Genomic DNA, 57,671 nt, shown 5'->3' on the forward strand with positions numbered 1-57,671 from the left:
TTAGGTAGAATCGTTGGGTGGCTTAGTTTATATATTAATAGTCCAAAGCCGGAAAAATGAGTATAAAAAGAACTGAGGATGTAAACCTTAAGCAAAAAGAATTCTACGAAACAAAAAAAAAGAATTTAGCTACTAAAATATGGTCTTATTTTAGAAATGGCATTCTCAACCAGACTCGAAAAAGTCTTGGCGTAGAAAGACAAATATTAGATCTTCATACATCTTGGTTAGGTGATCTTTCTGATAAAAAAGTTTTAGATTTAGGTTGTTATGCAGGAAATTCTTTGTCTTTTTATTTAGCTAAAAATTCTAAAGAATATATCGCAATTGATTTAAGTGAAGTTGGAATAAATAGACTTTCGGAACGTTTAAAGGATTTGCGCACTGCTAAAGCTTATACGGTAGACTTCTTATCATCAGAATTTAAAGAAAATAACTTTGATATAATTTACGCATACGGAGTTTTACATCATTTTAAAAATGTGAATCAATTAATTGAGAGGCTACAGGATAAACTTAATGAAGATGGTAAAATTATTAGTTATGATCCACTTGAAACTAGTATACCAATAAAAATCATTAGATCCCTATATCGTCCATTTCAATCGGATAAAGAATGGGAATGGCCTTTTACTAAAAAAGTATATTTCAAATTCGAAAACGCATTTGAAATATTGGAAAGGCGCGCTATTTTAGGGAAATCAAAGTGGTTTTTTCTTTTAAATTTATTGCCATATACTGCTGATAAAAAAATTTCCATTTCTAAAGAATGGCATATAGAAGACTGGGAAAAATCCCAATATTCTAACAGCCATATGTTTAGTTGTATGCATCTAACTATACTCATGAAGAAAAAATAATTAAATGAGGTTTGCGGTTTTCACACATGTCGAACATATTAAAAGTGCAAATCAAATTTATGCATATGCGCCTTATGTAAGAGAAATGAATTTATGGTTTAGTCAGGCAGAAAAGGTTGAAATTATTGCTCCGGTTAATGACGGAGAAAGAAATCCAATTTTACTGAAATATGATAAATCTGATTTAATTCTTAATCAAATACCTGGAATGAACCTTTTATCTACAAGGTCTGCCGTAAAACTATTTTTTCAACTGCCCATAATTATTATAAAAATGCTTAGGGCGATGTATAAAGCAGATCATATTCATATTCGAAGTCCTGGAAATATTGCACTTATTGCCTGTTTTCTTCAAGTTTTATTTCCTTTTAAGAATAAGACTGCAAAATATGCTGGCAATTGGGATCCTAACTCGGTTCAACCTTGGAGCTATAAATGGCAAAAGAAAATTTTGAGTAATACATTCCTTACCCGAAAAATGAAAGTTCTGGTTTATGGAAATTGGCCGAGCCAATCAAAAAATGTTTATTCTTTTTTTACTGCTACTTTTACTGAGGATGATAAAGTTATGGCGAGGCAAAATTTCGATTACCCTTTTGAATTTATTTTTGTAGGTTCTTTGGTGTCGGGTAAAAATCCATTATATGCTATTAAATTAATTGAATCCCTTAGGGAATTGGGTGTGCCCGCTTCTTTGAAAATATATGGTGAAGGAGTTTTAGAGAAAGAATTGAAAGATTATATTAATAAAAATAATCTAGCTTCAATTATCAGTTTAGAAGGAAATATAGTACTGAACCAACTTAAAAAAACTTATTTAGAATCTCATTTCATCATTCTAGCCTCCCAAAGTGAAGGATGGCCTAAAGCTATTGCTGAAGGAATGTTCTATGGTTGTATACCAATTGCAACTTCAGTATCTTGTGTTCCATGGATGCTTGATAATGGAAAAAGGGGCGTATTAGTTACTGAAGATATAGACCAAACAACTCATTGTATTTTAAATATTCTCAACGATAAATCAAAGCTGCAGAGAATGTCTAAGAAAGCACAAAACTGGTCAGAACAATATACATTGGAGAAATTTGAACATGAGATTAAGAAATTATTAAACCCAATGGAAAAGTTGAGTATAAAAAGCTCCTTTCCCTTCGAGAAAGGCGGGGGTGTGGGATGAGAATACTTCAAATCATAGATTCCTTGAGACCTGGAGGAGCAGAAAAAATGGCAATAAACTTAGCAAATAGCTTAGCAAATAGAATTGAATTTTCCGGAATATGTGCAACTAGAAGAGAAGGATTGCTAAAGATCCAAATTAATTCTGGGGCCCATTATATTTTTTTAGAAAAAAAAAGCACTCTTGATTTAAAGGCCATACTTAAGTTACATAAATATGTGATAAGGAATAGAATAGAGATTTTGCATACACACGGAACATCTTTTTTTCTTGGGGTTATCATTAAATTAATAAATCCAAAAATAAAATTAATATGGCATGATCACTTAGGGAGTAGATCTGTAAAGAGTTTCAAAGACTTTCCATTATTGTATTTATGTTCCAAATTCTTTAATGGAATAATTGTGGTAAATAAAGAATTATTAGTTTGGGTTAAAATCAATTTACTTTGTAAAAAAACTATATTCATACCTAATTTTCTTATGAATGAATTTGATAAGGAGCAACTGGAAAGTCCTCAAAAAAGAAAGTCGGAATTAATAAGCTTAGTTTGTGTGGCTAATTTAAAAAAGCCTAAGAATCATCTTAATCTTGTTAAGGCATTTAAAATAGTGGTAGACCAGCATAAAAATGTTGAATTAAAATTAATTGGTAAAAATTATGAGGATATTTATCAAGAGCAAATTCATGATTTTTTAATGTCAAATGATTTAGAATCTAAAGTCATTTTATTGGGAGAACAAAACAATATATTAAAGCACCTTAGGAATTCAAGTATAGGAATTTTAGCCTCTGATTCTGAAGGATTATCTATGGCAATATTAGAATATGGTATGGCGGGTTTACCTGTTATTATAACTGATGTTGGCGAATGCCCAGATATTATTGGATCTAATGGAAAGATTGTTAAAGTTAATGACCCAGAAGATTTAGCTGAAAATATTTTATACTATATAAATAACGAGAATTCACGAAAAGCAGATGCACAAAAATTTAGAAATATAATTATAGATAATTATACTGAAGATACAGTTATACCTGAATTACTTTTGTTTTATAATGCCATCGGTAATACTTAAAATCATGAGAGAAAGTATTTCTAATAATAACATTCAATATTTAAAACTGCTAGCACTTCATTTTTGTTTTGCTTATTTAGTTTATATATATCGCCCACTATCGACATTGTTAATGTTATCTGCGTTAGCTTATTTTCTATTTATAACTATTCAGAATGAAAACAGAAATAATGAAGCATTAATGGGAGCGGCTTATATTACTGGTGCGGAAGTTTTTTTTAGAATGACAGGTGGGATGGTGTTTTATGAGACGGGTAAGTATATGGTAATTGTTTTTCTTATTGTTGGGATGGTTTTTAAAGGCACCTCTTCTAAGACCGTTCCCTTTTGGACCTATCTTTTAATTCTTGTTCCAGGGATCATTGTGGCATCAATAACCATGAGTCTTGAAGCTGATTTCAGAAAATCGATTGCTTTTAATTTGAGTGGCCCCGTTTGTTTAGGCGTTTCTGCATTATACTGTTACTATAAAAAAATTAAAAAAGAGGATTTCCAGCAAGTGATTTCAATGCTTTTGATGCCCTTAATATCAATCATGTTTTATTTATATTTATATACTCCCACTTTACAAGAAGGACTTATTAATATGTCTGGAAATTATGCTGCTACTGGTGGCTATGGACCTAACCAGATTTCTACAGTTCTTGGGATGGGGGCATTTCTAATAGTTACTCGTTTGTTTACAATAAAGAATAGGTTTATTAATATTATAGATTTCATATTATTGGGATTGATGGGTTATAGAGCTATTATTACATTTTCCAGAGGTGGTGTATTTACAGCCCTTGTATGTATAGCGGTGTTTATAATACTTCATTATTATAAGCAAGAGAGGAAGGAACAAAAGAACACCAATTACAAATTAATATTACTTCTAAGTTCAATTGTTTTAATTTGGGTTTATTCATCAATAAAGACCTTTGGATTAATAGAAAATAGATATGAAAACCGGGACGCAGCTGGACAGCTCAAAGACGATATTACAACTGGAAGAGTTGAACTGGTTACTACTGAATTGGAAGCGTTCTATAAATTCCCATTAACTGGGATTGGTGTTGGAAAAGGTTATGAATACAGAGAAGAAACCTTTGGTATTGATATCGCTTCTCATAACGAAATAAGTCGTTTATTATCAGAACATGGATTGTTAGGTTTATTTGCTTTACTAATTCTTATATTTGTCCCGATACTGTTTTGGACTAAATTTAAAAACAATTATTATTTCTTAGCTTTTATGGCTTTTTGGTTTTTAACCATAAACCATTCCGCCATGAGAATTGCCATGCCGGCCTTTGTTTATGGCTTGGCTTTATTATATATCGTTGATGAGAAAAAACCTCCTGTACATAGGAAACGACTTAGCTATTAATAGCTTTACTGCTACCTACATTTCTTTTTTTAGCAAAGTGCTTAAGAAGGAAGGCTATCAGGTGAGGACTGCTTCCAATAAGAACAACAAAGCATTGCGTTTGGTGGAAATGCTTGGTATGATTGTGAAACATCATAAGTCTACAGATATTGTACTCATAGACACTTACGGAGCCTTAAATTTCTACTATGCTTACCTAGTTGCTAAAGCTTGTCAGCTTTATAATCTGGAATATATTCCAATACTTCATGGTGGTAATTTGCCAACCAGATTGGAAGAATCCAAAGACTTTAGTAAGGCTTTGTTTGGAAAAGCAAAGATGAATGTGGCGCCTTCACAGTTTCTTTATAGAATTTTTAATAGTGCGGGCTTTGATAATTTACAGATCATTCCAAATGCAATAGAACTGGAAAAATTTCCATTTAAGGAGAGGAAGTCCTTTGCTCCAAAAATGCTTTGGGTAAGAAGATTTCAAGGGAGATATAATCCCATGATGTCTATAAAAGTATTAGAGCAATTAAAGAAAGAGTATCCTTTAGCAGAACTTTGTATGGTAGGACCTGAGAAAGATGGGTCGCTTCAGAAATGTAAAGACTATGCAGAAAAGCACGATCTAAAAGTGATATTTACCGGGAAGCTCAAGAAAAAAGAATGGGCAAAGCTGTCTGAAGAATATGATATATTTTTGAATTCTACCAATATAGATAATACTCCCATAAGTGTGATTGAAGCAATGGCTTTAGGTTTAGCTATCGTATCAACAGATGTGGGCGGGATGAAAGATCTAATAGATCATCAGGAAAATGGAGTTTTGGTTCCATGGAAAGATGAAAGATCTATGGTATTAGCGGTTAAATCCTTACTAGAAGATCAGGGACGAACTGCCCAAATGACTTTAAATGCCCGTAAAAAAGTTTCGAATTTCGACTGGGAAAAGGTGAAGGAGAATTGGAATGAATTACTGAATTAATGGCTGAATCTATTTTATATATAGGTAATAAACTTTCAGATCCCAAAGCAAATCCAACATCTCATAAATCCCTTGTCAGAGGATTACAGTCCGAAGGATTTCATATTTATTCTGCTTCTGGATTGAGAAACAAATATCTGCGATTGGCAGATATGATCTTTACTTTTTTGAAATATTCAAACGAATTCAAAGTTGTTTTAATAGATGTTTATAGCACACAAAATTTTTGGTATGCTATTATTTTGGCCAGATTATCAAGATATTTTGGAAAGAAGTATATACCCATTCTTCATGGAGGAGATCTTAAAAACAGATTCGAAAATTCCACCTACGCCACAAAAAAACTATTAGAAAATGCATATCACATAGTTTCTCCTTCAATTTATTATAAAAACGAAGTAATAAAACTGGGATATCAAAAAGTAATACATATTCCAAATCCAATATTTCTTAAGCATTATAACTTTAAGGAGCGCAATCAATTTCAGCCAAAACTTTTATGGGTTAGAGCTTTTAATGATATTTATAATCCGTTAATGGCTATAAAATCTTTAGAATTAATTTTAAAGAAATATCCTTCTGCAGAGTTATGCATGGTTGGACCGGATAAGGACGGGAGTTTAGAAGCTTGCAAGAGATATGCTAAAAGTAAAGAGCTTCCTGTAACATTTACAGGAAAGCTCAAGAAAAAGGATTGGACTTATCTCGCTTCAAATTTTGATATTTTCTTAAACACCTCTAATATAGATAACAGCCCTTTAAGTGTTATAGAAGCAATGGCTCTCGGATTACCAGTAATTACTACGAACGTGGGAGGAATGCCTTTTTTAATTGATGATAAAACAGACGGGCTTCTTATTCAGAAAAATGCTCCTGAAGAGGTTTCTATTTGGGTAGAGTGGATAGTGCAGAATCCATTTGAAACAAAGGAAATTACCAAAAGAGCCCGAGAAAAAGTGCTGAATTTTGATTGGCATAAGATTAAAGAGGATTGGAAGGATTTACTAAGCTGAAAATTTTTATATTTAAACTGAATTCAAACCAAATCGAACCTAAGCTCCCCTAAAGAATATGGCTCAGAAATCTTTAATTCATTTTGATATTTCAGAACGTAAAGTTTTGTTACGAATAATGGATATTTTCTGTGTGCTTTTTACATTAACAATTGTTAGTGTAGTATTCAAATTCGATTATTTCAGCATTACTGCAGACTACTGGGGATGGACGGTTGTTTTAATCGGCTATTTAATGCTTTTTTCAACGATCTTCGAGTTGTACGATCTTCAGAAGGCAAGTAAATTTGAGATTGTTTTGAAAAATGTAATTCTAACAGTATCTGTTACCGTATTGTTCTTTATGTTAACTCCTTATTTTACTCCTAGCCTCCCCGAAAACAGACTCCAGATTTTATTTTTCTTTTTGTCTATGGTAGGGGCATTATTGCTTTGGAGATTTGCATATATCACCCTTATATCTTCTCCGAGATTTTATAAAAAAGCATTGTTAATTGGAGATGTTGCTGAACTTAAGCTGATGGTAGAGGCCCTGCAGAAATCAGATCCTAATTATGTGATTACGGGTTATATAAACACTGGAAGTAAGGAAGATGATTTAGATTATGAAGAGTTACAGCAGTTTGAGGCTACACATTTAAAATCTATTATTGAAGAGCAGCATATTAATGAAATAGTGGTAGCTAGTTCTAAAGTGAAATCTAAGGCCGTAACTGCTTCCTTATTGAAAGATCTAAATAGTTTACTAATTGAAGGCTTTCCTATTAAGGATTATACACAGGTATATGAGAATTTAACCTATCGGGTACCGGTGCAGCATATTGGGAAAGATTTTTATAAATTCTTCCTTTTTAGCCGAAGTAATCATAATAAATTTTACCTCTCTTTTCTCCGTGGCTTCGATATTGTGATCTCTATAATTGGCTTGGCTTTATGTCTATTAATTATCCCATTTGTTTTTGTAATTAATCTGTTCGCAAATAAGGGACATCTTTTTTATACTCAACAAAGGGTTGGTAAGAATGCGAAGTGTTTTGCAATATTGAAATTTAGAACAATGTCCAAGGATGCAGAGATCAATGGACCACAATGGGCAATAAAAAATGATAATAGGATTACAAGCTTCGGAAAGTTTTTGAGAAGGGCAAGACTTGATGAAATGCCTCAGTTCTTAAACGTTTTAAAGGGTGATATGAGCATCATTGGTCCAAGGCCGGAAAGACCAGTCTTTGTAAATGAACTTTCAAAAACCCTCCCTTTTTATAAAACAAGGCATATAATTAAACCGGGCTTAACAGGTTGGGCACAAGTAAAAGCCAATTATGGCTCAAGCCATACGGATAGTCTGGAGAAATTACAATATGACCTTTATTATATTAAACATAGAGGCTTGTTTCTCGATCTGAATATTCTTTTAAAAACCTTCAGTACTATTTTGTTTTATAGAGGGCAGTAATCCCCTCCTAAATCCTCCCCGAAGGGGAGGACTTTAAATCTTAATTTGTATGATGATTCATTACTCCCTTGACTTCGGGAAGGGTTGGGGATGGGATGAAGGGTTGGGGATGGGATGTTTATCGTCTCCTCTTATATTTTACTACAGAAAATAAGAATAGAAATAATGCTAGAAACTGAGAGATCCTCGCAATATAATCCCCGTATATCACATAAAAGGTTTGCTTATTATTTACAGTGATTTCACTTTTAATACTTCCCTGTTTTGCATAGCCTAAGCTTTTGGTAACCTGTCCTGTTTCATTTATGAAGGCTGAAATTCCTGTATTAGCGCTTCTAACCACAGATCGTCTGGTTTCCACCGCTCTTAAGCTCGCGTAACTTAAATGTTGTTTATGCCCCTGCGAATTACCCCACCAGGCATCATTTGTTATTATTGTAAGGAAATCAGCTCCGTTTCTTACATATCCGGTTACATACTCGCCATAAACAGATTCATAACAAATAATAGGTGCTGTAGCTTCGGTATTATTCAGATTAAAAACTTCCCGATCTTCTTGCGTGGTCTTCATAGCAACCGTACCACCCAGATCTATCATTATGTTGCCAAGTATAGGTTTTAAGATATTTTGATACGGAAAATTCTCTACTCCTACTACCAATTTCGATTTGTGATATAAGTCTGGTTCACTTTCAGAATTCATAAAGAATGCTGAATTATAATCGTTATACCAATCTTTGGGTCCAATATAATTACTTTGTTTTCTAACCTTTTTTGGGTCATTGAATCTTTCAAACATTGAGATGCCACTTAAAAAATTTAGATCTGGATGTTTTTTTATTAGTTGATTTCCGAAATAAATAGCTTCGGAACCTTGAAATTGAGATAATGCTGTACCATCTGCAAATACAGTTTCCGGAGCAATCAATAGATCTGTATTTTCTGTAACCAAAGAATCACTTAGTTCTAAAAGTAATTCTCCAATTCTAGTATCGGTGGTATTATATTTTTCGGTGTACGGATTTATATTTGGTTGAAGGATTACCACCTCAATTTTTTCTTTTCCTTCCGTATAATTCGCTAGGATCAAATAGGATAAAGCGATTGGAAGAATAATCATTAAGCTGATCTTAATTGTGCTCCGAATCAAAATCTCCTTTTTTCGGTGTTCCTTATAAAGTAAAAGGAATTTAAAAACAGCGATGTTTACAAGCCAGATCCATAAGGTTCCACCAAAAGTTCCGGTGTATTCATACCATTGGATCCAGTTTATATAATTGGAAAATCCATTCCCTAAGTTTAACCAAGGCCAGGAAAACTCCCAATTTAAATGCAATCTTTCGAAAACTATCCACAAACAGATCAGAAAGGCAGAGGAGGCTTTAAAATTGGTTCTTTTGGCAACTATATGATAGAGTAAAAATAACAAGGCCATCAAAAGGGAATTCACCAAAATTGCGAAAGAACCTCCAAACGGAGTGGAAAAATATAACCAATATGTAGTGATCAAATTCCAGAGGAAGAAAGTGAGGTAGCTATAACCTAACACCTCTAATTTTAAAAATTTTGTGCTAGCTGTTCTTAATTTATATTCAAGATATAAGAGCGGTACAAAAGCAAAAAACAACAAAAGAGGAAAACCGTAAGTGGGCCAAGCGAAAGCCAGTAATAATCCGGAAAGGATTGCGTAAAAAAGGTTTTTCATAAAAATTAATTCTATTCAAAAATAGCAAAGACTTTTATATTGGGCGACCCATTAATGAAATTCTTATGTATATCTGCTTTACATCCTAATGGATATTTAAACCTTTAATCCCTCAATGAATGTTTAATTCTCCGTCCCGATAGCTATCGAAATGCCTCGAATTTTTAATAGTATTTTCCTCCCGAGCAATCTGGACATACCTTTTGGGCCCGCCCGTACCGTTAGGGCGGGCTTACCCCGAGGTTCTTGATTTAATGCCAAATTTTTGTTTTCCCGACGCTAAAGGGAACAAAAATTTTAGATTTATTCCAAATTTCGAGAATATGATCACCCTTTAGGGCTGGGGCAAAGGCATATTCGGTTTTGAGATATTAAAATTAACTTTTAGGACTTTTAATGGATACACTTGAATTCTTGGCTAAATTGAATTTGTGATGCTAATGTTACTGATTTTCAAATTTTTGCTAGTAATCATTTTTAATCCCTCACTGAGGGTTTAATTCTCCGTCACGATAGCTATCAAAATGCCTCGAACTTTTAAAAGGATTTTCCTCCCGAGCAATCTGGACATACCTTTTGGGTCCGCCCGTACCGTTCGGGCGGGCTTACCCCGAGGTTCTTGATTTAATGCCAAATTTTTGTTTTCCCGACGCTAAAGGGAACAAAAATTTTAGATTTATTCAAATTTCGAGAATATGATCACCCTTTAGGGCTGGGGCAAAGGCATATTCGGCTTTGAGATATTAAAATTAACTTTTAGGACTTTTAATGGATACACTTGAATTCTTGGCTAAATTGAATTTGTGATGCTAATGTTACTGATTTTCAAATTTTGTGATAGTGATCATTTTTCAATAATTTTAATGTATATCCGTTTATTGTCCTAATACGATTTCGTCACCCTGAGACCCGTGATAAAAAAAATTACCTAGCGTAGGATTTTGACGTAATTTTAATGGTAAATATAGTGAACCACAAATTAACCGATATAAGTATAGTGTTTCATACCTGTGCCTGAGTATGGTTTTAGAAAATATTGTTAGCGATGTTGGTGCTCAATTTTTCTTGATGCCCGAATGGTAGTCTTGCAAAGCTGAAAGATTTTCTAAATGTGGTTTTTAAAATTATTGGCCATGAAAAAAATTAGAACACATGCTGCGGGTATAGATATAGGTGCCCGCAAAATTTTTGTTGGACTGGAAGGTAAAGAAGTAAAAAGCTTCGACACTTTTACGGATGATTTGGAAGCGGCAGCGTCTTACTTATTGGAAAATAATGTAGATACTGTTGCGATGGAAACAACTGGGGTTTACTGGATAATCCTGTTTGATATCCTTGAGGCGCGAGGACTTGATGTTTGGCTGGTAGATGGGAGAAGTACTAAGCAAGTACCAGGTAGAAAGACTGATGTAAAGGATTGTCAGTGGATACAACAACTGCATAGTTACGGCCTATTGAACAAGTGTTTTGTGGCAGAAGACCTGATAAAAGAGCTGCGTAGTTATCAGCGCTTAAGAGAAGATCATATTCGCAGCGCCGCAATGCATGTTAATCACATGCAAAAAGCTCTCACGATAATGAATATACGCTTGAAAGAAGTTTTGAGCCAAGTGCATGGAGCAAGCGGTTTGAAAATCATTAGAGCCATTTTAGCTGGAGAAAGAGATCCTGATATTTTAGTAAAAATGTGCCATAGCAGTATTCTGAAGACTAAAAAGGAACTGATAATAAAATCATTAAAAGGCCATTATAACGAGGCGGGACTTTTTGCTTTAGAACAGGCAGTTATTTGTTACGACTTTTACCAGGAGCAAATAGTTCGCTGTGACAGAAAATTAGAAGAAGTGCTTAGAAAGATGAGCTATGATAAGCCCTCACAAAACAATCCAAAAGCTCCCAGAAAGCCTATAAGACACCACAAACCTGAGATAAAGAATATGGATAATTACCTGTTAAGAATATTCCATAATAAAAATGCAACCGTCTTACCCGGTATTACCGATTATAATTGGTTGCAGTTGTTGTCTGAGGTTGGCACTGATCTTAAAAAATGGAAAACAGAAAAACATTTTACCTCTTGGCTTGGTCTTGCGCCCAAACAGCATCATTCAGGCAAGATGAGAAAAAACTATAAATCTAAAGGGCAACCCAAGGCCGGACTAATATTTAAACAAGCTGCAACTAGCCTGCTCAACAGTAAGAATATTACACTGGGAGCATTCGGTCGAAAAATTAGAGCAAGAAAAGGACCTTCAGTGGCTATTAAAGCAGTAGCACGGAAATTGGCTGAATTATACTGGAAATTGTTTGTAAAGGGACTAACCTACGTGGAAGAGGGAATTAAAGCTTATCAAGAGAAAATACTGCTGAACAAGCAAAAGAGCTTGTTTAAAATGGCTAAAGAAATGGGTATGGTAATTAGCTATAATACAGCAACTTAGAAAATACGTCAATGGTAATTTATTTCAAGGTCTCCCTTTATTGTATTCATTTACAGATTTATGAGATTCTGAAACTAGTTAGCATTGACGTAATTCCAAGAATCTGGAATACACTCCTTTTGGTCGGTAATGATTTGTTTAATATTTGAGATTGTTCATTTTCTTGCTATGCTTTCCTCTCGTTTCACTCGTCCGAAGCAATCAAAACGAACCAAAAACCCGCCTGAACATTTCGGGCAGGAATGACACTTTTTGTAGGTGTTTCCAATTGTGCTCCCGCATAATTAGAACCCTACTTCCACGGCTAAATTTTCTCCAAGCCCGCCTGAACGGAACGGGCAGGGCTTCGAAAATTTTACGCCGTGGAAGCACTACACTTGCAAAAAAGAAGTTCTTAAGAAAATAAATTTACTAAGAACCATCAAACGTCAAAAACCTACGCTAGATAACTTATTTACCACTGGTTTCAGATGACGTCTTTTATTAGTTTAGGATACTTTACGAACAATCGCTAATTTTATTCAGGTTTTTTTTATGCTCTTTCCGCAGCCTATTAAGTTTAGAAGAGACCTAAAAAAAATTGAATGTAAAACCAGAAATTTATCTGCAAAACAAAATAGTTTCCTAAATAAGAAACAATTATCTTTGTAAAAACATTAAATTGAATGAACCCAAAATTTAAGGTTGAATTACTTGAAGAAGTAAACGATTTTTTAAATGGACTGAATGAAAAGGCACGCGAAAAAATCATTTATAATATGCGCAAAGCACAAGCTGTAAGTGACCACGAACTTTTCAAAAAATTAAACGATAATATTTGGGAGTTTCGGACTCTTCATAACAAAACCAAATATCGACTTTTTGCATTTTGGGACAAAACAGACAAAACCGAAACTGTTGTCATATCAACTCACGGAATCGAAAAGAAATCCTCAAAGACACCGAAAAAAGAAATTGAAAAAACCGAGAGGATAATGAAACAATATTTTGATGCTAAAAAATAAAGAGATGGAAAAGAAAGGAATGAAAACTTACAGTTTGGACGAAGTGACCGACAAATACATCGGAAAGAAAGGTACGCAAAAAAGAGACGAATTCGAGAACGAACTTCGTCTTGATCTAATCGGAAACGCAATTAAACAGGCTCGAAAAGAACGGAATTTAACTCAAGCTCAACTTGGAGAATTAGTCGGTGTCCAAAAGGCACAAATTTCAAAACTCGAAAATAATTTGACCGATGCTAGATTTGAGACAATTTTAAAAGTTTTTAAGGCATTGAACGCAAAAATTAATTTTAATGTAGAGTTGCTAAACCAAAATCTGAAACTAACCTAAGGGGCGGTGAAGCATTACTTTTGCAAAAAAAATAAATTGTCAAAACAATTTTTCTGCCAATATTTTTATCGCGGAAACTTATTTCGCAGCAAAATAATTTACCACTGGTTTCAGGCTAAAGAAATGTACAGATTACCGACTAGAAGAAAATGCTAATTATTAATATTTGAATACAGTAATGTTAGGTGAAACTTTTAAAAAAAGAAGTTAGCCAATTACTTAGATTAGTTCAGTTCCTTCTTTTTATTTTTGATCTTGCTTTAGAAAATCTATTTTATAGTAAGTTACTTCTAAAATTTCTACAAAGAATAAGTTTCTATATATTGAAACATTTGATTATCTTTGAATTATCATAACCAGACAAAATAGAGAATGGAAAAGAAGTTTGAGGTTATATTTTTGGATCAAGCAATTGATTTTATGAATAAGTTAGATTCGAAAACTCAAAATAAAATTTATTACCATATTGATAAAGCGAAATTGGTAAATGATCCCAAATTATTCAAAAAATTGGAAGATGATATTTGGGAATTTAGAACAAAATTCACTGGACTTCAATATCGATTATTGGCATTTTGGGATAAAACACAGAAAATGGAAACGCTCGTTTTAGCAACACATGGAATTATTAAGAAAGTAGATAAAGTTCCAAAAAAAGAAATTGAAAAAGCCAAACATATTAGAGCTGAATATTTCGAACAATAAAGACTAAAGCTTATGGAAACTAAAAGAAATAAGATGAAAATGATGACGCTCGACCAAATGAAAGACCAGCATATCGGTGAAATTGGAACGGAAGAAAGAAACAAATATGAATTTGACTTAAGATTGGATATTCTTGGAGAAATGATAAAATCAGTTAGAAAAGAAAGACATCTAACTCAAGAACAACTAGGGGAATTAATTGGCGTCCAAAAATCTCAAATTTCAAAGCTAGAAAAGAGCGCTAAAAATGTTACGATAGAAACTATTTTAAAAGTTTTTCGAGCATTAGAAGCGAACATAAAATTTAGTGTAGAAATGAATGATTCGGAATTTAAAGTAGCTTAGAACAAGAAATAATAAAGCTAAGATCGGTTAAGCGCAAATAGCGGGTATTTGAATAAAAAGTGAAATCTATACTGTTTATCAGTAAGTTAATAGCAAGTCTCAAGTTTTGTTTCTTTCAGTGCAGCGGTCTTTTGTCTTTAACCTGACATTGCTGATCTGAATAATTATTTATAATTGTATTATTTTTAGAAGCTTTTGATTTCAAATAATTACTTTAGAACCCTGAAAGAAATAATCAAGATAAAAATGAAAAAACACATTCCTAATTTAATCACAGCCTTAAATTTGTTAAGCGGAACAATAGCCGCAATATTTGCAGTTCAAGGCAACCTTATAATGGCTGCATTATTTGTAGGATTAGGTATCTTTTTTGATTTTTTTGATGGATTGGCTGCAAGAGTATTAAATGTGAAAAGTGAAATAGGTTTGCAATTAGATTCTTTGGCAGATATGATAACGAGCGGTTTAGTTCCCGGAATTATTATGTATCAGTTGTTTTTGAGAGCACTACCTGGAACAGTAGATACAACTGCAGATAGTTGGAGTGCAGAAGCCGCGAATACTTGGTTTGAATGGGATATCCCTTTTATAGCATTATTAGGCTTATTGGTGGTTGCCGCTTCTGGGTATAGATTAGCAAAATTCAATGTTGACGAGAGACAAACTGACTCCTTTATAGGGCTTCCAACGCCTGCCAACGCAATGCTCATTTTAAGCTTACCACTCATATTAGTATATCAGCCGCATCCAATTGCTGTGGCTTTAATACTTAACGAATGGTTTTTGGTGGGATTAACTGTTTTTAGTTGCATAATGCTAAATGCAGAAATTCCGTTGTTTGCATTGAAATTTTCAGATTGGTCTTTTAAGCAAAATAAATTAAGATATTTCTTTATTGCTTACTGTTTAATAATGATAGTCCTTCTTCAGTTTATTGCTATCCCATTGATTATTGCTAGTTATATATTGCTATCAATTATTTCAAATAAAAGCGAAGCTAAAAAAGAGGTGCTAGTATAATCTAATCGAAGATCTTCTTTTTTCTTAACTCGAAATTCTGGCCTAGATAGACCTTTCTAACCATTTCGTCTTCAGCTAATTCTTCGGGACTACCGTGTTTAAGGATGTTTCCTTCAAACATGAGATACGTTCTATCTGTAATAGCCAAGGTCTCCTGTACATTGTGGTCTGTAATTAGAATCCCGATATTTTTATTTTTCAACTGTGCTACGATTCGCTGGATGTCTTCCACCGCAACTGGATCTACTCCGGCAAAGGGTTCATCTAAAAGGATAAAATTAGGATCTGTTGCAAGGGCGCGAGCGATTTCTGTACGTCTTCTTTCTCCACCGCTCAATAGATCACCTCTGCTTTTTCTAATGTGGCTAAGTCCGAATTCTTCGATCAATGACTCCATTTTTAGGTGTCGTTCTTTCTTGGACATTTTTGTGAGTTCTAAAACACTCATTATATTATCCTCGATACTTAGTTTCCGGAAAACCGATGCCTCTTGCGCCAAATAGCCAATTCCGTATTGGGCTCGTTTATACATCGGGAATTTAGTAATGTTTTCATTGTCCAAGTAAATGGTGCCGCCATTGGGTTTTATAAGCCCAACGATCATATAAAAGGAAGTGGTTTTTCCAGCACCATTCGGCCCTAGTAATCCCACAATTTCCCCTTGGTTTACTTCCACAGTAATCCCTTTCACAACCTGCCGGCCTTTATATGATTTTACTAAATTTTCGGCTTTTAACTTCATAGATGTAATTCTTGAACTAAGTTAAGCTTTAATCCTCATTGAGGACTTAATTCCCCGTTCCGATAGCTATCCGGATACCTCGAATTTTATAAATATTCTCTAAAAATACTTCGTGCACTTGCCCCCGGGATTCCTGATTAGGAGCAACGAAAAGACAGATGAAGACTAAACTTTTTCTGTACTAGTTTCTAGTTCTTCCCAATATTCATAAGCTCTTCTTAAATGCGGTATAACAATGGTGCCTCCAACTAAAGTAGCAATACTTAGGGCTTCCATAACCTCTTCTTTCTTTAAGCCGTGATTATAAGAAGTCTCCAAATGGTATTTTACACAGTCATCACATCTTAATACTGTAGATGCAACTAAGCCTAATAACTCTTTGGTCTTAACATCTAAAGCTCCCGGTGCAAAAGCATTAGTGTCCAGATTGAAAATTCGCTTTATGATCTTATTATTGTCTCCTAAGAGCTTCCCGTTCATGCGCTCTCTGTAAGCATTGAACTCTTCAACATTATTTGTCATTTTATTCTTTTCTAGCTAATTTGTTTTTATTCTCTCTTTCTTCTTTCTGAAGTCTTTTATATACGAACTTAGATATGAAAATACTTATTTCATATAATATCAATACTGGGATGGCTACAATTATCTGGCTTACAATGTCTGGCGGAGTTATAATTGCTGAAAGCACCAATACCCCGATCAAAGCATATTTCCTGTATTTTCTTAAAAAATCTGGGGTAAGTACTCCTACCTTAGTAAGAAAGAAAATCACAATAGGCAGCTCAAATATTAAGCCACTTGCTATAACTGAAGCTCTCACAAGACTTATATAACTACTAAGATCAAATTCATTTAAAACAATTTCACTTACTTGATATTTTCCTAAAAAATTTATAGATAATGGCGTAATTACATAGTATCCAAAAAGGACTCCAATAAAAAACAAAAGGGAAGAAATAAATATAAATCCCCTCGCATTACTACGTTCGTTATCCTTCATTGCCGGAGCAACAAATTTCCAAAATTCATATAATATATATGGAAAGGCAATTACAAATCCAGCTGTTATTGCTACCCAAATATGAGCTGAGAATTGACCCCCCATTGTTCTGCTTTGAATTCCGAAAGGCATTACATTATTGCAAAATCCTCCATCTACTCCAAAAAACGAGGTTACTCTACATAGAATATCATAAGTCCAGAAATCGGCCTGACTAGGTCCAAAAAGTAACACGTCAAATATAAAGCCTTTGGCTAAAAATGCTATTGTCGCAGCTATTAGAACTGCTAATGTAGATCGTATTAAATGCCATCTTAAATCTTCTAAATGATCCAGAAAAGACATTTCTTCTTCTGGCTTACTAACTTTTCCCATTATATAATTCCTTCTCGTATTAAGTTATGAATATGCACAATTCCTGCATATTTTCCATCTTCAACAGCAATAAGCTGAGAGATTTTATTTTTTTCTAAAATAGCTAAAGCTTCCACCGCCATCATATCCTGAGGCACTGTTTTAGGGTTTTTACTCATAATATCTGCAGCCGTAAGATGTATAAACGCATCATTATTTCTAAGCATTCTACGAATATCCCCATCTGTAACGATTCCAATTACTTTTTCCTTTTCTATCACAGCAACTACTCCAAGCATTTTTTCGGAGATCTCAATAATTACATCTCTTACATTTGTTATTGGTGAAACTTGTGGTAATTGGTTTTGCGCTGTGATATCACTAACACGCAAATATAATTTTTTTCCCAAAGCACCTCCCGGATGATATTTTGCAAAATCTTTACTTGAAAACCCTCTTAAATTTAGCAAACAAACAGCTAAAGCATCACCTAAAACCAATTGTGCCGTAGTACTGGTGGTTGGAGCTAAATTATTTGGACAAGCTTCCATCTCTACATACGCATTTAAAACAAAGTCAGATTGCAATCCTAAGAAAGAATCCTTATTTCCGGTAATGGCAATAAGTTTATTGTGGAAGTTCTTAATGAGTGGCACCAAAACTTTGATCTCTGGAGTATTCCCGCTTTTGGATATGCATATTACCACATCATCTTTGAGGATAGTCCCTAGGTCACCATGAATAGCATCTGCTGCGTGCATAAAAACAGATGGGGTGCCCGTGGAATTGAGAGTTGCAACTATTTTGTTTGCAATAATGGCACTTTTTCCTATTCCTGTAATAATTACCCTGCCTTTTGAGTTATATATGCATTCAACGGCATCAGAAAAATCTTTGTCTATTAGATTTTCAAGGTTAGCAATCGCTTTTGCTTCAATGGAAATGGTGTCTTTGGCAACAGAAAGGATTTTTTCTTCTAGTTTCAAATATGTATAATTATGAATTGTGAATCCTAAAGAAATATGTATCTTTATTAATGCAAATGTAAATAAAATTGTAACACGATTTAATGAGCTCTACTGAAATCGATTTACACCAACAACTAAAAAAGTACTTTGGATTTAGTCAATTCAAAGGTCTTCAAGAACAGGTGATTAAAAGTATTGTGAACAAACACAATACCTTTGTAATTATGCCTACCGGTGGTGGGAAGTCACTTTGTTATCAACTCCCAGCTTTAATTGAAGAAGGAACTGCAATAGTAGTTTCCCCTTTAATTGCCTTAATGAAAAATCAAGTGGATGCTATTCGCGGGATTTCTTCTGAATATGGCATAGCGCATGTGCTAAACTCATCTTTAAATAAGTCTGAGATCAAGCAAGTGAAAGAAGATATTACCAATGGTGTGACCAAACTGCTGTATGTAGCCCCAGAATCTCTAACAAAAGAGGAGAATGTGGAATTCTTAAGAGGGGTTAAAATCTCTTTTATGGCTGTAGATGAAGCTCACTGTATTAGTGAGTGGGGTCACGATTTTAGACCAGAATATAGAAACCTAAGACATATTATAAAACGGATTGGAGATAATATCCCTATTATTGGGCTTACAGCAACTGCTACCCCAAAAGTACAAGAGGATATCCTTAAGAATCTTGGAATAACAGATGCCAAGACTTTTAAAGCAAGTTTTAATCGTCCCAATTTGTATTATGAAATAAGACCAAAAACAAAAAATGTAGATGCAGATATTATTCGTTTTGTTAAGCAAAATGATGGAAAGTCTGGTATCATCTATTGTTTAAGTCGTAAGCGGGTAGAGGAATTGGCGCAAGCACTTCAGGTTAATGGCATTAAAGCAGTTCCTTACCACGCTGGTTTAGATGCTAAAACACGTATCAAACATCAGGATATGTTCATTATGGAAGATATAGATGTCGTGGTGGCAACTATTGCTTTTGGTATGGGGATAGACAAACCAGACGTGAGATTTGTAATTCATCATGATATCCCTAAGAGTTTAGAGAGCTATTATCAGGAAACTGGTCGTGCAGGAAGAGATGGGGGAGAAGGCCATTGTCTGGCATATTATGCCTATAAGGATATTGAGAAGTTGGAAAAGTTTATGAGCGGTAAACCTGTTGCTGAACAGGAAATTGGGCATGCATTGCTTCAGGAAGTGGTTGGTTATGCCGAAACTTCTATGTCTCGTCGCAAATTCCTACTTCATTACTTTGGAGAACATTTCGATGAAAAAACAGGCGAAGGAGCTTCAATGGATGATAATGTCCAAAACCCTAAAAAGAAACATGAAGCTAAAGATGAGGTTGTGCTTTTGCTGAAAACAGTTAAAGAAACCAAACAAATATATAAAGCTAAGGAAGTTGTAAATACATTGATAGGAAAAGCGAATGCTTTGATCGTATCGCACAAGACAGACGAACACCCATTATTTGGACAAGGTAAAAATAGGGAAGCTCTATATTGGACTGCTCTTACCCGTCAAGTACTGGTAGCTGGAATGCTAAGAAAAGATATAGAAACTTACGGAGTTGTAAGAATTACAGATAAGGGAAAAGCTTTTATTAAAGACCCAAGCTCCTTTATGATGACAGAAGATCATATTTATGACTTCTCTCAAGATACTTCAAATACCCAAAAATCCGGTAGTACCGATGTAGACGAACAATTAGTGAAGATTCTAAAAGACCTTCGGAAGAAAGTGTCCAAAAGCCTGAATATACCGCCAAATGTTGTTTTTCAGGATCCTTCTATCCAGGACATGGCATTAAAATACCCCATTTCTATAGAAGAACTCAGTAATATTCACGGGGTTGGAGAAGGAAAGGCCAAGAAATTCGGACAGGAATTTGTGGAAGTTATTAGCAACTATGTTGAGGAAAATGATATTATTAGACCAGATGATTTTGTAGTGAAATCTACAGGTGCTAACAGTGGGCTTAAACTCTATATAATCCAAAATGTAGATAGAAAATTGCCTTTAACAGACATCGCTTCTGCAAAAGGAATGGAGATGAATGAGTTTATCAAGGAAATGGAAGCTATTGTTTATAGTGGAACGAAGCTTAATATTGATTATTGGTTGAATGATATTTTGGATGAAGATCAACAGGAGGAAATCCATGAATATTTTTTAGAAGCCGAATCTGATAAAATAGAAGAAGCTATTGAAGAGTTTGATGGCGACTATGATGATGAGGAATTACGCCTTTATCGAATTAAATTCATCAGTGAAGTAGCTAATTAATTTTTTAGTTGGAGACTGGAGACTAGAGACAAGAGACAAGAGACAAGAGACAAGAGACTGGAGACTGGAGACTGGAGACTGGAGACTGGAGACTGGAGACTGGAGACTGGAGACTGGAGACTGGAGACTGGAAAATTTTGACTGGAGACTGGGAACTGGGAACTGAAAACTGGAAACTGGGAACTGAAAACTGGAAACTGGTAACTGGTAACCGAGAACTTTATACGGGAAACTGAAAACTGAAAACCGAGAACTGGAACTCCAAACCCCAAACCCCAAACCCCAAACCCCAAACCTGAAACTTCACACCTCCCTCTTTAATACCCATTAATTCTTAAAATCTCCCTAAGCTTATATAAGTTACTTTTTCAAATTACTATCTTTGCGACAATAATTAAAAATTAGCGTTATGCAAGATGGATTATATGCCAAGTTTCATACATCAAAAGGTGAGATATTGGTAAAATTGGAAAATGAAAAAACACCTGGAACTGTTGGGAACTTCGTAGGACTAGCAGAGGGTAATTTAGAAAATAAAGCGATCCCACAGGGGAAACCTTATTATAACGGATTGAAATTCCATAGAGTAATACCAGATTTTATGATCCAAGGGGGAGACCCAAAAGGGAACGGAACTGGTGGGCCTGGATACAACTTTGAAGATGAAATTCATCCAGAATTAACTCATGATGCTCCTGGAAAGCTTTCTATGGCGAATGCTGGACCTGGAACAAATGGGAGTCAGTTTTTTATTACACATATTGCAACTCCTTGGTTAGATGGTAAACATACTGTTTTTGGAAATGTAGTAGAAGGGCAAGATGTTGTAGATGCAATTGCTCAAGGAGATAACTTGGACAAAGTTGAGATTATTAGACAAGGTGCTGAAGCTGAAAAATTTAATGGAGTAGAGGAATTTCGCTCATTTAATGGTGCTAAAGCAGAAAGAGAAGCAGCTGCAAAAAAGAAGCAAGAAGAATTAATGGGAGATCTGTCTCAGGGATTTGAAGAAACTGCAAGCGGACTTAAATATAAAATTGAGCAAAAAGGTGATGGAGTTAAAGCTGAAAAAGGGAAGACCGTTTCAGTTCATTATAAAGGAATGTTGCCAGATGGTAGTGTTTTCGATTCTTCTTATACCCGTAATCAGCCAATAGATTTTAAATTAGGAAAAGGTCAAGTGATCCAAGGTTGGGATGAAGGAATTCAGTTGTTAAGTGTTGGAGATCAGGCAAGATTTGTGATCCCTTCTCATTTAGCTTATGGAGCGCGTGGAGCTGGCGGAGCAATCCCTCCTAATGCAACTTTGATCTTTGATTTAGAATTGGTCGCAGTTAAATAATTTTATCTGTATATCCGTAAAGTGTCATAAATTGATTAAGTACGTCATTCTGTCCCGACGCTTCGGGAGTTTCAGAATCTTAGCACGCTAATAAGCAGCATAATAAATTGAGACCCTGAAATAAATTCAGGGTGACGAAAGAACTATATGACTAAAAGCGGATCTACAATTAATTTTACCAATAATTTATAATAAAAACCTCCCATGTTTACCTAAACACAGGAGGTTTCTTTTTTAACTATTCTTAAGTTCGGGCTGAGGTGTAAGTCTTAAATAAGACTTTACTTCTTTAAATCCCTTAGGGAACATAGTTTTAGCTTCTTCGTTAGAAACCGATGGACTAATAACTACATCATCGCCATGCTTCCAGTTTGCTGGAGTTGCAACTTTATTATAAGCTGTTAGTTGTAATGAATCTATTACTCTTAGTAATTCATCAAAATTCCTTCCTGTACTTGCAGGATAGGTTAATAAAAGCTTTATTTTCTTATCTGGCCCTATTATAAATACAGATCGTACGGTAAGAGTATCATCAGCATTAGGATGAATCATATCATATAAATCAGATACTTTTCGGTCTTCATCTGCTATGATCGGAAAATTAACGCTAGTATTTTGAGTTTCATTAATGTCTTTAATCCAGTCCATATGAGATTCAACGCCGTCCACACTAAGTGCGATCATTTTAACATTTCGCTTGTCAAACTCTGCCTTATATCTGGCAGCAGTACCAAGCTCCGTGGTACATACCGGGGTATAATCTGCAGGGTGTGAGAAAAGAATTCCCCAGCTATCTCCTAAATAATCATAAAGATTTAATTTTCCTTCTGAAGTTTCTGCATCAAAATTTGGTGCTTTATCTCCTAATTTTATTGTGCTCATAGAATTTCTATTTTTAATATATGAACTTTAAAGTTACGCAATAACATGGGGAGATGCTGTTAAGGTCTTATCAATTTAATCCCTCATCGAGGGTTAATTTCCGGTACAGAATCTATTGGGATGCTTGGAATTTTCAAAAGTATTTTCTCCCGATCCTCCGGAACATACCTCGTGTGCATGCCAGTATTATTCGTGCGAGCTTGCCCTGTGGTTCTTGATTAAATTAAAAGTAAGATAAAATCTATTCCTTCCATTTAATATTACAGCCAATACTTGGCTTTTGTGGTGCAGGGACTTGATTATTACTCAATACGGCATCCAAGGCTTCCCGCAGATCTCTTCCGTTAGCCGGAATTCCATTTCCTGGACGGGAATTATCCAATTGCCCTCTATAGATCAATTTTAATTCTGAATTGAATAAATAAAAATCTGGGGTGCAGGCAGCATCATAAGCTTTGGCAACTTCCTGAGTGTGGTCATATAGATAAGGAAAAGGATAATGATATTTTATAGCAGCCTTCAACATAAGGTCTGGATGATCTTCTGGATAAGCTTCTACATTATTACTCATAATGGCAATAAAACTAAATCCGGTTACTGTATAGTCATTTGCCACTCTCACAATTTCATCGTTCACGTGCTTTACAAAAGGGCAGTGATTACTTAAGAACATGATCACGGTTCCTTTTTCTCCTTTAAGTTCAGATAAACTATATCTTTTTGAAGTTACCGCGTCAGGAAGGTTGAAATCTGGTGCTTTGGTATCCAAAGGAAGCATGTTCGATGGTGTTAAGGACATGGTTTAAATTTTAGGGTGCTAACAAATTTAATATCTTTATTCTAATTGCGAATTTGTTAGGCTAGATTAGCACTTCAATTTAAGAATATACAGACGATATATGGAAATAAGCTGGAACGATTTTGAGAAAGTAGAAATTAGGGTAGGAACAATTTTAAGTGTTCAAGATTTCCCGAAAGCAAATAGACCTGCTTATATTTTGGAAATTGATTTTGGAAGTGAACTAGGCATCAAAAAATCATCTGCACAAATAACCAATCGGTACTCCAAAGAAGATTTATTAGAGAAACAAATTGTAGCGGTTGTTAATTTTCCGAAGAAACAGATCGCTAATCTTATGAGTGAATGTTTGGTCTTAGGAGCTGTTGGAGCTAAAAATGATATTGTTCTTTTAAGTCCAGATTTTCAAGTTGAAAATGGACTGAGAATCGGATAGTTACTTTACAAGCTCAAATTTTTCGGCACATCCTTCTATGCAGTTGTAATAAATTATCAATCTATTACTTTCAATTTTATAACTTAAGGGTAAGTCCTGATTGCAATCTGGGTATATTTTATTTTCTATAGAAGAATAAATTCCAGTATTAACAGAATTTCCTTCTGCGCAAAAGGAGTTGGAATAACGGACAGTATTACCATCAAAAAATTCGATTATAGCATCGCTTTCTACTTTTTGAAAAACACCCCTACCATCTCCGGGATCTGCTAAGGCTTCAATAAGATGCCACTTATTAACTAAATCTCTTTCATTTAGATCTTCTTTGGAACATGAGGTTGTTAAAAACAGCCCTGCGATAAAACTCAAAATTATAATTTGCTTCATAATAATTCACATTTTATTATTAATCAGTGTCATCTGAAAGTTTATATAAAACTTAGATAAGAGGTTTATAAGTAGCATTAACAAATGCTAATTCTCTTTATCTTAGAAAAACAAGTTCTTATTTATGCTAAAAAAACTTGGACCTATTGTCTTTTTTTTATTTGCCCTTCATTTATCTCACTGATTCTATTTAATGTATGGAGTTCGTAAAATTTCGTTTTCTTTTGCTATGCTTTCCTCTCTCTGCACTCTTAGGAAGCAATAAGAAACGACGCAAAGAAGAAGACTCCTTTTCAGCTCGGTCTTTGGCTTTTTGGCCAAAAACCGAGCTGAAATACCCGCGGAATAACGATTGAAAAAATCGTCGCTCCTGAATCTCAGAATTTTCAGCACATATTCTCCAATAATGGATTAAAAAAAGCCAAATCTTAGTTAAGTGATTATTATTATCAATTGATTATAGAAAGATAAACTAATAGGTATTTAAATAATCGCCTCTATAATTAAAAACATCTTTTTTTTACATCTCATCTCCAAAGAAAATAGCATTCATCAACAACTTATTCGTTCCGTACCAAAAACCTCTAAAATTAGTGTTGTCTGTAAAAAGGATCACATTTCCTTTACCCATTCCAACTTGTTTAAATGGAACTGTGTTGGCTAATAGATCTAAATTCGGTTTGCTTATATAACCACTCAAAAGAGGTTTTTCAGTATATTTTAGAGGGTTATTAAAACTCGTGGAATCAGCTTTAATAAAAATAGTGGTATCTCTAAATAAGGCGATCTTATTATCTGAATATCCAAAATTTACCGGATGGGATCTGTCTTGAGTAGCTTCAAAAATAGCGCCTCCAATTCCCTGGGCTCCTCTAAAATCGTTGCGTTCTTCAAAACTTATATCTTTGGCTTTCACTTTATTTTCCAAAAATTCCAATTTCATAAATTCGTTGGTGTTAAACCACTTTGCAGCATTTTTATAACCTATCAAAGTACCTCCATCTTTTACCCAATCCTTGATCTTTTCAGTATCTTTTTTTTCTAAAGCAGTACCCCAGGAGTTTGGTAAAATAATATCGGTATATTTGCTAAGGTCTGTTCTTCCAAAATTACGAGTATCCAATTTTGTGATTTTCATGTCATATCGCTGATCGAACAAATGCCAGATCTCTCCAGCATCGTAAGGAGTGATCCCATCACCAACTATAATCGCTACTTTTTGAGGCTCTAAGGATCTAAAGTAATTGCTTCCTAAATTGATTCCCTTTGTTAATCCAGTACTAACTCCGGTTATAGATACGTTGGATTTTTCTGAAACCTCTTTTAGGAAATTGAAGATCTCTGTTGTATTCATTTTCTGATTCTGAACTGGAATAAGAATAGTTCCATAATCATATTTCTTGCTATTCGCTTCAAAACTTTTCATCCCCACTTGTGCCCGAAGTCCTTTTTCTAAAATTAGATTTAATGCTTTTGGAGAATAGTAATCATGCCATTCCATTAGGTAAGCATATTCACTTTTGGTTATAGTATTAATTGAAGGTTTTTGCAGACTGTCTATTTTCTCCCCGGCATATTTAAGCGGAACGCTATTGTCAAACTTAAGATCGAATGCTAAAGGAAAGGACCATGCAGAAACATCGTAAAACAAACTATCTGTAAAAGAGGTTCTTTTCTCGAACATTGCTTCAACTACTCTATGCTGACGTTGATTTTTAGGAACTATGTAGCCAGAACCTTTCTTGAAATTCTTACCATTAAGCTCGAAATCTTCCTTAATCTCATAAATTTCAACTTGCTGACGTTTTAAAATTTCAGCTAAATGATAGGCCTTATTCTTATCTTTTTCACTCCCAAAAACATAGGCATCTTTGCCCATGGTATTTCTGGAATTCTTATAAAAGGATCGTTGATAATCTAAAATCTTAGTTATCATACTTCCTGCAGCTTCTAAAGTAGATAAAGCAGCAGTGAACTGATTTCTAATGGTAAATGGAAAAGTTAATAAACCGTTATCTGTTTCTTGTACATGACCTCTGGAACTGGCTTGTTCAAAAAGGATTCCGATACTTCCGTTGATATCTGGAAAAGTAGATCCTTTTCCGTAGTAAAAATCGTCATAATCTTCTTGTGTATAATACAGCGACCCAATCTTATCAAGGGCTTTTGCATGATAGGTTCCTATCTCCTTGGTAAGATCTTGATTCATTTGTGGTGTAAGCGGATGGGTTCTTGAAGGAATTCCAGGCTGAAAGAAAAAAGAGGAATTGGAGCCCATTTCATGATGATCTGTAAGTATGTTGGGTTGCCATTTATGAAAAGTGGCAATTCTAGCTCTAGATTCTGGTAATTGCACTGGTAACCAATCCCGGTTCATGTCAAACCAATAATGGTTTGTTCTTCCTCCAGGCCAAACTTCACTAAATTCTCTGTCCTGAGGATCTGGATTTAAATTCTTGCTTTTATTGGTGTTTGCCCAATATGCAAAACGTTGTAAACCGTCTGGATTTAAAGAGGGATCAAATAAGATCACCGTATTTTCTAGAAGCTTATCTATTTTTTTACCTTGTCCTGCAGCTAAATAATATGCAGCCAACAACGCAGCATTCGATCCACTAGGCTCGTTACCATGAATAGAAAATCCTTGATACACCACAATTGGCATCTCTTCGGTCTTTAAATTCTCACTATTAGCTTCGGTAAGACTTACATGATTCTTACGTATAGTTTCTAGGTTTTTCTGATTTGCTTCTGAAGTGATAAGCATTAATAATAACGGTCTCCCTTCAAAAGTAGTTCCTCTGTTTTCTATTGAAATTCTTGGGGATTCCGAAGCAAGAGTTCGCATATAGGCTACCAACAAATCGTGTGTTACATGCCATTCCCCTGGAATATATCCCAAAACTTCCTGCGGGGTAGTTATTTCTGGATTATAAGAGATGTCTTGAGGAAGATAGTAGGAGAGGTCTAGATTTTCTTGTGCAATTACATTAAAAGAAAAACCAAGAATAAGAACTAAATAAAGATATTTCATGAATTTAAATTGTTTGATGCCCTAATATAAAAAAACCGCCTCAATTTCTTGAGGCGATTTCAATTTAATCCCTCATTGAGGGTCAATGTGTCGAGATCTGCCCTAATAGTTCAGGTGGGCTTAGCTAGAATTTTCTTAAAATTTTTCTCCTACCGAGCCATCAAAACACAGCTTGTAAACCTGCCCGTGCCTTTCGGGCGGGCTGGCCTGAGGTTCTTGTTTTACATTTTAAGCTTAAATATCTTCAAAGCTAATATCTGTAAACTTGTCTGGAGAAGGTGTTGCATTTGTAGCTACTTCATCTTCCTGATATTCTTTTTTGAAATCTTTCTGATGCTTATCACTTATTACTTCTTGCCCTTTTTCTTCAACAATATAGCTCGTCATCTCATTTAAGATTTCAGCAAAACCATCAAAATCTTCCTTGTACAAGTAGATCTTGTGTTTTTTATAATGAAAAGATCCATCTGCATTGGTAAATTTTTTACTCTCGGTAATAGTAAGATAGTAATCATCTGCTTTGGTAGCTCTTACATCAAAAAAGTATGTACGTCTTCCGGCTCTTAATACTTTAGAGAATATTTCATCTTTCTCCATCATTCCATTTTCATTCATAAAATAAATCTTTGTGGTTTTATTTAACTAGGTCAAAAATCTAAAAAAAATTAACATTTCACAACAAATTTTCACATTTCTTTTTCACTTAGCTGCTTTGCGTAAAGTTCTTTGTAATATCCATCCAGTTGAATTAATTTTTGATGGTTCCCCTCCTGCACCACAGCACCGTCTTTAAGAATTATTATCCTGTCTGCATTTTTTACTGAAGAGATCCTATGACTCACAATAATTGTGGTCTTGCTTTCTGAGATTTTAAATAAATTCTGAAGTATTTCTTCTTCGGTCTCTGTATCTATTGCTGAAAGACTATCATCAAAAAGCAAGATCTGAGGATCATGTATAATAGCTCTAGCTATGGAAACACGCTGCTTTTGTCCTCCAGAAAGCGTTATTCCTCTTTCGCCAAGCACGGTGTCGTAACCTTTAGAAAAGCCTTTGATGTTCTTATGTACCGAAGCATTTTTTGCTGCTTCTATCACTTCTTCTTCAGTAGCGTTGGTATTTCCAAACATAATATTATTGCGAATAGAATCACTAAAAAGGAAAGCATCCTGCGGCACATACCCAATACTATCTCTTAAATTGTAGAGATTATGATCCTGAATGTTTTCACCATCAATAAGGATAGTTCCTTGATCCACATCATATAATCTACCAATAAGCTCTAGAATAGTAGATTTCCCTGAACCAGTTTTTCCTAAAATTGCCAAGGTTTCCCCTCTATTTACTTTAAAAGATATGTTTCTAAGCGCAGTGATATTTGTATCTTCATAAGTAAAAGTCACATTTTTAAACTCGATATTTCCTTCAATCTTAACGGACTTTTCCTGATGATTTTTTATTTGAGGCTCTTGCTTCAGGAATTCATTGATACGCTTTTGTGAAGCTTCTGCTTGCTGCACTATAGAAGTAACCCATCCTACTATGGCTACTGGCCAAGTAAGCATATTTACGTATAAAAGAAACTCTACAATGATCCCTATATTTTCAATTTCTCCACTTATTACCTGTTTACCTCCAATGTAGATTACCGTCGTATTACTTACACCAATAAGTAGAACCATTAGCGGGAAAAAGAAAGCTTGTACTTTAACTAAATTTAGATTCTTTTCTTTGCTTCCATTGGAAAGCACTTCAAAGTTTTGATTGGTTAGTGGCTCTAATCCATAGGATTTTATAACCGAGATCCCACTAAAGGTTTCTTGGGTAAAAGTGTTCAATTTAGATAGATATTGCTGGACTATCGTACTTCTATTATGAATAGCTACACTTAGTTTGTAAATAGCAAAAGAAAGAAAGGGAAGCGGGGCTAAGGTGTAAAGCGTTAATAAAGGCGCGGTATTAACCATATACCAAATCACGACCACAAATAGTGTAAGGGTAGTAATACTGTACATTATTGCAGGTCCAAGGTACATTCTTACTTTGGAGACATCCTCACTTATTCTATTCATTAAATCTCCTGTACGGTTCTTTTTATAAAAGTTTAAGGATAGCCGTTGGTATTGCTGATAGATCTCATTTTTTAGATCGTATTCCATTTTTCTGGAAGCAACAATAAAGGTCTGGCGCATTATAAAAGTTAAAGCAGCTGCTACCAAATTGGCTCCAATAATGAGAAGAATGTTATAAAATAATTGTTCTCTTAATACTTCGGGATCTGTGATCTCACCTTTAATATAGCTTTCTATAGCCGTTGTGGAATTTCCAATAAATTGAATGGGATATAAAGTAAATATTCTTGCAGCTATAGTTATTAATAGCCCAAGCAACATATGCCATTTATATTTGAGGAAATATTTGTTGAGGTGTCTTAATTCTTTCATGTAGTGATGTAGCCTGTGTTTCTTACAGTATTCGCATTTTAACAATCGAATTGACTGTGAAAATTAAAATATTGGTTAATTTTGCACATTGATTTTCAGAAATCTGAAAAATCTGAACTTAAATTTAAAATTTTATGCAAGTTGACGTTTTAGCTGCAGATGACCTTAAAAAAACTGCTCCCGTTTTTGGGCAATTGTCTTTTGATAATCATGAACAAGTGGTTTTTTGCAATGACAAAGATACAGGTTTAAAGGCAATAATTGGAATTCATAATACTGTTTTAGGACCTGCTTTAGGTGGAACCAGAATGTGGAATTACAATAGTGAATGGGACGCCTTGAATGACGCATTGAGACTGTCTAGAGGGATGACCTTTAAAAGTGCTATCACAGGATTAAATCTAGGTGGAGGCAAAGCAGTTATTATTGGAGATGCCAAAACCCAAAAAACACCCGAATTAATGAGAAAATTCGGTGAGTTTGTACATTCTTTAAGCGGTAAATATATCACTGCAGAAGATGTAGGAATGGATACTGAAGACATGGATATAGTTCGAGAAGTTACACCTTACGTAACCGGAATATCTGAGTCTAAAGGTGGTGCAGGAAATCCTTCTCCTATTACAGCTTATGGTGTTTTTATGGGCATGAAAGCTGCTGCAAAACATAAATTCGGGTCAGATGATCTTGATGGAAGAAAAATACTGGTTCAGGGAATTGGTCATGTTGGAGAAGCTTTAGTAGAACACTTAACCAATGAAGGAGCAATTGTATTTATTAGCGATATTAATCCTACCAGATTGGAAGAGGTTAGTTCTAAATACGGAGTGACTATTTATACGGAAGATCCTTATGATGCCGAGGTAGATATTTACGCTCCATGTGCTTTGGGTGCAACTATTAATAATGAGACCATTCATAGAATCAAGGCTAAAGTAATAGCCGGTGCTGCAAACAATCAATTGCAAGATGAAAATGCTCACGGATTATTATTACAGGAAAGAGGCATTGTATATGCTCCAGATTTCTTGATAAATGCAGGAGGGATCATAAATGTTTATGCAGAATTGGAAGGTTACGGAAAACAAGAGATCATCCGTAAGACAGAAAACATTTATAATACAACCTTAGAAATACTTAAAACTGCCCAAGCTCAATCAATAACTACCCACCATGCTGCTCTAAAAATCGCGCAACAGCGAATTGATGACAGAAAAAGGGAAAATTTGAACTAAGTAGTTTGAAATAAATACTATTTTTGCAAGGCGAAAGAGAATTCTTTTCGCCTTGCTAATTTTATAACGTTCTTTTACAGCCATGTTAACCAGAAGACACATTCGAGTTAAGGTAATGCAATCACTATATGCATTCCATCAAAGTGAAAATAAAAACTTCAGTACAGAGGAGAAGTTCCTTCAAAAAAGTATGTTGGAGATGTACGATCTGTTTTTAGTGATGCTCAAATTAATCACTGAAATTAAAACCTATTCAGAAAATTATCTGGAAAAATCCTCAAAGAAGTTTCTTCCTACCCAAGAAGAAATGGATCCTAATAAAAAATTTGTAGACAACAGAGTTGTTAAAATTCTGGAAAGCAATCAGTATTTACAAGATGCCTGGGAGGAACGCGGTATCACCCATTGGAAAAGAGACAGCGAGTATGTCGCTATTCTTTGGGAAGAAATTCGTAACAGTAAGGCTTTCGAAGATTATATGACTACTCGTGAATCTACTTTCAAAGAAGATAAAGATTTTATAATCCTTTTGCTGAGAGAATTTATTGCTCCTAACGATAAACTTTATGATTATATAGAGGATACTAAATTAACATGGGTAGATGATCTTCCTTTAGTAAATACTGCTATCCTGAAGTATTTGAATAAATTAAAGGAGAATACTCCAGACGATGCAAAAATCCCAAAATTGTTTAAGAGTCCAGACGATGAAGAATTTGCTGCGAATTTGTTTAGGAAAGCATTAGCAAATGATGATGATCTGGCAAAGGAAATGGTGGATAAAACCCCTAACTGGGATAAGGAACGAATTGCAGAAATAGATACGATCCTTATTAAAATGGGAATTTGTGAAATGCTTCATTTTTCTTCTATTCCAGTAAAAGTTAGTATTAATGAATACTTGGAAGTTGCTAAGGAGTATAGCACCCCAAAGAGTAGTATTTTTATTAATGGAATTTTAGATAAATTATCTAAAGAATACCACGAGCAAAACCGTTTAAATAAAATGGGAAGAGGTCTTATGTAGTCAGGAAAATTTATTATTTTTGATTTCTAATTTAAATTGTCATATTATGAAAAAAGGAATTTTAATGATAGCAGCTTTTGTTGCGTTATTCTTTACTTCCTGTAAAGATGATGCTTCAAGTAAAGTAAAAGCAGAAAATGTTGAAACGGCGGCAGAGCGTGATGCTCAAGTTGCTGCTTTCGCAGAACTTACTTTTGAAGAAGAAGAATTTGACTTTGGGAACATTGCAAAAGGGGCTCCTCAAGAACACCTTTTTAAGTTCACCAATACTGGGGATGGACCATTGGTAATAACCAATGCGACAAGTACATGTGGATGTACCGTGCCAACTTATCCAAAAAATGAAACTATTGCTCCCGGAGAATCTGGAGAAATGTTAGTAAAATTTAACGGAGCTGGACAAGGTCAAGTAACTAAAACTGTTACCGTAACTGCAAATACAGAAAACGGATCAGAACAAATAAGAATCAAAGCTTTTGTTGAAGGTGGTGAAGAAGAAACTGCTGGATAAACAAAACTTTTAAAAAAATTTATGGAACAATTAACCCAATTTGCACCAATAATATTAATGTTTGTGGTCGTGTATTTTTTTATGATACGCCCGCAAATGAAACGCGCTAAACAAGAAAAATCTTTTGCAGCCGAGCTTAAAAAAGGTGATAGAATAATCACTAAGAGTGGGATGCATGGAAAAATACTTGATTTTAGCGATAAGAATAATTCAGTTATAATTGAAACCGGTGCAGGGAAAATAACTTTTGACCGCTCATCTATCTCTATGGAGTTGAGCAAAAAAATGAATGAACCAGTTGCAGAAAAAAAGGTTCTAGAAAAAAAATAAGTATTTAGAATCCTGATTAAATAAAAAAGCCTGTTGAAATTTCAACAGGCTTTTTTATTTAATATTTCTATCTAACTTAAATTTGTGAAGTGATATTTTTCTGTATATAATTATATGTTTTCAATATGAATACAAAATACGCTTCTAAAGATATTCATATGTAAGAAACAGGCCTGCTTTATCAAGAAGTCTAAGGGTTTTTGAGTTTTTCTATAATAGAACTAGGAAGTTGGGAGGAATAATTATCTAAGATAAGTTTATAAACTTCATTCCATTCCGGATTGTTTTTGCTTTGAAGTGTATTACGGTTTTCTTTTAGTTTATTAAGAATCGGATTTACAGAATAAAGAGGAAAAGCCTGCTGGTAATCCTCTAATTTATTGATAGATAACTCTACCTCTTTATTTATGATATGTTTTAATGCATCAATCAATAATTGAGATGCTTGATCTTTTTTATCTTCAGAACTGAATTTAATATTACCGAATTGAAGCTTGATGCTGCTATCATCAAAGTCACTTTCTACATTAAATATGGTATCTCCATTATTCTCTACGATTTGAATTTCCTCATTTCTGTACTTTTTAATAGCCATAACCTGAGGGTAAAGTTTGGTTTCTTCGTCATAGATTTTAGATTTTATAGTTGCCAAGGCTTGCATAGCATTTTGGATGGTAGTTTGATTAATTTCAGAAGGAAATGGTATTAATGTGGTTACTTCCTTAGATTTTATACCAATAACTTCAATAATCAATGTTCCACTTAATTTTCCGTCTTTGGCAGCTAATCCAATTGAGTATAAGTCTCCAATATTTATTCCTGCTTCAGCAGTAGTGATCAATGAAATAAGCCTTAACCCCACACCCACTCTTTTAGAGCCTATAAATTGATTATTGGATAGCTGTGCGAGGGTTGCATATTTCATATAATCCATTGTCACCTTATAACTGGAGTTTTTTTTGGATATGGTAATAGGTAAGTAATTAATAGACCCTTCTTTGGTTAGCATTCCTATTGACACAAGCACCGTTTCATTATTAAGAAAGCCGAGGGTTTCTTCCCTGGTTAAAAGCTTCATATCTTTTGAAACTATTAAATTTTCTTCACTAGCAATTCGAATTTGATCTTCAAATTCAACTGGATCTACCGGTTCATATCCTCTGAAATTTTTGTAGGTTTTACCTTCATCAAAAATATTATCATCGAAATTTGAAGTTTTACAGCTATATAGAAATAGGCAAACTAAAATTAAAGTAGTTATTTTCATATTTCAAATTTTTAGGAAAGGCTTATATGTAATCTATATAAGCCTCATTATAAATTCTTGATTATTTATAAATCAATTTTATATAACACTGTTAATCAGCAGTTAATAGAAATGTAAATCTAATATTTAATTCTATTGAAATTGGGTTTTAAGTACTAAAAAGGTCAGAAGGAATAATTGCGACTCTTTCTTGATATGTTAAACGAAATACATTGATCAACTATACCGATGTTTTAATAATTCATTATTAAGAGTAAAAAAGATCAAAATGGACCTCTTAATGATTATCTATTTAATTATCTAAGAAATATTTCCAATGGATTTGATATTGAAATTTGTAATAGTTAGCAGCGATTAGGTAATGAGGAAGCAGATATAGGCAGGTGGACGTTAAAGTGATCATCTTTATTAATGTACAATTCAAGGCATACTTCATTCTTTACAGAATATTGAGACTCAAAAGTCGAAATTTTTACAAATTGTATTTCGTGTAATATTTAGGAAGTAGGTATAACATTTTAGACAGTAGCAATTGGAATATCATTCTTAATTATATTTATTTTGAAGCATTTAATTTCTAATCTTTTTTAAACATACTAATAAGAGAAATATAAAACCCCGCTATGTAATAACAAGCGCGGTTTTATAAGTTAATAGTATTAGGCTATTTAATCTTGAACTTTAAATATAATAGGTATTGCATATTGAACTATTACAGGATTTCCTCTTTGCTTTCCTGGTTTCATTTTTGGTAATGCTTGGATTACTCTCTGTGCTTCCTGTTCTAATTTTGGGTGTGGAGCTCGAGTAAGTACATCTATAATATCGCCATTGGTATCAATTTTAAACATCACATTTATTTTGTTGATACCTTTTAAGCCAAGTTGGCTTCCAAGTTCTACATTGAATTCTTTATTGATGAACTTGGTGATCTTTTCACTCATACAATCTTTCCGTTCTGTGTTATTGCTTAAATTCTCGCAACCGGGAAATATTGGAACGTCTTCAATTAAAATAAATGGAACCGTTTCGATCTCATCGTCCTTTCTCACTTCTTTAATAGCATCTACATTGACTATTGGTTCAGTATCTATTTCTGAAGATTTAATGAGGTCTTCTTCCTTATCTTCATCATCGGGGATCAATTTAATTTCATCTGGAGCCACGGGCAACTTTGGGGGTGGCGGAGTAGGAAGTATCGTTATTGGTATTTCCAATTCATCTACTGGCCCATTTAAGGATTGATCTTGAACTATTTCTGCTTTTTCGTAAGAACGCCATTGTACAACGAAATAGGCCATTAAAAGGACTAGGATTAGACCAATTTGCAAGAATAATACAGTTCGCTTGTTAAGATCTGCTTTTGTAGTTTTTTTTACTTCCATAATTTTGAAGGTTTAAAAAATTAATAGAAAGGCTGAATTAGTTGCAGTGGATAATTATCAATTAACATGCCTAATGTTTATGTTATTGATATTAAATTATTCAAATAACGAAGATAATGACGTAATTAATGTAGAATAGTTGATCACTTTCATAAAAAAAATGAAAACATTTTAAGAGATCAATAAATTCTGTTTCAGAATGATGCTAAGCTTTTTGTTTTCAAAATCGATAACAGAAATGAATCTGAATCATTGTCGTCCGACAAAAGATATTAGATCGCTGCGCTGCAAGATTCAAGACGTCAGACTTTATTCCAACTAACTAAAAATCAATATTCTAATCTGTATGAATTTTTCAAAAAGAAAAAAATAATTCTGTGTTCCAATAGAAAGCTGCTAAACATTTTAATCCACGTAACTTCTAGCCCCACTGAAATCCTGAATTTTTTTACCTGACAGTACTAAATCTAAATATCCAAAATTAATGTGATTTTCGAATTATAGATTTTCAATTGAATATTATGCAGTTGATTCCTTTTTAGTATTTTATTTTGGGTATAATTAAAGATTTAATATTATAATTATAAGTTTAGTCTAAGCGGCATAGTTTTTATTGATTGAAAATTTAATGAAATAAATAAATATTATCATAAATTTACTGAGTCACTAATTAAAAATTCTTCAATATGTCAAACGATCATTCTAATAACCCCGATAATCATAAGGTTTGGGAAGTAAACGAATCCAGCAAATGCCCATTTATGGGTGGAGCTAAAAATTTTACTGCAGGTAGTGGTACAGCAAATCGTGACTGGTGGCCTAACCAATTAAATCTAAAAATATTACGTCAGCACTCAAAACAATCAGATCCTATGGGAGAAGATTTTAAGTATGCTGAAGAGTTTAATAAATTGGATTTAAATGCAGTCAAAGAAGATCTTTTTGATCTAATGACAGATTCACAGGAGTGGTGGCCTGCCGATTATGGACATTATGGGCCCTTTTTTATTCGTATGGCTTGGCATAGCGCAGGAACTTACCGTATTGGTGATGGTAGAGGAGGAGCTAGTTCTGGTTCCCAACGTTTTGCGCCCTTAAATAGCTGGCCAGATAATGCAAACCTAGATAAAGCACGGTTGCTTCTTTGGCCTATAAAGCAGAAATATGGGAATAAAATATCATGGTCAGATCTATTGGTCCTAACAGGAAACTGTGCACTAGAATCAATGGGATTCGAAACATTTGGTTTTGCAGGAGGACGAGAAGATATTTGGGAGCCGGAAGAAGACATTTACTGGGGTTCTGAGAGCGAGTGGCTTGCGAATAAAGAGCGTTATTCTGGTGATCATGAGCTAGAAAATCCACTTGCAGCAGCCCATATGGGACTTATCTATGTAAATCCTGAAGGACCTAACGGAAATCCCGATCCTATTGGCGCAGCACGTGATATTCGTGAAACTTTTGGGCGTATGGCAATGAACGACGAAGAGACTGTGGCGCTTATTGCTGGTGGACATACTTTCGGAAAAACGCATGGTGCCGCCGATCCTGAAGAATTCGTAGGTATGGAGCCTGCAGGTGCAGCTATTGAAGAACAGGGACTTGGTTGGAAGAATTCTTTTGGTACCGGAAATGCAGCTAGTACTGTAACAAGTGGTATTGAAGGTGCTTGGACTGCTAATCCAACTCAATGGAGCAATATGTTTTTTGATAATCTTTTTAAATATGATTGGGAACTTACAAAAAGCCCTGCCGGAGCATATCAGTGGAAACCAAAGAATAATGAAGGTGCCGGGACTATTCCAGATGCACATGATTCCTCTAAAAGTCATGCTCCCTTTATGCTGACTACAGATCTCGCATTACGTGAAGACACTGCATATCTTAAAATTTCAAAACGCTTTCATGAGAATCCTGAAGATTTTGCAGATGCATTTTCTCGTGCCTGGTATAAGTTAACACATCGTGATATGGGACCAGTTTCCCGATATCTGGGTCCAGAAGTGCCTAGTGAAGAATTAATTTGGCAGGATCCAATTCCAGCAGTAGATCATGAACTAATAAACGAGGAGGATGTAACAGATTTAAAGAATAAAATTCTCGATTCAGGACTTTCTGTTTCTCAATTGGTATCAACCGCTTGGGCTTCAGCTTCAACATATAGAGATTCAGATAAACGTGGTGGAGCTAATGGCGGACGTTTGCGTTTGGCTCCGCAAAAATATTGGGAAGCAAATAATCCATCCCAACTTTCAAAAGTATTGGACACATTGGAAGAAGTTCGATCTAATTTCAATAATGATCAACCTGGAAACAAACAGGTTTCTATTGCAGATATGATCGTACTAGGCGGTAGTGCTGGTATTGAAAAGGCAGCTAAAAATGCCGGTTATGAGGTAAATGTAGCTTTTGCCCCGGGACGTACAGATGCTTCACAAGAGCAAACGGATGTTGAAGCTTTTGCACCTTTAGAGCCAAATGCAGATGGTTTTAGAAATTATTTCAGAAATCAGGATCACATCGCTGCATCAGCAGAACAAATGTTGATAGATCGTTCTCAATTGCTAAAACTTTCTGCTCCGGAACTTACGGTTCTTATAGGTGGGATGAGAGCTTTGAATACGAATTATGATAATTCTAAACATGGTGTGTTTACAGATAGACCTGAAACTCTTACCAACGACTTTTTTGTGAATCTATTGGATATTCGTACAAAGTGGAAAGCAATTTCAGAAGATGAAAATCTTTTTGAAGGTACAGATCGTATTTCAGGAGAAAAGAAAGGAACAGCTACAAGAGCCGATCTTATCTTTGGATCAAACTCAGAATTACGTGCCATAGCTGAAGTATATGGATATAAGGACTCACAGGAAAAGTTCGTGAAGGACTTTGTAAATGCATGGACCAAGGTTATGAATTTAGATCGTTTTGATTTAAAATAATATAAAACATAGCTCTAGTGGCTGAATGAAAAATCCCGTAAACCTAGTGTTTATGGGATTTTTGTTATTGGATACTATCCAAAAAGTGGAGTCGGGAGAAACCAGAGCTTTCCTGTTTTATATATATTATACATTGTCGTCCGACAAAAGATATAAGATCACTGCGCTGCTAGATTCAAGATGTAAGACTTTATTCCAACTAATTGAAAGTCACTATTTTAATATGTATAAATTTTTCAAAAAAGAAAAAATAATTCTGTGTTCCAATAGCAAGCTCTTAAACATTGAAAACAGTCCTAATCCAGGTTAATTCTAGCCTCACCGAAATGCTTAATTTTTTTACCGGACAATACTATATATTATAAATAAGATTTACTAAGACTCAACTTGAACATAAAATTTATGAAAGAGTCAAAAATCTCAGAAATTAAAGAAGATGCTTAAAAAAGTAATTTCAACCTAGGATTAAATTCAGAAAGAGGTCAGCAAATTTGCTTAGATGCGGGATAGTATCTTCAATATGCCTTCCATTTTTATACAGTGAAAATTAGTCCTTGAAAGTTAGTGTGAAGGTAGTTCCCGCATTTACTTCACTGGTTACAGCTATTTTACCGCCTAGGCTTTCCATATGGCTTTGCACCAGATAGAGCCCTATTCCCTTGCTGTCCCCATTATTATGAAAACTTTGATGAAGGCCAAATATAGATTCTCCAACCTTTTCCATATCGAACCCAATTCCGTTATCCGAAAATGATAACTGGATCCCATTATTCACTTTTTTTGATTTTATAGTAACTGCTGGAGCTATTTTTGGGTTGCAATACTTAATTGAATTAGAAATAAGATTAAGCAGGATACTCTGTAAGTAAAAAGAACTAAAATTTACTTCGGGAGCTTTAGAGAAATCTACGTTGAAAGTAGTATTCGATTTTTGGATCAAGGTATTTATCGAATTAAGAACCATGAAAAGGGTGTCCTCCAGACTTAAAACTTCAACCTCTATATTTATTTTTTTCTCTTGACTCACCGCATCGACGTACTTGTCTAAAGTATTTTTCATTTGAATTGTAGAAGAATTAAGCAATTCTATATACTCCAGCGTTTGTTTATCTTCGATTTTAGAAAAATCTAGCAAGCTAAAAAGGGATAGAAGATTGTTAACAGGTGCCCTTAGATCATGCGTTGTGGTATAGGTGAATTTTTTAAGATCGGCATTTAATTTTGCTAGATCTATTAGGAGTAAATTTCGCTCTTCCTCCAGTTTTTTAACATGAGTTATGTTTTTTGCAATGGCATATATCAATTTACTTTCTGGCTCAGAAATCGATGTCCAGGAAAGCCATATAATATCTCCACTTTTCGTGAGATACCTATTCTCAAAATTTAAAACAGGGTTTTTCTCTCTAAGATTATCTCTAAAGCGAGAGGTATTGAGTTTGTCTTCAGAATAAATAAAATTGTTGACGGGGCTATCAAGCAATTCCTCCATGCTGTATCCAAGAATATTTGAAAACGCGGGATTTACTTTCTTTAAATTTCCATTATGGTCTGCAATGCAAACGATATCTGGAGTTAGTTCGAAAAACTGCTCCAGGTTAAAAGAAATTTCGGTTGTGGAATCTGGGATTATTGAATTGCTATCGCTTTGCATATGTAAGGAAAATTGAAATTTAACTTAACCTCTACAAGGTAGTCTAATAATTGCTTGGAGCCATACATAGAAGCAGTTACTACTATCCTAAATAATTTTAGGTATATTATTTTAAATTAAAAATAATTATTTCACTTATTCTATATCGAATATAAAGATTTTCAGAATATTCTGAAAGCAACAAAATATAGTTGTTCTAAATTCCTTCATTACAAGTAGAGTACAGATAGCCGCCAAAGACTCATTTCAATTTCAAGGTATTTCGAATTATTATTATATGTTTAGAACATGTATTACTGAAAAAGAAATCCCTTTTCAACTCATAAAGAGATAATTATAGCTAAAATATTTTTTGTAAGTTTAGTAACTGAGAAAAAAATTAATGAAAATCATACATATTAGTGCCGAATGTTATCCTATTGCTAAAGTTGGCGGATTGGCAGATGTTGTAGGGGCTTTACCTAAATATCAAAATAGCGCAGGAACTTCAAGTCAAGTGGTGATGCCATTTTACATAAATAAATTCACCCAAGCCCACAAATTTAAAACTGTACACGAAGGGCATTTGAAAATCGGAAAAGACTCCCAAGTTTTTAGAATTTTAACTCCAGAAAATGAGGATTTCGGATTTGAGCTTTATTTGGTAGATATTCCCGATTTATTGTTTACTGAATATGTGTATTCGGAAAACGACACCGAAAGATTTTTAGCCTTTCAAATTGCTGTTTTAGACTGGATAATTCAGAATAAGCAATTGCCAGATATTATTCATTGCCATGATCATCATACAGGGCTAATCCCTTTTATGATGTCTCACATAAATAAATATAAAAAATTAAAAAACACACCCTCCGTATTTACCATTCACAATGCCCAATATCAAGGTTGGTTCTCTCATGATAAAATAGATCTAATTCCAACATTTCCCTTATCTCACATAGGGTTATTAGATTGGGATAACAGTATTAATCCGCTGGCTACAGCCATTAAATGCGCTTGGCAAGTTACCACTGTTTCTCCAAGTTATATGGAAGAATTGAAAGTTAAAGCGAATGGATTGGAAAGCTTAATTAGTTCTGAAAGTCAGAAATGTAGTGGGATATTGAATGGAATAGATACAAAGGTATGGGACCCGGAAACGGATGATATGATAGCGTCGAAATATGGTATTTCGAACTGCGATTCCGGAAAACAAGCTTCGAAGGATTGGTTATGTGAAAAATTTGGATTAGATCCAGAAAAACCATTATTCGTTTTTATTGGTAGGCTTGTAGAAGAAAAAGGAGCCGATCTTTTTTATGAAGTGTTTGAGCTGGCTTTAAAAGATCTGGATATTTCTATACTTTTATTAGGTTCTGGAAACAAAACCTATGAGGAGCAACTAAAGCAGCTTACTGGCAAATATCCAAAAAAGTATAATGCATTTATAGGCTATGATGAGGTACTCTCTCATAAAATGTATGCCGGTGGGGATTTTTTATTGATGCCATCTCGGGTGGAGCCTTGCGGACTTAATCAGATGTATTCCCTTAGGTATGGAACCATTCCCATTGTAAATAAAATAGGAGGTTTAAAAGATACAGTGCTGGATATTTCTGAAGGTGGGTTTGGTTTTTTACACACTGATAATACGGTAACGGGAATTTATAAATCGATAAAAAGAGCAACTCAGTTTTATAGCGATTCTTCAAAGTTAAAAGAAACCAGAAAGGTGATCATGAAAATAGATCATTCCTGGGATGCATCTGCAGAGAAATATATTAATTTATACAAATCTTTAATTCAGTATTCATGATCAACGACAAGGTATTAGCAATTATTATGGGCGGTGGCCAAGGTTCCAGATTGTATCCATTAACAGCAACAAGGTCTAAACCGGCAGTTCCAATAGCCGGAAAGTATAGATTGGTAGATATTCCTATTTCCAACTGTATCAACTCAGATATAAAAAGAATGTTCGTGCTTACCCAGTTTAATTCAGCATCATTAAACACGCATATAAAGAATACCTATCATTTCAGTTTTTTTAGTTCTGCCTTTGTAGATGTTTTAGCTGCTGAACAAACTCTTCAAAATAACACTTGGTTTCAAGGAACTGCAGATGCTGTGAGACAAAGCATGCATCATTTTTTAAATCATGATTTTGAATATGCACTTATACTATCTGGAGATCAATTGTATCAGATGGACTATAATACTATGCTGGAAGCGCACATAGCCAGTGACGCAAAAATATCTATCGCCACCTTGCCGGTTTCTGAAAAGGATGCCACTTCCTTTGGAATTCTTAAAACTGATGAAAGTAACTTAGTAACATCTTTTATAGAAAAGCCAAAAACCGAACTATTAAAAGATTGGACTTCACCGGTAAGTGAAGAGATGGAGGTGGAGGGAAGAAATCATCTGGCCTCGATGGGGATCTATATTTTCAATAAGGATCTTTTGGTAGAACTCATGAATGACCCAGAAACAGTAGATTTTGGAAAAGAAATTATTCCGCAGAATATTAAGAAACATAAAACACTTAGCTATCAATTTGAAGGTTATTGGACAGATATTGGGAATATAGATTCCTTTTTTGAAGCTAATCTTGGCTTAACAGATGATATTCCAAAATTTGATCTTTATAATAGTTCGAAACGAATATATACCCACGCACGCTTACTTCCTACTACCAAGATCTCAGGTACTATTCTGAACAAAGCGGTAATTGCTGATGGTTGTTTGATAACTGCTGCCAAAATAGAACGTTCCGTAATTGGAATTCGTTCTCGAATAGGAAGTGGAACTACTGTAAGTAATACCTATATGATGGGAAGCGACAGCTATCAAACTTTAGAGGATTTGGAACAAAGAGATACAAAGATCCCGATGGGCATTGGTGAAAACTGTAGTATAAATAATGCAATTTTAGATAAAAACTGCTGTATTGGAAATAATGTAAAAATTAATGGTAGTGCGCAGTTGGAAGAAAAGGAAACTGATACTTATTTTATAAAAGAAGGAATCGTAGTAGTGAAAAAGGGAGCAATTATTCCAGATGGCTATGAGATTTAAGATTATTACTCATTATAGAGATCTCGTCACCCTGAATTCATTTCAGGGTCTCAACTAATTGTAACGATTAACAGTCTTATGAGATTCTGAAATTCCCGAAGCGTCGGGACAGAAAGACGTCCCTTGTAAGTCTATGAAACTTTACAGACAATCAAACATTTTAATTAGCAGCCTAAAAATATGTCGCAGGTAAAAGCTTACAGTTTATTTACAGATTTTGATATTTCTTTATTTAAAGCCGGTAAACATTTCAAACTTTATGAAAAGTTTGGTGCACACTCTATGCAATTTGAAGGAGAGGGTGGTGTTTATTTTTCGGTTTGGGCACCTTCTGCAAAATCTGTTGCAGTGGTTGGTGATTTTAATTATTGGGATGGTAGTGAGCATATGCTAAATGTGCGTTGGGATTCTTCTGGCATCTGGGAAGGATTTATTCCTTTGGCTAAAAAAGGAATGCGTTATAAATTCAAGATAACTTCCAATAACAATAATATAATTACCGAAAAAGTAGATCCCTACGCACACTATTTTGAAAGATCTCCAAATACTGCCTCTATAATCTGGGATATCAAAGATTATACTTGGAAGGATAAGAATTGGATGGGTTATAGGAAAGACAAAAATGATCTTGATAAACCATATTCTGTATATGAAGTACAGCTTGGGTCTTGGAAAAAAAATTCTGAAGGGGAATTTTTAAGCTATAGAGAACTAGCGGTTGAACTGGTGAATTATGTGAAGGAAATGAACTTCACTCATGTGGAGCTAATGCCTATCATGGAATATCCTTATGATCCTTCTTGGGGCTATCAGCTTATAGGATATTTTGCACCTACCTCTCGTTTCGGCTCTCCTCAGGATTTTATGTATTTAATAGATGCTTTTCATCAGAATGATATAGGAGTAATTCTGGACTGGGTACCTGCACATTTTCCTTCGGACCAACATGGACTGGGATTGTTTGACGGGACTCATCTTTATGAACATCCAGACACCAAAAAAGGATATCACCCAGATTGGAAAAGTCTGATCTTTAATTATGAACGTAATGAAGTGCGTTCCTTTTTAATTAGTAATGCTCTTTTCTGGCTGGAATATTATCATATAGATGGACTGCGGGTAGATGCAGTGGCTTCAATGATATATCTAGATTATTCCAGAGAAGAAGGAGAGTGGGAACCAAATATATTTGGAGGCAATCAGAATTTGGAAGCTGTATCTTTTTTGAAGGATTTCAATACTGCGGTGTATAATAATTTTGAAGGAGTGCAAACCATAGCAGAAGAATCTACTGCTTTTTCCGGTGTTACAAAACCTGTAGATCAAGGAGGTTTAGGTTTTGGAATGAAGTGGATGATGGGATGGATGCATGATACGCTGGCTTATTTCAGCAAAGATCCTATTCATAGAAAATTTCATCAGAATGAATTAACATTTAGCCTTGCTTATGCTTTTACAGAAAATTTTATGTTACCGCTTTCTCATGATGAAGTTGTACACGGTAAAAAGTCACTTTTGAGCAAACAACCCGGAGATGAGTGGCAGCGATTTGCAAATTTAAGAACCCTATATGCATTTATGTTTATGCATCCTGGTGCGAAGCTCTTGTTTATGGGATCCGAATTTGCTCAGTATGAGGAATGGAATTTTGAAAAGAGTTTAGATTGGAATTTATTGGAATTCTTACCGCATAAAGGTATGCTGAATTTCGTAAAAGATCTCAATCTATTCTACAAGGAAACGCCGGCGCTCTATGAAAAAGCATTTAGTACTGAAGGATTTGAGTGGATCGCGTATGATGACAATGAAAATTCGGTGCTTTCTTTTTTAAGAAAGGGTCATGATTCCGAAAACGATATACTAGTGGTTTGTAATTTCACTCCAACCCTAAAGGTAAATTATAAAATCGGACTAAATAAAAAAGGATATATCAAGGAGATCTTCAATAGCGACCTACTGCCTTATGGAGGTAGTGGGGTTAAAAATGCTGAAAGTGTTGAGGTATCGCATGATACTTGGAACCAACGTAAATTTTCAGCAAGTATCACACTTCCGCCACTAGGAGTGGTAGTTTTTCAGCACGTAGATGAGTAATACTAAAATATTGGAAATTAGGTGCTTTAATTGTATTTAACGTAATAAAAGGCCTTTATTATTATGGAATAGTAACTAGCAGATTTTGGTTTTTTTAGTACGTTTACAACTTATTTTTTAGCACCCTATCTATGATCACTAATACAGAATTAGAACTAAAAGGAAATCAGTTTCCTAACCATATAGTATCCTATAATAAGAACATTGATGTTCTGGATTTTCGAACAGAAAATGATGTAACACTTCAAATAACCATTGTTCGTGATAGTGTTATAAGATTCCGATACTCTACCACCTCAAATTTCGATAAGGATTTTTCTTATGCTATTACAAAATATGCCAGTACCGGATATAATTATTTAGATATTGAGGAAGCTGCGGAAGATTATATAATCACTACTCAAAAACTTATCTGCCACATAAATAAAATAAATCTAAAGGTAAATATCTATGATGCCAAGGATAAGACCTTGATTAGTCATGATGAGTTAGGATTCCATTGGGAGGAGAGTTATGAGTTTGGTGGTGATATTGTTAAGATGAGTAAAACCTCTCAGGATGGTGAAAGCTATTATGGCTTGGGGGATAAGCCTTCGCATTTGAATCTTAAAGGAAAAAGATTTGAGAACTGGGTAACAGATTCTTATGCCTATGGTAAGGATACCGATCCAATTTATAAGGCAATACCATTTTACACGGGCTTACATCACGGAAAATCTTACGGGATATTTTTCGATAATACATTTAGAACCTTTTTTGATTTCGCTCATGAGCGTAAAAACGTAACCAGTTTTTGGGCACAGGGAGGAGAGATGAATTATTATTTTATCTATGGTCCAAAAATGACCGATGTAGTTGCTAATTATACAGATCTAACTGGAAAGCCGCATCAATTACCAGCACTGTGGACGCTTGGGTATCATCAATGCAAATGGAGTTACTATCCGGAATCTAAAGTTAAAGAGGTAACAGCCAAATTCAGAGAGCTACAAATACCATGTGACGCCATTTATTTGGATATAGATTATATGGAAGGCTTTAGATGCTTTACCTGGAATAAAGAATATTTCCCAGATCCAAAACGAATGGTGCAGGAGCTGCTAGAGGATGGATTTAAAACCATAGTGATTATAGATCCGGGAATTAAGATAGATAAAGATTACGAAGTTTTTAAAGAAGGATTAGAAAATGATTATTTCTGCAGACGAGCCGATGGTCCTTATATGAAAGGAAAGGTATGGCCGGGAGAATGTTATTTTCCAGATTTCACGAATCCGAAAGTGAGAGATTGGTGGGCTGGATTATTTAAAGAACTTATAGAAGATATCGGAGTAAAAGGGGTTTGGAATGATATGAATGAACCCGCAATAATGGAAGTTCCTAATAAAACCTTTCCAGATGATGTAAGACATGATTACGATGGAAATCCATGCAGCCATAGAAAAGCTCATAATGTTTACGGAATGCAAATGGCTAGGGCCACTTATCAGGGATTAAAAAAGTTTGGATATCCTAAGAGACCATTTGTAATAACACGTGCAGCATATGCTGGTACACAACGATACACTTCTTCCTGGACAGGAGATAATATAGCTACCTGGGAACATTTATGGATCGCTAATGTGCAGGCACAGCGAATGGCGCTTTCAGGATTTTCATTTATTGGAAGTGATATTGGAGGATTTGCAGAACAACCTAATGGAGAGCTATATGCACGTTGGATCCAGTTAGGAGTATTTCATCCTTTTTGCAGAACTCATTCTTCAGGAGATCATGGAGAACAAGAACCATGGATGTTTGGAGAAGAGATCACTGCAGTAGTTAAAAAATTCATTGAACTTAGATATCAACTTTTACCTTACTTATATACCTCTTTCTGGCATTACTTAAATGAAGGAACCCCCATTTTAAAATCTTTAGTTTTATATGATCAGGAAGATATTCAAACTCATTACAGAACAGATGAATTTATATTTGGAGACCAGATACTCGTGTGTCCAATTATAGAAGCTAATTCCAAAGGGCGAAGATTATATCTTCCTAAAGGTAACTGGTATAACTACTGGAATAACAAGTTCAGCTCTGGAGGTAAGGAGGTTTGGGTAGAGGCAGATCTGGATAGTATGCCGCTATTTATAAAAGAAGGAGCTATAATCCCTAAATACCCAATTCAGCAGTATGTTGGAGAAAAGGAGATTAATGAAGTAGTATTAGAGGTTTACTATAAAAAAGGAAAAGAAAATTCGTTTCTGTACGATGATGCCCATGATGGGTATGATTACACCAAAGGAAGATTCAGTTTAAGAACCTTCAAACTTACCGGAAAAACGAACGAGTTGATCATTCAGCAACACAAAGCAGGTACTTTTATCACAGGTTATAAAACTTTCAAATTAAAATTGATTGGAATACCGTTCAATATCTCTAAAATTCAGATAGATAATGAAGAAATAGATTTTGAGGCGGTAAAAGTAAATGGAGACAACACCTTGATCATAGATAAAGATTTTACCTCGCTTCATATCATGCAATAATGGATTGTTAATTATTGAAATGTCTGTAAAACAAAGAAATTTAGCTTTGTGCTTTCTATTCTAAAAGTCATTAAACAAAGAATTCCCATCAAGATTACTTGATGGGAATTTATAATTTTAATCCAATCCAGAACTACTTTAGGCCCGGCAACAACCAATGGGATTTTGTTTAGTATTTGGAGTTCCAATAAAGGAACAAAATTTCTATTTCAAGAGGTAGCTATAGCCTCTATTTTCACAATTCATAGAACCATTTTACTGTTACTAAGTTTAGCTTTTAGCTGTTTGAATTGGTCTAAATATTAAAATAATATATTCACAGAGTTATGTGCAGTAGAGGTTATTTTAATGTGCTTATGCGTTGTGCATTCAAAATAATAAGCATCAAGATTATTGCAGTAACAAATAGTATCGATCCGAATGATATTCCCATATCCATCAGAGTTCCAAAAATTAGCGGACCTAAAGCTGTGCTTAAAACCATGAACATGGTGAAAACGCTTCTAATGGTTCCTAACTTTTCGGTTCCGTAAACTTCCGCCAATACGGCAGATTTGACCGTTCCAGCCATCCCGACACTAATTCCGGCAAGGATTAAAAAAGCCAGGGCTCCAAAAATACTATCGGAAAATGCAAATGGGATTAATCCCAAAGTAAAAGGGATCAGGTAGTAGCGAAACATTTTCTTGCCAGAATATTTGTCTACTAATACGCCTCCGTAAATTGAAAATATGACTCTGGTTAATGCGTATACGGTGAAAAAACTGGCATACAGTGAAACCGACCAACCTTTATCTTCCACTACCACATATTGATAGAAGAAAACAGCGGTTATGGTAAAACTTAGTGCAAAGCTTACTGGCATTAGTATGAAAAAGGCTTTAGTTTTTAGTAGATTTTTATACTCCCTGATTAAGGAACCTGCTGAAGGTTTGGTTGCCAGTTCCAGCGCTTTATCAAAATGTGTAAGATCAGAAAAATATAATCTGAATAAATATAACAATAGGAAAGCTGCACTGGCCATCGCGGCAACTTGGTAATCGTACCAAAGAATAAGTGTTGAAATAAAAATCGGGAAAATAGCCTCACCAATTGCGTAACCTAGCGAAGCAATACTCAAGGCTTTTCCCCGATCCAAATCATAATGCCTTGACATGACCGTAAGGCTGATATGGCTCATTAATCCCTGTCCGGTCAATCTTAGCCCAATAAGGGCAATTATAAGAATAGCGATACTCAAATGAGAAATTCCTAAAAGAAAAGAAGAAACAGCGAGTAATGCTACAGTAAGTATGGTTATTTTTTTAATCGGTTTATGATCCACAAGATGCCCTACAGATAGCATGATGACAGAAGAAGTCACTGTTGCGATTGCATAAATACTTCCAAAAAGCCCATTAGAAATGTCGAAAGTTTTTAGAATTTCGGGTACATAAATGGAGATCAAAAAAGTCTGACCAAAACTGGATAGAAAAGTGAGCATCCATCCAAAACCTACTTCTTCCCTGTTCTTTCTAAAAAATTTGATTAATCCTGCCAAAAATAATACTTATAAGATTTCTAAAACATCCAATTTGCAAAAGTATGAATACAAATTAGATTTTGGTCAACGGCTTTTTCTTAGGCTTTCTGTCAAAGAAGTAAAGAAATAATAGTTTATAAAAAAAAAGCCACTTCTTCAAGTGGCTTTTAAATTTCTTAATCCTGAATTTGAAAGACAAATTCGTGGGAATACTAGAGTATAGAGATATTTAGAAATAAGCTATGTGAGCTAAATATCCTTTTAAACTATTCGTTATGATTTTGAAGATAAATTATCTCTAGGTTCTGTATGTTCCCTTTTATCCTTAACCTGGTGGTTTATTTTCTTTCCTTGCGTGGCTTCGTGATTGATGGATTGTTCTTTTTTACTTGTTTTCTCTGGGTTTGGACCGTCTTTACTCATAATTATTTTATTTAAAATTATTAGATTCAATGTTTTTATATAGTATAGATAAGTAAGACTTTTACAAAATTTAAAAAAGATATTGTTTTAATTCTGAAAATTAACCTCTTACAATATTATCCTTTACTTTTTTTTGTCTTCCTCTTTTTTCTTGTCACCTTCTTTCTTCTCGTCTTTTCTCTTTTCGTCTTTAGCGATTCCTTCGGCATGAGGGATAGGGTGCTTCCCTACTTTATCATCATAATTTGGTGTTTTCATTTTGAATATTTTTAAATTAAATACAATTTTGAAGAAACTTTTTCTCCTTTTAATGAAATTACTTTTTATAAATATTATTTTGAATCATACTAACATTCTTTAACATTTTTATGTTAAATCTAAGTTTATTTGAAGCAAATAAATTCCTTTAAAATGTGTTCTTAGTTGCTTTTTATTAATGATATAAAGAACTTATTTCACAGCTAAAACAATAGTTTTTTTGGTTTGCTGAAGCTGGAGAGGATTAGTTTCCAATAGAAAATATGGGATATATAGTAACAACTTTTGGTCACTGGAGAGACTCCATGTTTTATAGATTTCTGTCTTTCGTAATTTACTAAGTGATGGCCTCAGGAGGAATTAGTCAAAGTTTTATTAAATCTAATTGCACTTTGTGCAATTTTAGAAAATGAAACTTAACTTCGTGCATTAATTAAGAATTATATGGCATCTGGATTTTTTGCACTATTAGATGATATCGCTGCCCTTATGGATGACGTATCAGTAATGACCAAGGTCGCTGGTAAAAAAACAGCGGGAATATTAGGGGATGATTTAGCGGTAAATGCCGAAAAGGCCTCTGGGTTTATTTCTTCCAGAGAGCTCCCGGTCCTTTGGGCTATTACCAAAGGATCTTTACTCAATAAGGTCATAATTCTACCTGTAGCATTTCTGCTAAGTGCGTTTGTACCCGCAGCGATCACAATAATTTTAATTTTTGGTGGTTTATATTTGGCTTATGAAGGAGCAGAGAAAATCTATGAATATTTCTTTCCACATGCTCATGCCTCAGAAAAGCCGGTTTTAGAAGAACTTTCAGAAGAAGAAGTTTTAGCGAGAGAAAAGGGAAAGATCAAATCGGCAGTTCTTACTGATTTTATACTCTCGGTAGAGATCATTATCATCGCTTTAGGCACTGTTGCCACTCAAGTTCTTTCAACGCAAATAATTGTGGTTACTATCATTGCTTTGATCGCAACTGTGGGAGTTTATGGTATTGTAGCACTGATTATTCGTATGGATGAATTTGGAGCAAAACTGATCGATTTCAACGATAGTGAGGATAGTTTTTCTGATAAAATTGGAAAATTCCTGGTGAGTGCCTTACCAAAAGTGATCAAAAGTTTATCGATAATTGGTACAATTGCTTTATTACTCGTTTCTGGTGGGATTTTCTCTCACAATATAGATTTTCTACACGGACTTTTCGAAAGTATTCCTTCAATCATTGTGGAGTTTTTGCTGGGTCTGGTAATTGGTATGATCGTCCTGGCAATTGTAAGCCTTGGTAAAAAGATATGGAAATCGATGTCCAAAAAATAATTCTTTAACTTGATGATCTCATGAGTGTATAGAGAAAAGGATTATTTGCTGGTTGTTTTCCAGTTCATTCTTTTCCTGCTTTTTTATTTTATTCCCTCATTGAGGGTTAATTCCCCGAGGCCTGCCCGAAACATTCAGGCGGGCTTGCCTCGAATTTTTAAAAGTATTTCCCTCCCAAACCATCGGCATATACCTCGTGGGCTTGCCCCCGAGGTTCTTGATTTATCCCTTTTTGAAATTTGAACTCCCTGCCTGGATCAAAGCCATCGCACTAAGTGTTTCTGTGCTTGGAATCTTAATTTTTACATTGCCCATGCTTCTCGACCTTTATTCAAATGGCAAAACAACAAGGGTTGAATAATATTTTAGCAGCCTAAATCTGTGCTGAAAACCAATATCTGATAAAATTTTCTATTTATTTTAAATTATTGATCTTCTTTTACTTAAGCATTTTATATTAGATAAAAATTCTTTTGAAGAATCAAAAATTACTTAACTTTAAGTATGAATAGACAATATGATATCATCATCGCAGGTGCTGGCGGGATTGCTCAGGCAGCCGGACTTATGCTTGCGGAATTAAGTGCGGTATGTCCTAGGCTTTTTATAGCCAACCGAAACCTGGACAAAGCTCAAAAAATGGCATCCTGGATCAAACAGGGTGCTTCCAGGAAAATTGAGATCGAGTGTTTTGAATTACCCTTAGATGATATCACAGATAAGCAAAAAAAAATTCTTAATAAAGCGGATATTCTTCTTGATTGTCTTCCCGGTAGTCTCGCGCCCAAGATGGCGGTATTGGCAAAAGATTACTCTATGCATTATGCGAATCTCACCGAATATGTTTCAGAAACCGAAAGCATAAAAGCTTTGGCTCAGGATGCAGATACCGGCTTCTTATTACAAACCGGACTGGCGCCCGGTTATATCGATGTTTTAGGGCATCATCTCTTTCAAGAATTTTGTGAAAAATATAAGGTTAAACAAGTGGATTCTATCGCTCTTAAAGTCGGCGCACTTACTAAACACGCGGTAGCCCCTCATTATTATGGATTCACCTGGAGTCCGGTGGGAGTGGCCACAGAATATTTGAAAGATGCAGTAGTAATTCGCAATAATAAAGAAAGCACTTTAGCCTCTCTTTCTGAAAGAGCACGTATTATCATTGACGGAAAAACTTATGAAGAAGATCTAACCTCTGGTGGTGCAGCAGATCTACCTAAATTTCTGGAAAACCAGGTGAGGTCTTTGGATTATAAGACCCTTAGATTTCCAGGACACTACGCCTGGGTGGGTGAGCAATTGAATTCGATGGGAAAAAGCGCAAATGTATTGAAACAATTACAGGAAAGAATGGAAGCGGTGATCCCTCATATTGAGGAAGACCAGATTATCCTGTTTGCTTCAGTAGAGGGGAAAGACGATAAGGGCCTCAAGCGAAAAATTGAAGTGTCCAACAGGATCCTGCCTCAAAAAATAGGAAAGCATTGGCTTCGTGCCATTCAAACTACTACCGCGGCTCCTTTACTTCAATCTGCGCTGCTTTTGCTGGAAGGCTCAGAAAAAGGAGTGATCCTCCAAAGCCAGGTCCATACCAGTGATTTTTTAAATGGTCATTTTATTAAGCCTGTGTACGGAGAAATCAAGTTATGAATATAATTTTTCTGTATGTCCGCTTTTGTTCCAGTAAATAGTTTTTTATTAATTGATTATAGGTTGTTACCGTCATGCTGAACTTGTTTCAGCATCTCAAATATGTGGTATATGACCCTGAAACTCCCGATGGTTCGGGACTGGGTGACGCGACCATTTCAGATGGGATAATTTGGTCACTGTACTCTAAACGGACATACAATTAATTTATTTATCGTTTCATAGGTCAAAATTTTATTAATTTAAAGATCAATTGAAGCTTTTTGTATTTCACTTCATTTCGGTCGACATCCTTTTTCAAACCTCCACTCTGTACTTGTAGTGTAAATAGAATCAAGATGAGAAAACTTGAAATAACCCTTACCGAAGAGCACTATCAACATATTCAGGGAGAGCCCAAATATGCTAACTGATTTCATTCGTCTGAAGATGTCTTTGGAGGATATGAACAATGCTTAAGTTTAGACATACCAAATGTTTTGGATGGCATTTCGAATCGAAATTCAGAAATAATTAAAACCTCGACTTACAAATGTTTCGATTCCCACAGTGTATTCAGGTTTTTAGACAAAAAGAAATGAAACAAAGAAACCCGCCATTCCGGCGGGTTTCTTTGTTTACACTAACTCTTGAATTAATCTATAACTTTTTCCGTTTTAAGATCAATAGGTTGTTTAACTTCATTTCCTTGCTTATCCAGCAATTTTACTTCATCAAAACCCATTTCCTTAAACTGTTCCAGCTGAGTAGCTGCATCCCCAACCACCAGGTAAGCCATTTTTGACTCATCCAGATATTTTTGCGCCAGCTTCTTGTGTTGCTCCAAGGTCATAGAACCAATAATCTTCTCTTCTTTCTCAATATATTTAGGATCAAGATCGTAAGCACTCATTTCCTGTAGCATTCCAAGTAATGATCCCTGGGTTTCAAAACGAAGGGCATTAGATTTTATTAATGCATTTTTTGTGAATTCCAGATCTTCTGGAGTTATACCCTCTTTATATTTAGCGATTTCATCCTTAAAAATCCCTACAGATTCTCCGGTTGTATTTGTACGCACACTCGAGGAAGCGGTAAAGGTTCCCGGAATTTTTGATCCGCTGAAACCTGAACGGGCACCATAGGTATATCCTTTTTCCTCACGTAATATAAGGTTGACATTTCCGGAGAAGGATCCTCCTAGTTTGTAATTCATCACCTCGGCCGGGAAGAAATCTTCACTGGTTCTTGGTAAAGCGATGTATCCAATATTGATAACAGATTGCTTGGCATTAGGAACATCTACAAAATATAAGGATGCCTTGTCACGATCATTGCTAACATCAAATTCGGGAATATTTACCTCTTTTGGTTCCCATTTTTCTGCCAGACTTTTTGCAGCTTCTAAAGCTTCAGCTTTAGAAATATCACCTACTATATGCATACGGCTCACAGTGGGAGAAAAATATTTATTATAATATTCTTTTAAGTCTTGAATTTTAATAGATTTAACAGATTCTACTGTTCCTGAAGTTGGATAAGCAAAAGGATGATCCTCACCATACAGCACCTTGTTGTAAACCTGGTTTGCAATTACGTTAGGATTAGCCTCATTTCTTTTTATCCCATTAATAGTACTGGTTTTTATGCGGGCGAATTCCTTCTCATCCCAACGAGGTTCAAGTAAAATTTCCGAAACCAGAGCCATTGTTTTATCAAAGTTACGCGTAAGGGTATTCCCACGAATAACGATAGATTCGTTGGTGGTATACATGTTTATACTAGCACCAAGCATGTCTATTTCTTCTTCCAGTTCTGCAGGAGTTTTATTGGCAGTACCTTCCATCAGGATATCTGTCATTAAATTTGCCACTCCATTTTTACTTAAGTCGTCTAGTAAATGTCCTCCTTCAATAACAATACTGAAATTCACCAAAGGCAATTCAGTTTGTTCCAATCCGTAAACCTTAAGTTGATTACCAAGTGTTGCTTTCCAGGAATCTGGAATATTTAATTTAGGAGTTTCACCCATTTCAGGTTGCACTGAACGATCAAATTTTGAAGGGGTCTTTTGTATTTCTTGTTGTACTTCGGCCACTTCAGATTCCACATTCTCTGTAATCTCTTCTTCAACCACTTCGGCTTTTTCAGAATTTTCAGCAATTAGGTCCAAATTTCCCTTAGGTACAAAGCTTGTAAGAATAAAAGGCTTGTTTTTAATGTATTCCTTGTAAACGCGCATTACATCTTCTTTGGTTACTGCACGAATGTTTTGGATGTCTTTTTCTATGTAACCGGGATCTCCAGTGAAAACATCGTAACGGGCTAATTGGAAAGATTTACCAAGAACACTGCTTATGCCATTGTAAAAGTCGGTTTCCTGGCCTGCCTTAATTCTCTCGATATCTCTTTCAGTTACACCCTCTTTTTCAAATAAAGCAAATGCTTCCTCGATACCTGCTTCTACGCTATCAAGATCTACACCTGCATTTGCGGTAACAGAGATCTGGAATTTACCGGCAATCTGGCTGGCACTATTGTAGGCGTATGGTTGGGAAGTAAGTTCCTTTTCTTCTACAAGAACCTTGTATAATGGAGCTTCTTTTCCGTCATATAGTATTTTTCCAAGGAAATCTAATGCATATGCGTCTTTGGTGTATTGCTCAACTACTGGCCAAACCATATTAAGTTGAGGTGCTGTTGCGAAATTATCCTCGTGATAAAGCCGTTTAGATTCGGCAAGTGTAACAGTTTGTATTTTCAGTGGTGCCACTTCCTGTCGTTTTTTAATTTCACCAAAATATTTTTCTATCATCTTTTTGGTTTCTGCTTTTTCAAAATCTCCAGCAATAACCAATGTTGCATTGTTAGGTCCGTAAAATTTGTCGTAGAATTCTTTTACATCAGCTACGGTGGCATTTTGAAGATCTTCAAGTTCCCCAATTACCTGCCAGCTATAAGGATGTCCATCTGGGTATAGATTTTTATCAATCACCCAGCCGGTGTGACCGTAAGGGTTGTTGTCCACCCGCTGACGCTTTTCGTTTTGTACTACTTCTTGCTGATTTGCAAAGGCAGTTTCAGTTACGGTATTAATTAGGTAGCCCATCCTGTCAGATTCCAGCCACATTACCATTTCGAGTGCATTCTTTGGTACAACTTCGTAATATACTGTTCCATCTTGCCAGGTTCCACCGTTTAAAGTACCTCCGGCATCCTGAATCTTTTTAAAGAACTGATCCTGCGGAACATTTTCGGATTCCTGAAAGAGCATGTGCTCAAAAAGGTGAGCAAAACCTGTACGTCCCTTTTTCTCGCGGTTAGATCCTACCCCATATTGTATGGCTAAAGAAACTATTGGATCCGATTTATCCTGATGAAGGATTATATTAAGACCGTTATCTAGCTCATATTTTTCGAATTCGATTGATAACTCGGGATCTTGATTGGCTTTTTCTTGCCCCATAGCCTTGTCGCAGTAAACAAAAGCTACCACGCTTAAAGAAAGCATAAAAGCCCTCAGTTTAAACTTTAAGTTTGTCATATTAACATGTTTTGATTTATGATTGTTAAATATAAAGAATTGAGTTTTAGTAAAATGATTATTATTTAAAGAAGTGGAGTATAAAATACTTTTTTCTCACTTATTGAGTGAAAAATCAATTAAAATCAAGGACATAATTGTTTAATGAAAAAGCATCATATGGAAATAGCTAAAAAAGGGGTTCAATGTGCTTTCGGATTATCGCGACCAGGGAATTATTAAAGCTTGGGGAATGGGTATAAACAAAATACGGCCTATTCTAGATTGTATGGAAGCGGCAGATCTCGATATCTGTCTTTCCGCAACCCAATACTCTATTTTGGAGCACGAAGATGCGGTAGATCGCTTGTTGCCTGCTGTAAATAAAAATGGGGTAAAGCTAGTTTCCGGCGTTGAATATAACTCTAGGTTTATGGCCAATAAGAATCGCTACAATTACAAGGAACATATTCCAAAAGGCATGGAGGACAAACGCGCCCGCATAGCAGTCATTACTAAAGATCACGGCACCGATATAATTACCGCTGCAATGCACTTTGTATTGGCTTCAGATGAATTTGCAGCAATAATCTCAGGAATGAGTAAAACAGCGCAAGTGGTGGATAACGTTGGGGTATTTTAAAGAAAGATACCAAACGATTTTTGGAAGGAGTTAAAGGAAGAAGGTCTTATATATGAAAAAGCCCAAACCTCTTAAGAAAAATAAAAAGCTTCCATATTAAAAATCAGCGAAACAGTTGCGAGAGATTGATTTTATTCAGTTGAGAATTCTAATA

Annotated in this window: 47 protein-coding genes (1 of these 47 only partly in view); 29 read left to right on the forward strand and 18 right to left on the reverse strand. The window is 34.9% G+C overall.

The genetic code is table 11. The features are described from left to right. The 8 genes in view from ES724_RS08225 to ES724_RS08260 are tightly spaced (at most 58 nt apart) and all read left to right on the forward strand, a layout consistent with a single transcriptional unit that may run on beyond the window. Positions 1-60, forward strand: partial view of a glycosyltransferase family 2 protein gene (locus tag ES724_RS08225; RefSeq protein ID WP_146931980.1) — the end only. The gene continues 942 nt to the left of window position 1, outside the view; the window shows 60 of its 1,002 coding nt (coding positions 943-1,002); its start codon lies off the left edge, out of view; its stop codon occupies positions 58-60. Further along, entirely contained in the window at positions 57-860 is an 804-nt protein-coding gene (locus tag ES724_RS08230; RefSeq protein WP_146931982.1) for a class I SAM-dependent methyltransferase, read from the forward strand. Before ES724_RS08225 ends, ES724_RS08230 begins: the two co-directional genes overlap by 4 nt. A gap of 4 nt (positions 861-864) precedes the next feature. Further along, entirely contained in the window at positions 865-2,037 is a 1,173-nt protein-coding gene (locus tag ES724_RS08235) for a glycosyltransferase family 4 protein (RefSeq protein WP_146931984.1), read from the forward strand. Then, complete coding sequence (locus tag ES724_RS08240; protein ID WP_146931986.1) at positions 2,034-3,116, forward strand: glycosyltransferase; 1,083 nt, start codon at positions 2,034-2,036, stop codon at positions 3,114-3,116. The genes ES724_RS08235 and ES724_RS08240 overlap by 4 nt, the downstream gene beginning before the upstream one ends. 4 nt (positions 3,117-3,120) lie before the next feature. Further along, positions 3,121-4,485 (forward strand): O-antigen ligase family protein, encoded by a 1,365-nt coding sequence (locus tag ES724_RS08245; protein WP_146931987.1) that lies wholly within the window; start codon positions 3,121-3,123, stop codon positions 4,483-4,485. After that, positions 4,442-5,455 carry a glycosyltransferase family 4 protein gene (locus ES724_RS08250; protein WP_146931989.1) on the forward strand — a complete coding sequence of 338 codons (1,014 nt, stop codon included), beginning with the start codon at positions 4,442-4,444 and terminating at the stop codon, positions 5,453-5,455. The genes ES724_RS08245 and ES724_RS08250 overlap by 44 nt, the downstream gene beginning before the upstream one ends. Further along, positions 5,455-6,468, forward strand: a complete 1,014-nt coding sequence (locus tag ES724_RS08255; protein ID WP_146931991.1) for a glycosyltransferase family 4 protein — start codon at positions 5,455-5,457, stop codon at positions 6,466-6,468. The genes ES724_RS08250 and ES724_RS08255 overlap by 1 nt, the downstream gene beginning before the upstream one ends. A gap of 58 nt (positions 6,469-6,526) precedes the next feature. Further along, positions 6,527-7,924: a sugar transferase gene (locus ES724_RS08260; protein ID WP_146931993.1), complete on the forward strand. Its 1,398-nt coding sequence runs from the start codon at positions 6,527-6,529 to the stop codon at positions 7,922-7,924. Between the two features lie 118 nt (positions 7,925-8,042). Here ES724_RS08260 and lnt read toward each other — a convergent pair whose 3' ends face one another. Continuing rightward, positions 8,043-9,629: an apolipoprotein N-acyltransferase gene (lnt, locus tag ES724_RS08265; protein ID WP_146931995.1), complete on the reverse strand. Its 1,587-nt coding sequence runs from the start codon at positions 9,627-9,629 to the stop codon at positions 8,043-8,045. Between the two features lie 1,133 nt (positions 9,630-10,762). Here lnt and ES724_RS08270 point away from each other — a divergent pair. From ES724_RS08270 to ES724_RS08295, 6 genes are all read left to right on the forward strand, one after another. Next, complete coding sequence (locus ES724_RS08270; RefSeq protein ID WP_170249868.1) at positions 10,763-12,070, forward strand: IS110 family RNA-guided transposase; 1,308 nt, start codon at positions 10,763-10,765, stop codon at positions 12,068-12,070. Positions 12,071-12,735: 665 nt separating this feature from the next. Next, positions 12,736-13,074: a type II toxin-antitoxin system RelE/ParE family toxin gene (locus ES724_RS08275; RefSeq protein WP_146931999.1), complete on the forward strand. Its 339-nt coding sequence runs from the start codon at positions 12,736-12,738 to the stop codon at positions 13,072-13,074. Between the two features lie 19 nt (positions 13,075-13,093). Continuing rightward, a complete protein-coding gene (locus tag ES724_RS08280) occupies positions 13,094-13,405 on the forward strand; it encodes a helix-turn-helix transcriptional regulator (protein ID WP_146932119.1) in 312 nt (103 codons plus the stop codon). 372 nt (positions 13,406-13,777) lie between these two features. After that, complete coding sequence (locus tag ES724_RS08285) at positions 13,778-14,110, forward strand: type II toxin-antitoxin system RelE/ParE family toxin (protein ID WP_146932001.1); 333 nt, start codon at positions 13,778-13,780, stop codon at positions 14,108-14,110. Positions 14,111-14,122: 12 nt separating this feature from the next. Beyond that, the gene (locus ES724_RS08290; protein WP_146932003.1) at positions 14,123-14,455 is read left to right on the forward strand and encodes a helix-turn-helix domain-containing protein; all 333 of its coding nucleotides are present in this window, start codon (positions 14,123-14,125) and stop codon (positions 14,453-14,455) included. A 246-nt stretch (positions 14,456-14,701) separates the two neighbouring features. Then, the gene (locus ES724_RS08295; RefSeq protein ID WP_170249869.1) at positions 14,702-15,475 is read left to right on the forward strand and encodes a CDP-alcohol phosphatidyltransferase family protein; all 774 of its coding nucleotides are present in this window, start codon (positions 14,702-14,704) and stop codon (positions 15,473-15,475) included. 1 nt (position 15,476) lies between these two features. Here the strand turns inward: ES724_RS08295 and lptB are convergent, their stop codons facing one another. From lptB to ES724_RS08315, 4 genes are all read right to left on the reverse strand, one after another. Beyond that, positions 15,477-16,217, reverse strand: coding sequence for an LPS export ABC transporter ATP-binding protein (gene lptB / locus ES724_RS08300; protein WP_146932005.1), 741 nt, complete (start codon positions 16,215-16,217; stop codon positions 15,477-15,479). 165 nt (positions 16,218-16,382) lie between these two features. After that, on the reverse strand, positions 16,383-16,739 hold the full coding sequence (locus tag ES724_RS08305; protein WP_146932007.1) for a carboxymuconolactone decarboxylase family protein: 357 nt from the start codon (positions 16,737-16,739) through the stop codon (positions 16,383-16,385). A 1-nt stretch (position 16,740) separates the two neighbouring features. Then, on the reverse strand, positions 16,741-17,592 hold the full coding sequence (gene tatC, locus ES724_RS08310; RefSeq protein WP_146932009.1) for a twin-arginine translocase subunit TatC: 852 nt from the start codon (positions 17,590-17,592) through the stop codon (positions 16,741-16,743). Continuing rightward, on the reverse strand, positions 17,592-18,557 hold the full coding sequence (locus tag ES724_RS08315) for a KpsF/GutQ family sugar-phosphate isomerase (RefSeq protein WP_146932010.1): 966 nt from the start codon (positions 18,555-18,557) through the stop codon (positions 17,592-17,594). Before ES724_RS08315 ends, tatC begins: the two co-directional genes overlap by 1 nt. 83 nt (positions 18,558-18,640) lie before the next feature. On the opposite strand from ES724_RS08315, the gene ES724_RS08320 reads away from it, so the two are divergent. After that, a complete protein-coding gene (locus ES724_RS08320) occupies positions 18,641-20,836 on the forward strand; it encodes an ATP-dependent DNA helicase RecQ (RefSeq protein ID WP_146932012.1) in 2,196 nt (731 codons plus the stop codon). Positions 20,837-21,245: 409 nt separating this feature from the next. Continuing rightward, complete coding sequence (locus ES724_RS08325; RefSeq protein WP_146932014.1) at positions 21,246-22,178, forward strand: peptidylprolyl isomerase; 933 nt, start codon at positions 21,246-21,248, stop codon at positions 22,176-22,178. A gap of 234 nt (positions 22,179-22,412) precedes the next feature. Here ES724_RS08325 and ES724_RS08330 read toward each other — a convergent pair whose 3' ends face one another. Both ES724_RS08330 and ES724_RS08335 read right to left on the reverse strand, forming a co-directional pair. Further along, positions 22,413-23,060, reverse strand: a complete 648-nt coding sequence (locus tag ES724_RS08330) for a peroxiredoxin (RefSeq protein ID WP_146932016.1) — start codon at positions 23,058-23,060, stop codon at positions 22,413-22,415. Between the two features lie 241 nt (positions 23,061-23,301). Then, the gene (locus ES724_RS08335; RefSeq protein WP_146932018.1) at positions 23,302-23,859 is read right to left on the reverse strand and encodes a thioredoxin family protein; all 558 of its coding nucleotides are present in this window, start codon (positions 23,857-23,859) and stop codon (positions 23,302-23,304) included. Between the two features lie 100 nt (positions 23,860-23,959). Here ES724_RS08335 and ES724_RS08340 point away from each other — a divergent pair, with 100 nt between their 5' ends. Next, positions 23,960-24,295 carry a tRNA-binding protein gene (locus tag ES724_RS08340; RefSeq protein ID WP_146932020.1) on the forward strand — a complete coding sequence of 112 codons (336 nt, stop codon included), beginning with the start codon at positions 23,960-23,962 and terminating at the stop codon, positions 24,293-24,295. Here the strand turns inward: ES724_RS08340 and ES724_RS08345 are convergent, their stop codons facing one another. The 4 genes from ES724_RS08345 to ES724_RS08360 form a co-directional block, all read right to left on the reverse strand. After that, positions 24,296-24,682, reverse strand: coding sequence for a hypothetical protein (locus ES724_RS08345; protein ID WP_146932022.1), 387 nt, complete (start codon positions 24,680-24,682; stop codon positions 24,296-24,298). It lies immediately after the preceding gene. Positions 24,683-25,202: 520 nt separating this feature from the next. Further along, positions 25,203-27,716: a M14 family metallopeptidase gene (locus ES724_RS08350; RefSeq protein ID WP_146932024.1), complete on the reverse strand. Its 2,514-nt coding sequence runs from the start codon at positions 27,714-27,716 to the stop codon at positions 25,203-25,205. 234 nt (positions 27,717-27,950) lie between these two features. After that, positions 27,951-28,331 (reverse strand): PUR family DNA/RNA-binding protein, encoded by a 381-nt coding sequence (locus tag ES724_RS08355; protein ID WP_146932026.1) that lies wholly within the window; start codon positions 28,329-28,331, stop codon positions 27,951-27,953. Between the two features lie 71 nt (positions 28,332-28,402). Next, positions 28,403-30,160, reverse strand: coding sequence for an ABC transporter ATP-binding protein (locus ES724_RS08360; protein WP_146932028.1), 1,758 nt, complete (start codon positions 30,158-30,160; stop codon positions 28,403-28,405). Positions 30,161-30,294: 134 nt separating this feature from the next. On the opposite strand from ES724_RS08360, the gene ES724_RS08365 reads away from it, so the two are divergent. The 4 genes from ES724_RS08365 to yajC all read left to right on the forward strand — a co-directional run bounded on the left by ES724_RS08365 (position 30,295) and on the right by yajC (position 33,263). After that, positions 30,295-31,395 (forward strand): Glu/Leu/Phe/Val family dehydrogenase, encoded by a 1,101-nt coding sequence (locus ES724_RS08365; protein ID WP_146932030.1) that lies wholly within the window; start codon positions 30,295-30,297, stop codon positions 31,393-31,395. A gap of 82 nt (positions 31,396-31,477) precedes the next feature. Further along, positions 31,478-32,422: a transcription antitermination factor NusB gene (gene nusB / locus ES724_RS08370; RefSeq protein WP_146932032.1), complete on the forward strand. Its 945-nt coding sequence runs from the start codon at positions 31,478-31,480 to the stop codon at positions 32,420-32,422. A gap of 46 nt (positions 32,423-32,468) precedes the next feature. Further along, positions 32,469-32,933, forward strand: coding sequence for a DUF1573 domain-containing protein (locus ES724_RS08375; RefSeq protein ID WP_146932034.1), 465 nt, complete (start codon positions 32,469-32,471; stop codon positions 32,931-32,933). A gap of 21 nt (positions 32,934-32,954) precedes the next feature. Next, on the forward strand, positions 32,955-33,263 hold the full coding sequence (yajC, locus tag ES724_RS08380; protein WP_146932036.1) for a preprotein translocase subunit YajC: 309 nt from the start codon (positions 32,955-32,957) through the stop codon (positions 33,261-33,263). Positions 33,264-33,453: 190 nt separating this feature from the next. Here yajC and ES724_RS08385 read toward each other — a convergent pair whose 3' ends face one another. Beyond that, a complete protein-coding gene (locus ES724_RS08385) occupies positions 33,454-34,530 on the reverse strand; it encodes a hypothetical protein (protein WP_146932038.1) in 1,077 nt (358 codons plus the stop codon). Positions 34,531-35,198: 668 nt separating this feature from the next. Continuing rightward, positions 35,199-35,915, reverse strand: a complete 717-nt coding sequence (locus tag ES724_RS08390) for an energy transducer TonB (protein WP_146932040.1) — start codon at positions 35,913-35,915, stop codon at positions 35,199-35,201. 686 nt (positions 35,916-36,601) lie between these two features. Between ES724_RS08390 and katG the strand changes: the two genes are divergently transcribed. Beyond that, a complete protein-coding gene (gene katG / locus ES724_RS08395) occupies positions 36,602-38,857 on the forward strand; it encodes a catalase/peroxidase HPI (RefSeq protein ID WP_146932041.1) in 2,256 nt (751 codons plus the stop codon). 547 nt (positions 38,858-39,404) lie between these two features. On the opposite strand, the gene ES724_RS08400 is transcribed toward katG, so the two are convergent. Beyond that, complete coding sequence (locus ES724_RS08400) at positions 39,405-40,508, reverse strand: PAS domain-containing sensor histidine kinase (protein WP_146932043.1); 1,104 nt, start codon at positions 40,506-40,508, stop codon at positions 39,405-39,407. A gap of 382 nt (positions 40,509-40,890) precedes the next feature. On the opposite strand from ES724_RS08400, the gene ES724_RS08405 reads away from it, so the two are divergent. The 4 genes from ES724_RS08405 to ES724_RS08420 all read left to right on the forward strand — a co-directional run bounded on the left by ES724_RS08405 (position 40,891) and on the right by ES724_RS08420 (position 48,193). Continuing rightward, positions 40,891-42,303 carry a glycogen synthase gene (locus tag ES724_RS08405; protein ID WP_146932045.1) on the forward strand — a complete coding sequence of 471 codons (1,413 nt, stop codon included), beginning with the start codon at positions 40,891-40,893 and terminating at the stop codon, positions 42,301-42,303. Then, positions 42,300-43,565, forward strand: coding sequence for a glucose-1-phosphate adenylyltransferase (locus ES724_RS08410; protein WP_146932047.1), 1,266 nt, complete (start codon positions 42,300-42,302; stop codon positions 43,563-43,565). Before ES724_RS08405 ends, ES724_RS08410 begins: the two co-directional genes overlap by 4 nt. Positions 43,566-43,745: 180 nt before the next feature. After that, positions 43,746-45,659, forward strand: coding sequence for a 1,4-alpha-glucan branching protein GlgB (gene glgB / locus ES724_RS08415; protein WP_146932049.1), 1,914 nt, complete (start codon positions 43,746-43,748; stop codon positions 45,657-45,659). 131 nt (positions 45,660-45,790) lie between these two features. Beyond that, complete coding sequence (locus tag ES724_RS08420) at positions 45,791-48,193, forward strand: glycoside hydrolase family 31 protein (RefSeq protein ID WP_146932051.1); 2,403 nt, start codon at positions 45,791-45,793, stop codon at positions 48,191-48,193. A 340-nt stretch (positions 48,194-48,533) separates the two neighbouring features. On the opposite strand, the gene ES724_RS08425 is transcribed toward ES724_RS08420, so the two are convergent. The 3 genes from ES724_RS08425 to ES724_RS16900 all read right to left on the reverse strand — a co-directional run bounded on the left by ES724_RS08425 (position 48,534) and on the right by ES724_RS16900 (position 50,396). Further along, positions 48,534-49,733, reverse strand: coding sequence for an MFS transporter (locus tag ES724_RS08425; protein WP_146932053.1), 1,200 nt, complete (start codon positions 49,731-49,733; stop codon positions 48,534-48,536). Between the two features lie 255 nt (positions 49,734-49,988). Beyond that, positions 49,989-50,138 carry a hypothetical protein gene (locus ES724_RS16495; RefSeq protein ID WP_170249870.1) on the reverse strand — a complete coding sequence of 50 codons (150 nt, stop codon included), beginning with the start codon at positions 50,136-50,138 and terminating at the stop codon, positions 49,989-49,991. A 123-nt stretch (positions 50,139-50,261) separates the two neighbouring features. Next, positions 50,262-50,396 (reverse strand): hypothetical protein, encoded by a 135-nt coding sequence (locus tag ES724_RS16900; protein ID WP_262712803.1) that lies wholly within the window; start codon positions 50,394-50,396, stop codon positions 50,262-50,264. A 444-nt stretch (positions 50,397-50,840) separates the two neighbouring features. Between ES724_RS16900 and ES724_RS08430 the strand changes: the two genes are divergently transcribed. Then, positions 50,841-51,719 (forward strand): DUF808 domain-containing protein, encoded by an 879-nt coding sequence (locus ES724_RS08430; protein WP_146932055.1) that lies wholly within the window; start codon positions 50,841-50,843, stop codon positions 51,717-51,719. A gap of 504 nt (positions 51,720-52,223) precedes the next feature. Next, positions 52,224-53,372 (forward strand): saccharopine dehydrogenase family protein, encoded by a 1,149-nt coding sequence (locus ES724_RS08435; protein WP_146932057.1) that lies wholly within the window; start codon positions 52,224-52,226, stop codon positions 53,370-53,372. 634 nt (positions 53,373-54,006) lie between these two features. Here the strand turns inward: ES724_RS08435 and ES724_RS08440 are convergent. Then, positions 54,007-56,895, reverse strand: coding sequence for a M16 family metallopeptidase (locus ES724_RS08440; RefSeq protein WP_146932059.1), 2,889 nt, complete (start codon positions 56,893-56,895; stop codon positions 54,007-54,009). A 187-nt stretch (positions 56,896-57,082) separates the two neighbouring features. On the opposite strand from ES724_RS08440, the gene ES724_RS08445 reads away from it, so the two are divergent. Next, positions 57,083-57,517, forward strand: a complete 435-nt coding sequence (locus ES724_RS08445; RefSeq protein WP_211362753.1) for an aldo/keto reductase — start codon at positions 57,083-57,085, stop codon at positions 57,515-57,517. Positions 57,518-57,671 lie beyond the last annotated feature (154 nt).

It is taken from the genome of Gillisia hiemivivida (assembly GCF_007997295.1).
Taxonomy (GTDB): Bacteria; Bacteroidota; Bacteroidia; order Flavobacteriales; family Flavobacteriaceae; genus Gillisia; species Gillisia hiemivivida.

Coding starts and splice junctions, on each gene's coding strand:
- ES724_RS08230 (WP_146931982.1), top strand. CDS start 57: ATGAGTATAAAAAGAACTGAGGATGTAAACCTTAAGCAAAAAGAATTC.
- ES724_RS08235 (WP_146931984.1), top strand. CDS start 865: ATGAGGTTTGCGGTTTTCACACATGTCGAACATATTAAAAGTGCAAAT.
- ES724_RS08240 (WP_146931986.1), top strand. CDS start 2,034: ATGAGAATACTTCAAATCATAGATTCCTTGAGACCTGGAGGAGCAGAA.
- ES724_RS08245 (WP_146931987.1), top strand. CDS start 3,121: ATGAGAGAAAGTATTTCTAATAATAACATTCAATATTTAAAACTGCTA.
- ES724_RS08250 (WP_146931989.1), top strand. CDS start 4,442: ATGAGAAAAAACCTCCTGTACATAGGAAACGACTTAGCTATTAATAGC.
- ES724_RS08255 (WP_146931991.1), top strand. CDS start 5,455: ATGGCTGAATCTATTTTATATATAGGTAATAAACTTTCAGATCCCAAA.
- ES724_RS08260 (WP_146931993.1), top strand. CDS start 6,527: ATGGCTCAGAAATCTTTAATTCATTTTGATATTTCAGAACGTAAAGTT.
- lnt (WP_146931995.1), bottom strand. CDS start 9,629: ATGAAAAACCTTTTTTACGCAATCCTTTCCGGATTATTACTGGCTTTC.
- ES724_RS08270 (WP_170249868.1), top strand. CDS start 10,763: ATGAAAAAAATTAGAACACATGCTGCGGGTATAGATATAGGTGCCCGC.
- ES724_RS08275 (WP_146931999.1), top strand. CDS start 12,736: ATGAACCCAAAATTTAAGGTTGAATTACTTGAAGAAGTAAACGATTTT.
- ES724_RS08280 (WP_146932119.1), top strand. CDS start 13,094: ATGAAAACTTACAGTTTGGACGAAGTGACCGACAAATACATCGGAAAG.
- ES724_RS08285 (WP_146932001.1), top strand. CDS start 13,778: ATGGAAAAGAAGTTTGAGGTTATATTTTTGGATCAAGCAATTGATTTT.
- ES724_RS08290 (WP_146932003.1), top strand. CDS start 14,123: ATGGAAACTAAAAGAAATAAGATGAAAATGATGACGCTCGACCAAATG.
- ES724_RS08295 (WP_170249869.1), top strand. CDS start 14,702: ATGAAAAAACACATTCCTAATTTAATCACAGCCTTAAATTTGTTAAGC.
- lptB (WP_146932005.1), bottom strand. CDS start 16,217: ATGAAGTTAAAAGCCGAAAATTTAGTAAAATCATATAAAGGCCGGCAG.
- ES724_RS08305 (WP_146932007.1), bottom strand. CDS start 16,739: ATGACAAATAATGTTGAAGAGTTCAATGCTTACAGAGAGCGCATGAAC.
- tatC (WP_146932009.1), bottom strand. CDS start 17,592: ATGGGAAAAGTTAGTAAGCCAGAAGAAGAAATGTCTTTTCTGGATCAT.
- ES724_RS08320 (WP_146932012.1), top strand. CDS start 18,641: ATGAGCTCTACTGAAATCGATTTACACCAACAACTAAAAAAGTACTTT.
- ES724_RS08325 (WP_146932014.1), top strand. CDS start 21,246: ATGCAAGATGGATTATATGCCAAGTTTCATACATCAAAAGGTGAGATA.
- ES724_RS08330 (WP_146932016.1), bottom strand. CDS start 23,060: ATGAGCACAATAAAATTAGGAGATAAAGCACCAAATTTTGATGCAGAA.
- ES724_RS08335 (WP_146932018.1), bottom strand. CDS start 23,859: ATGTCCTTAACACCATCGAACATGCTTCCTTTGGATACCAAAGCACCA.
- ES724_RS08340 (WP_146932020.1), top strand. CDS start 23,960: ATGGAAATAAGCTGGAACGATTTTGAGAAAGTAGAAATTAGGGTAGGA.
- ES724_RS08345 (WP_146932022.1), bottom strand. CDS start 24,682: ATGAAGCAAATTATAATTTTGAGTTTTATCGCAGGGCTGTTTTTAACA.
- ES724_RS08350 (WP_146932024.1), bottom strand. CDS start 27,716: ATGAAATATCTTTATTTAGTTCTTATTCTTGGTTTTTCTTTTAATGTA.
- ES724_RS08355 (WP_146932026.1), bottom strand. CDS start 28,331: ATGAATGAAAATGGAATGATGGAGAAAGATGAAATATTCTCTAAAGTA.
- ES724_RS08360 (WP_146932028.1), bottom strand. CDS start 30,160: ATGAAAGAATTAAGACACCTCAACAAATATTTCCTCAAATATAAATGG.
- ES724_RS08365 (WP_146932030.1), top strand. CDS start 30,295: ATGCAAGTTGACGTTTTAGCTGCAGATGACCTTAAAAAAACTGCTCCC.
- nusB (WP_146932032.1), top strand. CDS start 31,478: ATGTTAACCAGAAGACACATTCGAGTTAAGGTAATGCAATCACTATAT.
- ES724_RS08375 (WP_146932034.1), top strand. CDS start 32,469: ATGAAAAAAGGAATTTTAATGATAGCAGCTTTTGTTGCGTTATTCTTT.
- yajC (WP_146932036.1), top strand. CDS start 32,955: ATGGAACAATTAACCCAATTTGCACCAATAATATTAATGTTTGTGGTC.
- ES724_RS08385 (WP_146932038.1), bottom strand. CDS start 34,530: ATGAAAATAACTACTTTAATTTTAGTTTGCCTATTTCTATATAGCTGT.
- ES724_RS08390 (WP_146932040.1), bottom strand. CDS start 35,915: ATGGAAGTAAAAAAAACTACAAAAGCAGATCTTAACAAGCGAACTGTA.
- katG (WP_146932041.1), top strand. CDS start 36,602: ATGTCAAACGATCATTCTAATAACCCCGATAATCATAAGGTTTGGGAA.
- ES724_RS08400 (WP_146932043.1), bottom strand. CDS start 40,508: ATGCAAAGCGATAGCAATTCAATAATCCCAGATTCCACAACCGAAATT.
- ES724_RS08405 (WP_146932045.1), top strand. CDS start 40,891: ATGAAAATCATACATATTAGTGCCGAATGTTATCCTATTGCTAAAGTT.
- ES724_RS08410 (WP_146932047.1), top strand. CDS start 42,300: ATGATCAACGACAAGGTATTAGCAATTATTATGGGCGGTGGCCAAGGT.
- glgB (WP_146932049.1), top strand. CDS start 43,746: ATGTCGCAGGTAAAAGCTTACAGTTTATTTACAGATTTTGATATTTCT.
- ES724_RS08420 (WP_146932051.1), top strand. CDS start 45,791: ATGATCACTAATACAGAATTAGAACTAAAAGGAAATCAGTTTCCTAAC.
- ES724_RS16495 (WP_170249870.1), bottom strand. CDS start 50,138: ATGAGTAAAGACGGTCCAAACCCAGAGAAAACAAGTAAAAAAGAACAA.
- ES724_RS16900 (WP_262712803.1), bottom strand. CDS start 50,396: ATGAAAACACCAAATTATGATGATAAAGTAGGGAAGCACCCTATCCCT.
- ES724_RS08430 (WP_146932055.1), top strand. CDS start 50,841: ATGGCATCTGGATTTTTTGCACTATTAGATGATATCGCTGCCCTTATG.
- ES724_RS08435 (WP_146932057.1), top strand. CDS start 52,224: ATGAATAGACAATATGATATCATCATCGCAGGTGCTGGCGGGATTGCT.
- ES724_RS08440 (WP_146932059.1), bottom strand. CDS start 56,895: ATGACAAACTTAAAGTTTAAACTGAGGGCTTTTATGCTTTCTTTAAGC.